The sequence below is a fragment of the Extibacter sp. GGCC_0201 genome (assembly GCF_017566055.1).
GTDB lineage: Bacteria > Bacillota > Clostridia > Lachnospirales > Lachnospiraceae > Extibacter.
Map to the genome: position 1 here is coordinate 1 of NZ_JABFCH010000032.1, position 43,355 is coordinate 43,355.

49 protein-coding genes are annotated in these 43,355 nt (G+C 49.8%); 12 read left to right on the forward strand and 37 right to left on the reverse strand.

The genetic code is table 11. The features are described from left to right. Positions 1-96: 96 nt before the first annotated feature. Both HJV72_RS16970 and HJV72_RS16975 read right to left on the reverse strand, forming a co-directional pair. Positions 97-573, reverse strand: a complete 477-nt coding sequence (locus HJV72_RS16970) for an acyl-CoA thioesterase (protein ID WP_049727802.1) — start codon at positions 571-573, stop codon at positions 97-99. Next, positions 570-1,067, reverse strand: a complete 498-nt coding sequence (locus tag HJV72_RS16975) for a hypothetical protein (protein WP_208072785.1) — start codon at positions 1,065-1,067, stop codon at positions 570-572. The genes HJV72_RS16970 and HJV72_RS16975 overlap by 4 nt, the downstream gene beginning before the upstream one ends. Positions 1,068-1,239: 172 nt before the next feature. On the opposite strand from HJV72_RS16975, the gene truA reads away from it, so the two are divergent. Further along, a complete protein-coding gene (truA, locus tag HJV72_RS16980; protein WP_208072787.1) occupies positions 1,240-1,977 on the forward strand; it encodes a tRNA pseudouridine(38-40) synthase TruA in 738 nt (245 codons plus the stop codon). Positions 1,978-2,096: 119 nt separating this feature from the next. On the opposite strand, the gene HJV72_RS16985 is transcribed toward truA, so the two are convergent. From HJV72_RS16985 to HJV72_RS17015, 7 genes are all read right to left on the reverse strand, one after another. Continuing rightward, positions 2,097-2,531, reverse strand: coding sequence for an RbsD/FucU family protein (locus HJV72_RS16985; protein ID WP_208072789.1), 435 nt, complete (start codon positions 2,529-2,531; stop codon positions 2,097-2,099). A 6-nt stretch (positions 2,532-2,537) separates the two neighbouring features. Beyond that, complete coding sequence (locus HJV72_RS16990; protein ID WP_208072791.1) at positions 2,538-2,909, reverse strand: VOC family protein; 372 nt, start codon at positions 2,907-2,909, stop codon at positions 2,538-2,540. Positions 2,910-2,921: 12 nt separating this feature from the next. Beyond that, complete coding sequence (lsrF, locus tag HJV72_RS16995) at positions 2,922-3,809, reverse strand: 3-hydroxy-5-phosphonooxypentane-2,4-dione thiolase (RefSeq protein ID WP_208072793.1); 888 nt, start codon at positions 3,807-3,809, stop codon at positions 2,922-2,924. Between the two features lie 105 nt (positions 3,810-3,914). Beyond that, positions 3,915-5,027: a substrate-binding domain-containing protein gene (locus HJV72_RS17000; protein WP_208072795.1), complete on the reverse strand. Its 1,113-nt coding sequence runs from the start codon at positions 5,025-5,027 to the stop codon at positions 3,915-3,917. 71 nt (positions 5,028-5,098) lie between these two features. Continuing rightward, a complete protein-coding gene (locus tag HJV72_RS17005; protein WP_208072797.1) occupies positions 5,099-6,106 on the reverse strand; it encodes an ABC transporter permease in 1,008 nt (335 codons plus the stop codon). Further along, positions 6,099-7,112, reverse strand: coding sequence for an ABC transporter permease (locus HJV72_RS17010; RefSeq protein WP_208072800.1), 1,014 nt, complete (start codon positions 7,110-7,112; stop codon positions 6,099-6,101). The genes HJV72_RS17005 and HJV72_RS17010 overlap by 8 nt, the downstream gene beginning before the upstream one ends. A gap of 2 nt (positions 7,113-7,114) precedes the next feature. Next, positions 7,115-8,626, reverse strand: coding sequence for a sugar ABC transporter ATP-binding protein (locus HJV72_RS17015; protein ID WP_208072801.1), 1,512 nt, complete (start codon positions 8,624-8,626; stop codon positions 7,115-7,117). Positions 8,627-8,981: 355 nt separating this feature from the next. Here HJV72_RS17015 and HJV72_RS17020 point away from each other — a divergent pair, with 355 nt between their 5' ends. From HJV72_RS17020 to HJV72_RS17030, 3 genes are read left to right on the forward strand one after another with little or no spacing between them, the layout of a single operon-like run. After that, positions 8,982-9,923: a sugar-binding transcriptional regulator gene (locus tag HJV72_RS17020; protein WP_208072804.1), complete on the forward strand. Its 942-nt coding sequence runs from the start codon at positions 8,982-8,984 to the stop codon at positions 9,921-9,923. A gap of 19 nt (positions 9,924-9,942) precedes the next feature. After that, complete coding sequence (gene lsrK / locus HJV72_RS17025) at positions 9,943-11,505, forward strand: autoinducer-2 kinase (RefSeq protein WP_243765688.1); 1,563 nt, start codon at positions 9,943-9,945, stop codon at positions 11,503-11,505. Positions 11,506-11,531: 26 nt separating this feature from the next. Next, positions 11,532-11,870 carry a cupin domain-containing protein gene (locus HJV72_RS17030; protein WP_208072806.1) on the forward strand — a complete coding sequence of 113 codons (339 nt, stop codon included), beginning with the start codon at positions 11,532-11,534 and terminating at the stop codon, positions 11,868-11,870. A 57-nt stretch (positions 11,871-11,927) separates the two neighbouring features. Here the strand turns inward: HJV72_RS17030 and dhaL are convergent, their stop codons facing one another. From dhaL to HJV72_RS17055, 5 genes are all read right to left on the reverse strand, one after another. Continuing rightward, positions 11,928-12,563: a dihydroxyacetone kinase subunit DhaL gene (gene dhaL / locus HJV72_RS17035; protein ID WP_208072808.1), complete on the reverse strand. Its 636-nt coding sequence runs from the start codon at positions 12,561-12,563 to the stop codon at positions 11,928-11,930. 5 nt (positions 12,564-12,568) lie between these two features. Next, complete coding sequence (locus HJV72_RS17040) at positions 12,569-13,570, reverse strand: dihydroxyacetone kinase subunit DhaK (protein WP_208072810.1); 1,002 nt, start codon at positions 13,568-13,570, stop codon at positions 12,569-12,571. 24 nt (positions 13,571-13,594) lie between these two features. Then, a complete protein-coding gene (locus HJV72_RS17045; protein WP_208072811.1) occupies positions 13,595-13,984 on the reverse strand; it encodes a VOC family protein in 390 nt (129 codons plus the stop codon). An 80-nt stretch (positions 13,985-14,064) separates the two neighbouring features. Then, a complete protein-coding gene (locus HJV72_RS17050) occupies positions 14,065-15,057 on the reverse strand; it encodes an aldo/keto reductase (RefSeq protein ID WP_208072813.1) in 993 nt (330 codons plus the stop codon). Positions 15,058-15,207: 150 nt separating this feature from the next. Next, complete coding sequence (locus HJV72_RS17055) at positions 15,208-15,861, reverse strand: GntR family transcriptional regulator (RefSeq protein ID WP_208072815.1); 654 nt, start codon at positions 15,859-15,861, stop codon at positions 15,208-15,210. Between the two features lie 212 nt (positions 15,862-16,073). On the opposite strand from HJV72_RS17055, the gene HJV72_RS17060 reads away from it, so the two are divergent. Together HJV72_RS17060 and HJV72_RS17065 are read left to right on the forward strand one after the other, a co-directional pair. Then, entirely contained in the window at positions 16,074-16,967 is an 894-nt protein-coding gene (locus HJV72_RS17060) for an NAD(P)-binding domain-containing protein (RefSeq protein WP_208072817.1), read from the forward strand. A gap of 31 nt (positions 16,968-16,998) precedes the next feature. After that, complete coding sequence (locus tag HJV72_RS17065; RefSeq protein ID WP_208072818.1) at positions 16,999-18,414, forward strand: four-carbon acid sugar kinase family protein; 1,416 nt, start codon at positions 16,999-17,001, stop codon at positions 18,412-18,414. A 74-nt stretch (positions 18,415-18,488) separates the two neighbouring features. On the opposite strand, the gene HJV72_RS17070 is transcribed toward HJV72_RS17065, so the two are convergent. From HJV72_RS17070 to mtnA, 6 genes are read right to left on the reverse strand one after another with little or no spacing between them, the layout of a single operon-like run. Beyond that, positions 18,489-19,478: a bifunctional HD family hydrolase/N-acetyltransferase gene (locus tag HJV72_RS17070; RefSeq protein WP_208072820.1), complete on the reverse strand. Its 990-nt coding sequence runs from the start codon at positions 19,476-19,478 to the stop codon at positions 18,489-18,491. A 4-nt stretch (positions 19,479-19,482) separates the two neighbouring features. Next, entirely contained in the window at positions 19,483-19,887 is a 405-nt protein-coding gene (locus HJV72_RS17075; RefSeq protein WP_208072822.1) for a secondary thiamine-phosphate synthase enzyme YjbQ, read from the reverse strand. Positions 19,888-19,902: 15 nt separating this feature from the next. Then, positions 19,903-20,760 (reverse strand): patatin-like phospholipase family protein, encoded by an 858-nt coding sequence (locus HJV72_RS17080; RefSeq protein WP_208072824.1) that lies wholly within the window; start codon positions 20,758-20,760, stop codon positions 19,903-19,905. A gap of 19 nt (positions 20,761-20,779) precedes the next feature. Beyond that, positions 20,780-22,048, reverse strand: coding sequence for an amidohydrolase (locus HJV72_RS17085; RefSeq protein WP_208072825.1), 1,269 nt, complete (start codon positions 22,046-22,048; stop codon positions 20,780-20,782). Continuing rightward, positions 22,045-22,890: a purine-nucleoside phosphorylase gene (locus HJV72_RS17090; protein WP_208072827.1), complete on the reverse strand. Its 846-nt coding sequence runs from the start codon at positions 22,888-22,890 to the stop codon at positions 22,045-22,047. The genes HJV72_RS17085 and HJV72_RS17090 overlap by 4 nt, the downstream gene beginning before the upstream one ends. Next, on the reverse strand, positions 22,887-23,978 hold the full coding sequence (gene mtnA / locus HJV72_RS17095; RefSeq protein WP_208072830.1) for an S-methyl-5-thioribose-1-phosphate isomerase: 1,092 nt from the start codon (positions 23,976-23,978) through the stop codon (positions 22,887-22,889). Before mtnA ends, HJV72_RS17090 begins: the two co-directional genes overlap by 4 nt. Positions 23,979-24,231: 253 nt before the next feature. Here mtnA and HJV72_RS17100 point away from each other — a divergent pair, with 253 nt between their 5' ends. The 3 genes from HJV72_RS17100 to HJV72_RS17110 all read left to right on the forward strand — a co-directional run bounded on the left by HJV72_RS17100 (position 24,232) and on the right by HJV72_RS17110 (position 27,161). After that, positions 24,232-25,866, forward strand: a complete 1,635-nt coding sequence (locus HJV72_RS17100; RefSeq protein WP_208072832.1) for an ABC-F family ATP-binding cassette domain-containing protein — start codon at positions 24,232-24,234, stop codon at positions 25,864-25,866. Between the two features lie 211 nt (positions 25,867-26,077). Continuing rightward, on the forward strand, positions 26,078-26,677 hold the full coding sequence (locus tag HJV72_RS17105) for a TetR/AcrR family transcriptional regulator (protein ID WP_208072834.1): 600 nt from the start codon (positions 26,078-26,080) through the stop codon (positions 26,675-26,677). Beyond that, positions 26,655-27,161 (forward strand): flavodoxin domain-containing protein, encoded by a 507-nt coding sequence (locus HJV72_RS17110; protein WP_208072836.1) that lies wholly within the window; start codon positions 26,655-26,657, stop codon positions 27,159-27,161. The genes HJV72_RS17105 and HJV72_RS17110 overlap by 23 nt, the downstream gene beginning before the upstream one ends. Before the next feature lie 53 nt (positions 27,162-27,214). Here HJV72_RS17110 and trpS read toward each other — a convergent pair whose 3' ends face one another. Both trpS and HJV72_RS17120 read right to left on the reverse strand, forming a co-directional pair. Beyond that, the gene (gene trpS, locus HJV72_RS17115) at positions 27,215-28,219 is read right to left on the reverse strand and encodes a tryptophan--tRNA ligase (RefSeq protein WP_117771821.1); all 1,005 of its coding nucleotides are present in this window, start codon (positions 28,217-28,219) and stop codon (positions 27,215-27,217) included. Between the two features lie 18 nt (positions 28,220-28,237). After that, positions 28,238-28,873: a histidine phosphatase family protein gene (locus HJV72_RS17120; protein ID WP_208072838.1), complete on the reverse strand. Its 636-nt coding sequence runs from the start codon at positions 28,871-28,873 to the stop codon at positions 28,238-28,240. Positions 28,874-29,070: 197 nt separating this feature from the next. Between HJV72_RS17120 and HJV72_RS17125 the strand changes: the two genes are divergently transcribed. Then, a complete protein-coding gene (locus tag HJV72_RS17125) occupies positions 29,071-29,550 on the forward strand; it encodes an S-ribosylhomocysteine lyase (protein ID WP_208072840.1) in 480 nt (159 codons plus the stop codon). A gap of 18 nt (positions 29,551-29,568) precedes the next feature. On the opposite strand, the gene HJV72_RS17130 is transcribed toward HJV72_RS17125, so the two are convergent. After that, the gene (locus HJV72_RS17130; protein ID WP_208072842.1) at positions 29,569-30,012 is read right to left on the reverse strand and encodes a GNAT family N-acetyltransferase; all 444 of its coding nucleotides are present in this window, start codon (positions 30,010-30,012) and stop codon (positions 29,569-29,571) included. Positions 30,013-30,094: 82 nt separating this feature from the next. On the opposite strand from HJV72_RS17130, the gene HJV72_RS17135 reads away from it, so the two are divergent. Continuing rightward, on the forward strand, positions 30,095-30,760 hold the full coding sequence (locus HJV72_RS17135; RefSeq protein WP_208072844.1) for a YczE/YyaS/YitT family protein: 666 nt from the start codon (positions 30,095-30,097) through the stop codon (positions 30,758-30,760). Here the strand turns inward: HJV72_RS17135 and HJV72_RS17140 are convergent. From HJV72_RS17140 to infC, 10 genes are all read right to left on the reverse strand, one after another. Continuing rightward, on the reverse strand, positions 30,757-31,242 hold the full coding sequence (locus tag HJV72_RS17140; protein ID WP_208072847.1) for a GNAT family N-acetyltransferase: 486 nt from the start codon (positions 31,240-31,242) through the stop codon (positions 30,757-30,759). The two genes, HJV72_RS17135 and HJV72_RS17140, sit on opposite strands and share 4 nt — an antisense overlap. Before the next feature lie 62 nt (positions 31,243-31,304). Then, positions 31,305-31,670: a fluoride efflux transporter CrcB gene (gene crcB / locus HJV72_RS17145; RefSeq protein WP_208072849.1), complete on the reverse strand. Its 366-nt coding sequence runs from the start codon at positions 31,668-31,670 to the stop codon at positions 31,305-31,307. After that, a complete protein-coding gene (locus HJV72_RS17150; protein WP_208072875.1) occupies positions 31,667-32,239 on the reverse strand; it encodes a GNAT family N-acetyltransferase in 573 nt (190 codons plus the stop codon). Before HJV72_RS17150 ends, crcB begins: the two co-directional genes overlap by 4 nt. Then, a complete protein-coding gene (locus tag HJV72_RS17155) occupies positions 32,239-33,090 on the reverse strand; it encodes a hypothetical protein (protein WP_208072851.1) in 852 nt (283 codons plus the stop codon). Before HJV72_RS17155 ends, HJV72_RS17150 begins: the two co-directional genes overlap by 1 nt. A gap of 27 nt (positions 33,091-33,117) precedes the next feature. Then, positions 33,118-33,633: a cysteine hydrolase family protein gene (locus tag HJV72_RS17160; RefSeq protein ID WP_208072853.1), complete on the reverse strand. Its 516-nt coding sequence runs from the start codon at positions 33,631-33,633 to the stop codon at positions 33,118-33,120. A 156-nt stretch (positions 33,634-33,789) separates the two neighbouring features. After that, the gene (locus HJV72_RS17165; RefSeq protein ID WP_208072855.1) at positions 33,790-34,266 is read right to left on the reverse strand and encodes an SAM-dependent methyltransferase; all 477 of its coding nucleotides are present in this window, start codon (positions 34,264-34,266) and stop codon (positions 33,790-33,792) included. Between the two features lie 130 nt (positions 34,267-34,396). Then, complete coding sequence (locus tag HJV72_RS17170; RefSeq protein WP_208072857.1) at positions 34,397-35,215, reverse strand: MerR family transcriptional regulator; 819 nt, start codon at positions 35,213-35,215, stop codon at positions 34,397-34,399. 159 nt (positions 35,216-35,374) lie between these two features. Next, complete coding sequence (gene rplT / locus HJV72_RS17175) at positions 35,375-35,731, reverse strand: 50S ribosomal protein L20 (RefSeq protein WP_208072859.1); 357 nt, start codon at positions 35,729-35,731, stop codon at positions 35,375-35,377. Between the two features lie 32 nt (positions 35,732-35,763). Then, positions 35,764-35,961, reverse strand: coding sequence for a 50S ribosomal protein L35 (gene rpmI / locus HJV72_RS17180; protein WP_066576952.1), 198 nt, complete (start codon positions 35,959-35,961; stop codon positions 35,764-35,766). Positions 35,962-35,996: 35 nt separating this feature from the next. Continuing rightward, positions 35,997-36,491, reverse strand: coding sequence for a translation initiation factor IF-3 (gene infC, locus HJV72_RS17185; protein WP_208072861.1), 495 nt, complete (start codon positions 36,489-36,491; stop codon positions 35,997-35,999). Between the two features lie 345 nt (positions 36,492-36,836). On the opposite strand from infC, the gene HJV72_RS17190 reads away from it, so the two are divergent. Beyond that, the gene (locus HJV72_RS17190) at positions 36,837-38,210 is read left to right on the forward strand and encodes a sodium-dependent transporter (RefSeq protein WP_208072863.1); all 1,374 of its coding nucleotides are present in this window, start codon (positions 36,837-36,839) and stop codon (positions 38,208-38,210) included. A 421-nt stretch (positions 38,211-38,631) separates the two neighbouring features. Here the strand turns inward: HJV72_RS17190 and HJV72_RS17195 are convergent, their stop codons facing one another. From HJV72_RS17195 to HJV72_RS17210, 4 genes are all read right to left on the reverse strand, one after another. Continuing rightward, positions 38,632-39,297, reverse strand: coding sequence for a B3/B4 domain-containing protein (locus HJV72_RS17195; protein ID WP_208072865.1), 666 nt, complete (start codon positions 39,295-39,297; stop codon positions 38,632-38,634). Between the two features lie 142 nt (positions 39,298-39,439). After that, the gene (locus HJV72_RS17200; protein WP_208072867.1) at positions 39,440-40,303 is read right to left on the reverse strand and encodes a DegV family protein; all 864 of its coding nucleotides are present in this window, start codon (positions 40,301-40,303) and stop codon (positions 39,440-39,442) included. A gap of 3 nt (positions 40,304-40,306) precedes the next feature. Continuing rightward, positions 40,307-41,728: an MATE family efflux transporter gene (locus HJV72_RS17205; RefSeq protein ID WP_208072869.1), complete on the reverse strand. Its 1,422-nt coding sequence runs from the start codon at positions 41,726-41,728 to the stop codon at positions 40,307-40,309. A gap of 137 nt (positions 41,729-41,865) precedes the next feature. After that, positions 41,866-43,227, reverse strand: coding sequence for a spore germination protein (locus tag HJV72_RS17210; RefSeq protein ID WP_208072871.1), 1,362 nt, complete (start codon positions 43,225-43,227; stop codon positions 41,866-41,868). Positions 43,228-43,355 lie beyond the last annotated feature (128 nt).

Consider the following 43,355-nt stretch of genomic DNA (forward strand, 5'->3'; position numbering starts at 1 on the left):
ACAAAGTGTGCAATTAGATTAGTTTCTTAATTACACACTTTATCTTACACGACCCCGTCTCCCTCCGGGCGTATATATAGCCGGGCGCCGCCTTCATCAGAAGCCTTCCTCTTTCCTCATCATCCTGATCTCTCTTCTTTTCTTGGCCTTCTCCCACTCTTCCCTTTCCTCGTCGCTTTCCAGGATGAGCCTTGGAACCGGCGTCGGATGGTCTTCGCCGTCCAGCGCGACCATGGTGAAGAACGCATGGTTGATTGGCGTGCGTTCTCCGCTCAGCGATTCCACGTAGCTGTCTACCTTTACTTCCATGGAAGTCTTGCCTACGTATGTCACCTTGCCGATAATGATGATCACGTCCCTCTGGTATGCCCCCCGGAGGAAGCGCAGGTTATCCACCGATGCGGTGATAACATTCATTCTTGTATGGCGTTTGCCTACCAGCCCCGCCACTTCATCTATCCACTGCATGAGCATGCCGCCGAACAGACGGCCCGCTGCATTTAAGTGGTTCGGCCTGACCATATGGACGGTCTCGACCACTGATTCTGATACTTTTCTGCTCTCAGCTTTCATTCATGACACTCCAATCCGCATTCTTTGGCAAGTTCTGTATAGCAGGCAAGTGTTGCCTTCTCTTCACAGAATACCGGAAATTCCATATTATAATTTCCCCAGATCATGGCTTTTTTATGAGCAAAGTAAAAAGTGGAGAACAGCCAGCCCGCGACCGTAATCTCCAGAAGAAACTCCATAATCTCCCAATCAACACGAAAGTATACCTGTCTGCTTACCGTCTCCATCTTCCGCAGGACAGCCATCTGGCGGCTGTCAAGCCCTGACAGGAACTTCTGTTTCTGCTCCTCTTTAAGGACCGGATAATAAAAGTCTGCATAGGCGATATCTTCATTTGCTTCCAGAATTCTGCCAAAATATGCCGTCATCTTCTCTCTGCTGTCGGCGGATATGATGACAGACTCATATGTTTCAAATGCCTCTTGTACATTGCCTGCCCAGAGGCAGCCATGACGTATGAGTTCTCCTTTTGACATGGAGCGTACCATATGCATTCCCCTTCCTTCTGCAACTTTCTACAATTTCTTGCCAAGCCCTTTCATTATATCATAAGATCTGGTATACTTAAACTGATTTTTCATGTACTGAATTACATACAACACATATGAATGAACAGCATAGGTTGCAAGACCAAATATATAGAGAAGATAAAGGAGCGGAAGGAATATGAGGAACATCAGACTGACGATAGAATATGACGGGAGCCGGTACCAGGGCTGGAGCCGCCTTGGCAAGGAGGAGTCCAACAACACGGTATCGAATAAAATCATTGAAGTGCTGCGCAAGATGACAGGCGAGTATCTCATCGAGCTGAACTGCGGCTGCCGGACAGAGGTAGGCGTACATGCATATGCGCAGGTAGCCAACTTTAAGACAGAATCGGATATGGATTTATTAGATATCAAGCACTATCTGAACCGGTATCTTCCGATGGACATTGCCATCACCAATGTAGAGGATGTGCCGGACCGTTTCCACGCGCAGCTTAACGCCACATCCAAGACTTATGTGTACCGTATGACGATTGACGATGTACCGAGCGTATTTGACCGCAAATATACATACCACTGTTTCAAGATTCCGGACAAGAAGCTCATGCAGCAGGCCGCCCTTTTGTTCATCGGCAAGCATGACTTCAAGAACTTTTCCACAGTAAAGAAAAACAAGACTACCGTAAAGGAAATATTCGAGATAGAAGTGTACGGTGATACGGAGGAAATGCAGATCCTCATACATGCAGATGATTTCCTCCACAACATGGCCCGCCTCGTCGTCGGCACGCTTCTGGAAATCGGCTTTGGGACACGTAAGAAAGAAGACATCGAGGAAATCTTTGCCGGTACCAAGCCGGTCAGCGTCCCCTGTGACCCAAAGGGGCTGTACCTTCAGGAGGTTTCCTATTAAATAAACCAAAAGGGACGTGAAACACCCGGTTGTCAGATACAGGGCTTATGCCTTATATCTGTCCCGTGTGATCCACGTCCTTTCGCCGATTCGCGACATTCGATTCATGCCCGGCTCATTCAGACGACGCCTTTCTGAAGCATAATGTTGGCAAACAGTGCCCCTTCGCCGGTGGCGATGATGGCATATGATTCTTTCGCCATCTTTATGAATTCCGGCTTTGCAATATTTTCCACCGTAACCTCTCCACGCTCATCATGTTTTCCGATGATGACCTTATAGATGTCCCAGATGGGCGTCTTTACATCTTCTCCCTCCGGCACTTCCATGAGCTTGACCGGCTTGTCCGTGGAATAATCAAGCGGGAACAGCTTCAGTATGGCATCCAGAATCTCGGGGACCGTATGGCCGTCGCACCTTATGACGATGCCGTCTTTTCCGACAGACTGTGCGGGAAAGTTGCCGTCAGCAATGACCAGCCTGTCCCCGTGCCCCATCTCGCTTAATACTTTCAGCAGTTCAGGGGATATTATTTTAGGTATTCCTTTTAACATAAGGCTCTACATCTCCTCTTCCGGAACAATCTCTATCCAGTATCCGTCCGGGTCTGCGATAAAGTACACGCCCATCTCCTTATTCTCATAACAGATGACGCCCATCGCTTTATGCTTTTTATACATCTCATCAAAGTCATCGACCGTGAACGCCAGATGAAATTCTCCTTCTCCCAGGTTATACGGCTCTTCACGCCCATTCAGCCACGTGAGCTCAAGCGTAAATCCTCCGGTTCCATCTCCAAGATATACGAGTATAAACGCGCCGTCCGGATCCCGCTTCTCCTTCACAGGAGCCAGGTCTAAGGCTTCTTCATAGAAAGCAAGGCTTTTCTCCAGATCTAGTACATTAAAGTTATAATGATTGAACTTGACCATAAGCAGCCTCCTCTACTTATCCTGGCTGCTCAAGTCAAGGTAGCATTCATATGCTTCTTTATCGGAAGCCCCTTTGTGGACAATCATGTTCACAGCCTGGGCCATCGCTGCAGGATGGTTGCTCTGGAAGATATTCCTTCCCATGTCCATTCCGGAAGCACCTTCCGATATTGCCTTGTAGCAAAGCGTCAACGCCTCATCCTCCGGCAGCTTCTTGCCTCCTGCAACGACAATCGGTACCGGGCACGCGGATACGATTTCTTCAAAGTCTTCACAGTAATATGTCTTCACAATATGTGCACCAAGCTCCGGCAGTATCCTCGTTGCAAGCTTGAAAAATCTGCTCGTACGTTCCATCTGCTTGCCCACTGCCACGACACCCATGGTAGGTATATTGTATTTCAGGCCCGCATCTACCGTCTTACATAGATTGTCAAGGCTTTCCTTTTCCCCGTCCGCACCGATGAATGTCTGCACCGCCATACAGCTCGCGTCCATCCTGACAGCGTCCTCGATGCTGACACCTATTACCTCGTGGCTCAGGTCTTCGTCCACCATGGAAGAGCCGCAGCTCACCCTGAGTGCGATTCCTTTGTTATTGTCTGCAGGGATACATGTGCGCATGGCGCCTCTTGTGCCCATCAGTACGTCTACGTATGGCATAAGCGGCGGTATCACGAGGTCAAGCCTCTCCAGCCCTGCCGTAGAACCCATGAAGTATCCATGGTCGAACGCAAGCATCACCGTATGGCCGCTCTCTGGCTGGAAGATCTTAGACAGACGCTTCTTCATCCCCCAGTCTACGTCCTGCATGCCTTTAACATGAAAACCGCCGTTCTTGGCGAACGGTTCATCTACATGATAATTCTTTGCTACCTTTAATCCATCTACATCTGCCATAATTTTTTCGTCTCCTTTTGATTTTACGTAATACACGCAAGCCCCCCTGCCCAAGGCAAAAGGACTTGCATGTATGTGAAATGTCACTCATATGTACGGAACAGCTTAGAAGTCATAGTCATCCATATTGTCTGCATTAAATTCAGCGCGTTCTGGAAGGAACACAACTCCGGAACCGTCCACATTGTCAGCTTCATCTCCTGTGATCTCGCTGTTGTCTACAATTTCAACTTCACCGATTTCAGGGATGTCTACTTTGTCGCCGATGGTCACTTTATTGCCGGAAGCAAGATAGTAAGCCATGTAGTTAGCGATAGATCCCTGTAAGCCTGTATCCCACAGTCCCCAGTTGTTCACTACGCCTGCCGTACAGAAGTCTTTCATAGCATTCGGTGTTGCAAAGCCTGTGATAGCGACATCTTTCGTCGTCTTTCCAAGGTTCTGGGCAGCCTGTGCCTGTCCCGGTAGTGCTGTAGAGTCGCAGCAGATGACGAGGTTGATATCCTCGTGTGCTGTCAGTACAGACTCGCCTACTGAGATGGCTTTTTCAGCATCCTGCTCACTGTAATAGTTGTCTGGAGCTACATTTTCCCAGTTTGGATACTTCTCAGCAATCATCTTCTCAGCCGCGTCATGCCATGAGTTCTGGTCTGTTACGGTAGCCTGAGAATAATGCCAGCAGTATTTGACCGCATCTTTTGCAGGATCAAGGCCAGAAGCTTTCAGCGCATTTTCAGAAAGCTGAAGCAGGAACGCTCCAAGAATCTCAGGAGAGCCCTGGGATACCATAATCTGTCTTGCATCTGCAGAAACGTCAGAGTCCCAAGTCACTACTGCCAGTCCGGCATCCATGGCCTTCTTCATAACTTCATCAAGACCGGTGGCATCTACTGATGATACCGCGATACCGTCAGCACCCTGGTTAATTGCATTGTTGATAATAGTTACCTGGTCTGCAACTGCAGCTGTAGCGCTGCCGTCATACTTGATTTCAAAGCCGCCGACTTTCTTGGCAAATTCCTGCGCTCCGTCGTTAGCTGACTCGAAGAAAGAGTTTCCTGTAACTTTTGGAACGAATACAATCTGGAGATTATCCCCTGATTCCTTCTTGTCGCCTGAATCCTTGCTGTCTGAGTCAGACCCGGATTTTCCACAACCAACTACCATAGTAGCAATCATGGCTGCACATAATAATGCGCTGATGAGTTTCTTTTTCATTCTTTCGTCCTCCTTTAATATTTTTTATTATTATAAACACTTATAATAACCATTTTGTGAGCCGGCCGCCCTTATCTGCTTCTGTTCTTCTTAAGCCTTGCCAGCAGCTTCTTGTTGCCGCTTCCTGTCATGCGGAACGCAAGCACGATAATCAGAAGAATTCCGACCGGTATATCCAGATACTGAGACGCCATGCCCGACATGTTCAATCCGAACTTCAAGATTCCGATGACACATGCTGCCAGAGCCGTCCCGACCACCCCGCCTTTTCCTCCGAGGTTGGACGTCCCTCCGAGGACGACTGCCGTGATGATAGGCAGCGTCAGTGAACTTCCAAGGTCAGACTTGGCCGAACCGAGATAGCTTGTAAGTACGACACCTGCCAGTGCGGCGCTCATGCCGGACAGTCCGTACGTACTCATGATAATCGGCCTTACCCGAATACCTGAATACCGGCATGCGCTTGAATTCACGCCGCAGAGGAATATGTACCGTCCATACTTCGTCTTGTGCAGAAGTATATATGCGATGACGACAAGTGCGATAAATATGACGAGCTGGTTTGGCATGCCTGCAATATTCCCGGAAGACAGCTTCATGAATGTGTCCGGAAAACCGCTGATTCCCTCATATGCCTCGGAAGATGACATATTGACAACCGCAAGCGCAAGACCTGAATAGAGGAACGACCCTCCGAGGGTGACCACCATCGGCTGTACTCCCGTGTATGCCACGAAGAAACCGCTCAAGAGTCCGCACAGTGTTCCCACAAGAATGCTGACGAGCACTGCCGCCCATACGTTGAAGCCTTTATCCTGCCAGAGCAGCCCTATCGTAATGGATGTCAGACCCACGATGGAACCTGCCTGTATATCTATACCTCCCGTCACCATTACAAATGTGACGAACAGTGAAATGATACATATGGAGATAAAGTCATTGATACTTCCCATCAGTACGTTCAGACGCAGAAACCTTGGATTCAGTTGTCCGAATACGAGGATTTCAACGAGCAGTATCACAATCAAAAACATTTCCCAGCTGAAGACTTTGCTCCTTAGCCCTTTTATCTTATTCATTCAAAGCACCTCCCTCAGCTGCAGTTACCCTAGCCGACAGCCTTTCTCTTCTGGCCTTTTCTACCGACCTTCTCTGTACGAGGGCATCCACGACTACGATTACAATCAAAAGGATACCGGTTATCGTATTGTCATAATCGGAAGAAATCTTCAAAAATACGAGCAGACGGCTGATGGACGCCATGATGATGCCGCCAATCGATGCACCTATGACCGTACCTACTCCGCCGGTCAGGCTGATACCACCGATGACACATGCTGCAATCGCCTTCATCTCATAACCGTTACCGGATATCGCCGTAACGAATCCGACCCGGCTTACATAGAGGATTGCCCCGAACGCTCCGAACAGTCCGCATATCATGAAGGCCTTCATCTTTGTCGCCTGCACGGGAATTCCTATCAGGTTGGCGCCTGCCTCGTTATCTCCCACTGCCGCGAACCGTTTTCCTCTCTTTGTCTTGACCAGAAACAGGAAGATAAGCACCATGATCACCAGATCCATAACGAAAAACCAGCTCAGGTTTCCCACCACGTTCTTCTGGGCGAGCTGTTTGAAGCCAGAGGGCAGGTTCTCCACCCATTTGCCTCCTGTATACAGATATATCAGTCCCCTGTATATGCCGTTCGTGCCAAGCGTCATGATGATGGACGGTATCTTCAGGACAGTGACTCCGATGCCGTTGATCGTGCCGCATACGAGGCCGACCAGGATGCAGAGGCCGATTGCCATCCCCCAGGACGCCCCTTCCCGCAGGTAGGTCGCGCACACCGCTGCGGACAGGCCGAGCTGTGCTCCGATGGAGCAGTCAATCTCCCCTGTCAATATTACAAATGCCATTCCTATGGCGATGAGTACATATACGATAGAACCGTTAAAGCATAGCAGTATATTCTGCGGCTTCAGGAAACTTGGATTCACGACTCCGACAAGCAGAAACATAGCTACGAGGCAGAGCAGTGAAGACAGCTCCCTGGCCTTCAGCGCTTTTTTTATCTTATCCATAATTACTCTCCTTCCTCGTACACTCCGAATGACGCTGCTGTCAGATTATCAAGGTCAATCTTTTCTCTTGTAAATGTATGATTGATATGTCCTTGGTACATAGACACCGCCCTGTCACTCAGTTCTACTATTTCTTCCAGGTCAGAGGATATGAGCAATATTGCCACTCCCTGTTTTTTCAGCTTTCCTATGATGGAGTACACATCTCCACGCGCGCCTGCATCGATACCACGGGTCGGCTCATCCAGAATTACAACTTTCGGGTTCGTCGACAGCGCTCTGGCAATGACGCCTTTCTGCTGGTTTCCGCCTGACAGCGATCCCATAATCTGGTCCTGACCTGTGACCTTGATACGAAAATCGCTGATATACTGGTCTGCCAGTTCTGCTTCCTTTTTCCTGTTGAGGAACAGCCTGCTCATGTTCCGTATCTGGGCAGACGAAATATTCCATCCCACTTCCCTTATCTTGAAGATTCCGTTCAGGAACCTGTCTTCAGGCACATAGTTGACGCCTTTGTCCAACACTCTTCTCGTGCTGAATCCTGTTATGTCTTCACCGTCCAGCAGCACCTTGCCGGACTTCACCTTGTCCATGCCGAATATCGTCGTGGCAAATTCCGTCCGGCCTGCACCGACGACTCCGGCCACGCCGAGAATCTCGCCTGCGTATACTTCCAGGTTCAGATTGCTGAACCCGTATCCGCTGAAGTCTTTCAGTTCCAGCACCGGTTCTGCTGACGTATAGTCTATCTCTACCCTCTCACCTGCCGTCTTAAGTTCGGAATCCGGCGGAAGCAGAGCTTTGACGAGATGGCTTTTTTCAAATTCGGATACCTCTCCGCTCAGGCTTACGACACCGTCCCTCATGATAGCCACATGGGTCGCAATCTGGAACACTTCTGTCAGCCTGTGCGTGATATAAAAGATACCGATGTTTTTCTGCTTCAGCTCTTCTACAAGCTTAAACAGCGATTCTGCCTCATTGAAGCTCAGTGATGACGTCGGCTCATCGAGTATAAGGATTCTCGCATTCCGAAGAAGTCCTTTCAGTATCTCTACAAGCTGCTGTTCTGCAATCGACAGCGTGTTCGCTTTCCGATCCAGTTTCAGATCCCAGCCAAGATGTTCGATCATCTCCACCATACGTCTGTGTATCTCATTTTTCTTTTCGTCAAATCCCATGGCAACATTTTCTTCCACAGTCATGTTCGGAAAAAGCATCGGCTCCTGAGGCACGAGATATATCCCATTGGCAAGGGCAGTTGAAGACTTGGATATGTCTATCTGTTCTCCATTGATATATATGTCACCTTCGTCCTGCTGGTATATGCCCATTATGATTTTCATGAGCGTACTCTTGCCGGCACCGTTGCCTCCGATAAGGGCTATCACTTCCCCTTCGTGCAGTTTCATGTTAATGCCCTTGAGCACCTCGTTAGAGCCGAAGGATTTGCGTATATCCTTAACCTCCAGCAGCGCAGCGCCGGCAGACCTGTTCTTAACATCCTCCATTTTATGCACCTCCATTCCAGTTAGTTGCGATTTTAAACTTTTGTTTTATCCAAAAACATTTGTTTATCATTGTAATGGTATTTCCACACCGGTATACCGATGTCCTGATTTAGTATCATCATACATTTTCGTTCATAATTTGTCAACATATTTGTTACATACATTTGTTGTTTTATATATTTTAGTCATAATATCACGTTATCTTTTATGCACTTTGCCTTATCCCAAAACAAATGAAGTGAAATTTTTATATAATTAGATTTGACAGTGCGCCTATATACTGTTATAATTTATATGCAAAACATTTGCACCTTAACGGTACTTTTGTACATCCAAGATTACAAAAGGAGGATTTATGTCTGATATAAGTACAGAAAACAGCACACAGTTTGAAAAAAATCTGCTTTACAAAGCTTCCTGGTATTATTATATGGAAGGCCTTACCCAGCAGGCCATCGCCGAAAAGCTCGGCATCTCGCGCATCAAGGTGCTCCGTCTGCTGGACCGCGCCCGCCAGGAAGGAATCATACAGATACACATCAAGCCTGATACCGACGAATTTCTCTCTATCGAACAGGAACTCATTCACAAGTATCAGTTGAAGGACTGCTATATCGTCCCTGCAGGTTCGGATAAGGATAACCAGACCGAAACGGTAGCCAAGGCCGCTGCCATGTATATCCAGAACCATGTGACGGATAACTGTTATATCAACTTTGGCTATGGTGAGACGGTCATGCGCACACTCAGCCATCTTTCCCGCTGCGTCTCTGCAACGATTTCACTCGTATCTCTGACCGGCGGCATCACCAATTATCTGCCCGACGCCCATTCCAGCATATATGGTGCCAAGCTGTATCTGTATCCCGCACCTCTTATCATGTCGTCGAAGGAACTGGCCGAGTCTATGATGGAAGAGGATTCTCTTGCTGAGATAACGAAGATGACAGAACTGGCCAATCTCACATTGATAGGCATCGGCGGTATGAACACGGATGCTACGATACTCAAGTCATCCCGCCTGACGAATAATGACTATCTGCTGCTGAAGATGCAGGGTTCGGTAGGCGATTTGATTACCCATTTTATAGACGCGCAGGGCCGGCTTGTCAACGCGGACTTTGATGCACGTATCATCAGCACTCCTCTTGATAAGCTCAAGCAGCTCAACAACGTGATAGGCGCGGCAACCGGTATCGAAAAGCTTCCTGCCATAGCAGCGGCACTGGACGGCAGCTACCTGGATATTCTTATCACCGATGATGTTACAGCAAGGCAACTTTTAAACAAGTATTAATTATAAGGAGGTCAATATTATGGCAAGCTACTTGATGGCACTTGATGCCGGTACCGGAAGCGTCCGCGCTGTCCTTTTTGACACGGCCGGCAATCAGATCGGTGTATCCCAGCATGAATGGGAGCATCTCGAAGACCCTCGTTATCCGGGTTCTATGGATTTCGACTGGGACAACAACTGGAACCTTACGGTCCGGTGCATCAAAAATGTAATCCGAGATACACAGATATCCCCTTCGGATATTGCGGCTATCTCCACTACCTGCATGCGGGAGGGTATCGTACTCTACGATGCCGGTTTCCGTGAAATATGGGCGTGTGCCAATGTGGACGCACGCTCTAACGACGAAGTATCCCAACTGCGCGCTTTGTCTGACTCGCTGGAAAAAGACATATATTCCGTATCCGGCCAGACCTTTGCCCTGGATGCTATTCCCCGCATCCTATGGGTGAAGAACAAGATGCCAGAAGTGTACGAAAAAACTGCTTACGTGAGCATGTTCAACGACTGGCTTATCTATAGGCTAACCGGTATACTGGCATGCGAGCCGAGCAATGGCTGCACTACCGGAATCTTCAACCTTTCCACGAGAACGTGGGATACAGATATCGCCAGGAAATGCCGTATCAGAGATGACATCTATCCGTCGGTGCAGGAAAGCGGAACGGTGGTCGGGCATATCTCCTCTTCTGCTGCAGCACAGACCGGGCTGTCCGAATCGTCTGCAGTCATCGCTGGAGGCGGTGATGCCCAGCTTGGCTGTATCGGAGTCGGAGTCGTGGCGCCGAAGCAGGCTGCCGTATTTGGTGGAAGCTTCTGGCAGTTTGAATACAATACCGACACGGTGAAGACGGATCCGGACTGCCGTGTGAGAGTTAACTGCCACGCCGTACCTGGTATCTGGCAGTATGAAGCGCTTGCGTTCTATCCGGGCCTGGTGATGCGCTGGTACCGGGACGCCTTCTGCCAGCTTGAGAAACAGCAGGCGGAAGAATCCGGTAAGGACCCTTATTACTACATGAATATCCAGGCTGAAAAAATACCGGCAGGCAGCAACGGGATGCTCTGCGCCTTCTCTGATATCATGAACTTCATCAACTGGAAGCACGCAGCCCCTACATTTACCAACTTTGCCCTTGATGCCGAGAAGTTCAACCGCTATACGTTCTACCGTGCTATCATGGAGAATTCCGCAATGGTCACTCGTGGCAACATGGAACTCGTCGCTTCTGTGACCGGTGAACTGCCGGAAGAGATTACGTTTGCGTCCGGCGCCTCAAAGAGCCCGCTCTGGTGCCAGATTCTGTCGGACGTGCTTGGTATACCGGTACACGTACCGAAGGTGCGTGAGGCCACCGCGCTCGGTGCCGCCATCCTCGCCGGAACAGGCGTCGGCATCTTCCAAGATATACGCCAGACTGCAAAGAATCTGTGTCACATAGAGAGCACCTATTACCCGGATGCGCCAAACCACGATACATATAACAAACTGTATAAAACCTGGAAAGAAGTATACCGTGCCCAGCTTGAGCTGGCCGACAGAAAGCTTACCAAAAACATGTGGATAGCGCCAGGTTTATAATATAACAATGAAAGGAGATACATATCATGTTCATCATCAATGAAAACGAAAAGGAGTACCGTTTTGGCGACAGCGGCCCGAAATATCTCATGAAAGGGCCCCGCAGCAACTTCGCTGTAGTACAGTTCCAGGCCGGACAGGATTTTAAAGCACATTACCACAATATCATGGAGGAGAATTTCTTCATCCTCGAAGGTGAGGTGGACATCATCGTGGACGGCACCACCCATACGCTTAAAGCCGGCGACCTGATTCATATCGAACCGGAAGAGGTGCACTATGTGGTCAACAATTCCGGCGGGCCGGTAAAGATGATTTCAACGCTTGCACCATATCAGGAATCTGATAAGATCGAGGTCGACTGATTCCTCCGCTGCAGAATGTCAGTTCAAATGACATTCTGCAGTTTTTATTCCTCTTTTTCAACTCACCTTTGCCGCATATTCATACATGGCCTTTACGATAATCCACACACTCGTAGCACCTGCATCCTGGAAACCGATTGTCGTTCCCTGCGTCTTGGCTCTCCCGAACTTTGCCTCAAAGGTTTTTGTGCTTTCCATCCCGCACCGTGCTGCCTCCTGAGCTTTATCAAGCATCGGCACGAATCCTTCGCCTGCGTACGCAAGCATAGCGTCCACGGCAGGCGAGAGCGCATCTACCATAGTCTTATCTCCTACCTCCGCCTTGCCCCGCTCTTTGATAACTGCCAGGCTGCTCTTCATCATATCAGCAAATTTCTCTGGTCCGACTTCTGTCACCGGTTCCTTCCCCTTAGCTCCACCCAGGAACATACTCCCGAATATGACACCGGAGGCTCCGCCCATGCTCATAAGCATCGCTTTTCCGGCAGTGGCAAATACCGCATACACGTCGTCTGGCTCTTCCATCTTAAGAAGCTTATCCTTGGCTTTTTTCAGACCTCCCGCCATTCCGATTCCGTGATCGCCGTCTCCGATGGCGCTGTCTACTTCTGTGAGCATCGGTTTTGCTTCTATAATAGTGTCTGCCACATAGAGAAGCATATCCTTCGCCTGCTGTGCATTCATCTTTTCCATGTCATCTATTTTCCTTTCTTAGCATAATACGGACTGTAACACGGCATATCATATAATTCCTTCAAAGTATCGTCCAGCTTCAGAAGAGATATGGAGAATCCCCCCATCTCCTGACACGTGCAGTAGCTGTTGATATCCGCGTCATGTACTTTGATACTGTCTGCATCCAACAGTTCCTTAAGCTTCCTGTATACGATGCTCATCTCAAGAACTGTCGTGCTTCCAAGTCCATTTATGAGGACACATACTTCCTCTCCGCCTGCAAGCTCCATATCCGCTTTTATGTTCTTATACAGATATTCCACTGTCTCATCTGCCTGCTTCATCTTCGTGCGTTCGATTCCGCGTTCGCCATGTATACCCATGCCGTATTCCATCTCGTCGTCACCAATCTCGAAGGTAGGCTTGTCGAGGCCCGGTATCTGTCCCGGCGACGTGGCGACCCCTATGCTGCGAAGGTTATCCCTTGCGGCTTCCGTCACCTTGACGACGTCGGCAAGCTCCATGCCTTTGTCACAGGCCGCACCGGCTATCTTGATGACAAACAGGTCTCCGGCAATACCGCGCCTGTCGGTCATACGTTCTTTTGACGCGGATGCGCAGTCATCCCATACTCTTACATGTGCGGCTTCAATCTCTTCGTCTGCCAGAAGCTCTTGTGCCATATCAAAGTTCAGATTGTCCCCTGCATAGTTTCCGTATACGAACAGGACTCCCCTGCCGCTTTCCACCGCAAGAGCAGTCTCATATATCGTTCCCGGATCAGGGGAGGCAAAGACGTTGCCGCACGCCGCCGCGTCGCCAAGCCCCTCGCCGACGAATCCGTTGAACATCGGCTCATGTCCGCTCCCGCCTCCTATGACAAGGGCCACCTTATCCTTCCTCGGCTTCTTCGAGATGACTGCGTTAACTTCCGGATGTTTCTCATAATAATTGCTGTAGCAAGACGTAAAACCTTCCATCGCCTCGTCAACTACATTATCCGCTTCGTTTATAAACTTCTTCATAGATTTTCCTCCACAGAATATATCCTACAACTTTTCAACAAACTCTATCTCCACTTTGTTCGGATCCTCCACAAGCATAAACCTCACTCCGAGCTTGCTGCTTGGCTTTGGCCCTTCCAGAATCGTTATTCCATTCTGCACAAATAATTCTTTCAGTCTGTCTATGTCATCTGTCTCGAGAGCAAAATGCCGGTATACGCCGCGGTCGGTATGCATACCCGACCTGAGACGGTTATCCGCCACATATTCTATGAGTTCCAGACGACAGTTTCCGGGCAGCTCATAATAGTACAGAAAATGGTCGCCCATGTCGATATCGTTCCGCTTTTTAAGTCCCAGAATGGTACCGTAGAACCAAAAGCTCTTTTCCTTATCTGCCATATTTACCGTAATATGGTCAATCGCCTTCAGCATCTGTCTCCTCCAGTCTTTATGATGTTTCTATGAAAAGGGTAATGTGCAGGAACTATTCTCATACACATTACCCTTCTCCATTAATCTTCTCTCAAAGGCGGTGCCAAGAAATCCTTTCCGACTTGTACCGGAACATGTTTTGCGACAATCGCTTCCATCTCATCACACTGTTCTTTTGTCAGGCTCCATCCTACGCAGCCCGGAATAAAATCTAACTGGTCAGGACGCCTCGCTCCGAGCAGGGCACAGCTGACTCCTTTTTCCAGTACCCATCTTACGCTGATCTGAGCTACCGTCTTGCCTAATCTGGCTGCATATTCTTTGAGCTCGTCTATCGCCGCCAGATGGTTCACAAAGTTCTGACCCTGGTATTTCGGATCATCCTCCGCTCTCATATCTCCATCGTTGAATTTCGTGTCAACGGTATATTTGCCGTGAAGCATTCCGCGGCAGAGCGCGCTGTATCCCAATACGGTGATATGGTTCTCTTTCGCGTATGGAAGCTGATTCTCGAAGAGCTTGTCTTCCAGGATGTTGAAGGAAGGCTGAATCGTATGTATGGGTGCTGTTTTCCTCCACTCGTCAATCATCGCGTTCGTATAGTTGGATACGCCGATGGCGCGGATCTTCCCTTCCTTCAGAAACTCGCCCATGACTTGTGCCGTCTCAGCTATCGGAGTCTTCTCATCCGGCCAGTGTACCTGATAGATATCGATATGGTCTGTCTTCAGTCTCCGAAGGCTTGCCTCCAGTTCTTTCCTCAGTGTCTCTGGCCGTGAATCTCTGTAGACGTTGCCATTCTCATCCCAGCTCAGGCCGCATTTTGTGGCAAGCACGCATTTCTCTCTGTAGCCTGGCTTTGAAAGTGCTTCTCCGACCAGCTCTTCGGAATGTCCGGCGCCATAGGCCGGTGCCGTATCTACAAGAGTTATTCCCATATCAATCGCTGCCCTTACGCATTCTATCGCCGGCTCATCGACGATGCCGCCCCATCCGGAGCCTCCCATTGCCCATGTTCCGAGCCCTACCCTTGTAATCTCCAGCCCGTCTACGGCTGTCTTGAAATATTCCATAATCTGTTCCTCCTAATATCTGTATTCCGGTATACCGGTTAGTTCATGAGACAATCATATTAAATCATCGTCATGATGTCAACTGTTTTTGTGTATTTTGTGTATTATTTATATCTTCTCCAATTGAATTTGTGCATTATGCACACACACTTAGCTGCGTTCACCGAGCATAATTTCTTTTGGTCTCTCCATATGTGCAGCGATTGCTGTGTTGACGGCTTCGATATCACCTGATTTCATCGATCTTATGATATCTTCGTGCTCTCTCAGCGTCTCTGCCACACGTCCGGGATGCATCAGAGATGAGATTGCCATGTTCCGGATGCGGTGGATATACATGCCGAACATCTCATCAAATGCAGAATTGCCGGCATAAGCCACGAGCATCAGATGAAACTGGTTATCACACTCGACAAAACGGGTCATATTATTTTCCTCCGCAGATTCGACCAGCTTCCCCATCAGCCTTTCCAGTTCTGCAAACAATTCTCCTGCCTTGTCTGAATCTGCCTCTCTTGCCGCAAGCATCGCACAGTATCCTTCGATTGCGGTACGGACTTGAAACGTCTCTACAATATCCCTTACTTCCATCTCATGCAGCATAAACCCTTTACTCGGTATGATATCGATATATCCCTCCTGTACAAGTCTCTGCACGGCATCCCTGAACGGTGTCCTGCTGATGCCTATCTCAGTAGCGATCTTTGTCTCGGAATAGATCTCCCCAGGTGTAAATTCATTGTTCAGAATCTTCTCTTTCATATACTCATATGCCTGCATCTGCAGTGGCTTCAGTAGCTTCATCGTGGTTTCCCCCTCAATATTCATTCTATAGTAAAGCATATAATAATTTCTGTCAGCGGGTCAAGTTTCTTCTCCCTAAAACATGCACAATAATCGCCGATGATATATAGTAAATATTATTAAATTAATATTTTTCCATTGACCGGTATACCGGTATTTGTTATCATTATGCTATGATGCAATTGCATATGCAGCGGAAAGGAATATAAACTATGGACAAAATCGGTTTTATCGGCCTGGGAATCATGGGGACTCCAATGGCCTTGAATCTACTTAAGCACCACGTGGAACTTCATGTATACGATGTAAGGGAATCCCTCTCTGACCATCTCGTCTCGGTGGGTGCTGTCAAGTCTACTCCCAAGCGGATTGGAAGTACATGCAATATCATATTTCTCATGCTTCCAAGCGGCGGAATCGTAAAAGAAGTCTTATTTGATGAAGATGGCGTCTGCACGGCCATTGCCTCCGGAACTGTCGTCTGCGACATGAGCTCTGTGGCGCCGGAGGACTCCCACTTCTGTTCCCGCCTCCTTCAGGAAAAGGGCTGCTTTTTTCTGGACTCGCCTGTAAGCGGAGGAGAGCCGAAAGCAATTGACGGTACGCTGTCATTTATGGCCGGCGGAGATGATATGACATTCCAGAAAGTCCTCCCCTATCTTCAGATGATGGGCTCCAGTGCTCTTCTTGTCGGCGGTACGGGAACCGGGAGCATCGCCAAGCTTGCCAATCAGATTATCGTAAATATGACGATAGCTTCCGTATCGGAAGCATTTGTCTTTGCTACAAAAGCGGGGGCCGACCCTGAGAAAGTATACAAGGCTATCCGGGGCGGACTGGCCGGGAGTGCGGTGCTTGACGCCAAGCTGCCGATGATTCTGGAGCGTAATTTTGAACCGGGCGGTCCCATCTATATCAATCACAAGGATATTAAGAATGTAGTAGAAGAAGCGCATCTGATTGGCACTCCGATACCGCTTACTTCCCAACTCTTTGAAATCATGCAGGTCATGAAGGTAAAAGGCCATATGGGAGAAGACCACGGCGGGATTGTACAATATTTTGAAAACCTGGCCGACTGCAAGGTCCGGAAGCAGGACATCTGAACTGTAAGGAAAAAAAGGAGGAATGATCGTTATGAATAAAGATGCACTGAACGAGTATCCACGGCCTGACGAGGCAACGGCCGACGAGCTTCTTGCAGAGGAGATCCATTCATATAAGGGGAAGATGGTCGTGCTGGACGACGACCCGACCGGTACGCAGACGGTTCACGACGTTTCCGTATACACATGCTGGGATTATGACAGCATAAAGGAAGGCTTCGAAGAACCCGGAGCGCTCTTCTATATCCTGACCAACTCCAGAGCGCTGTCCGCCGCAGAAAGTGCCGCACTTCATAAGGAGATTGCCCGGACGATCCACCGGATCTCCATGGAGACGGGCACCCCTTATCTTATCATAAGCCGGAGCGACTCTACGCTGCGAGGACACTATCCGCTTGAGACGGAAGTGCTGAAGAATACATACGAGGAATGTACCGGCCGCACTATCGACGGCGAGATTCTGTGCCCGTTCTTCAAAGAAGGGGGGCGCTTCACCGTGGACAATATCCACTATGTCCTGTCCGGGGACGAGCTTATCCCTGCTGCCAGGACGGAATTTGCCAGAGATTCTACCTTCGGGTATGCTTCTTCTGATTTGAGGCAGTATGTAGAGGAAAAGACAGAGGGACGGTACCTTGCCGGCGATGTCATATGCGTTCCGTTGGATTTACTTCGCAGCGCGGATACGCTCGGCGTCGAGTCACTTCTGCTCTCAGCATCAGATTTCCAGAAAATTATTGTAAACGCAGCCGACTACTGCGATCTGAAGGTGTTCTGCACCGCACTGTACCGCGCAATGAAGAAAGGAAAGCGGTATCTCTTCCGAAGTGCCGCCTCTCTTGTGAAAGTTATGGCCGGCATACCCGACAGGACGCTTCTTAGGCGGGGCGAGCTGGTCCGCTCCTCCTTCCGCCATGGAGGGCTCGTCCTTATCGGATCCTACACCAGCAAGACGACGGCCCAGCTTAACATGCTGGAAGGGCTGGACGGAATCGAGCTGCTGGAATTTAACTCGGACCTCATTACCGACCCGGAGGGCCTTGAAACGGAACGGCAGCGGATATTGTCCCTGGCCTCCTCCTGCATCCGGAAAGGCAGGCATGCGGTCATCTATACGAAGAGAAAGAAGCTGATTTATGACAGTGACACGAAGGAAACCGTCTTAAAGCGTTCCGTGTCCATATCAGACGCCCTGCAGTCCTTTGCCGCGCAGATAGATGCGGCCCCTTCCTTCCTCATCGCCAAGGGCGGCATCACTTCCAGCGACATTGCCACGAAAGCGCTGCATATCAGGCATGCCGTGGTGCTCGGCCAGGTGGCTCCCGGCATCCCCGCCTGGGAGACGGGGCCCGACAGCCGGTACCCGGGCATCCCCTATATCATCTTCCCGGGCAATGTAGGGGAGGCTGACACGCTGAAGCATGTCATCTCCTTCTTCTGTCAGTAACTGGAAACGTGCAGGACGGTGCGTAAGCACAATCCTGCACGTTTACTTGTCTTGTGATGCGTCCTGCTTCCTTTCTAGAAGTCCTGACGCTCCTTTTCCATCAATACTTCCTGCCTTCTTTCGTCACGCCTGAAGCCATATCTTTCATAGAATTTACTCGCGTCATCTGTGTGCAGCACTCCGTGCAGGCTGCCTACGTCCTCCATGACAGCATCCATCAGCAGCGTGCCAAGCCCTTTCCCCCTGTAGTCCTCGTCGATAATCACATCCATCAGATAGAAAGTAGTGGCAAAGTCGGTAATAATACGGGCATATCCGACCATGTATCCTTCTCTGTCATACACGCCATAGCAGACGGAACCTTCCATCGCCTTCCTGATCATCTCTTCCGAGCGCGTCCCGGCCCAGTAAGACTGGCGCATCAGCTGCACGATGCGTCCAAAGTCCAGCTTTTCCTTGTCCCTGCTCACATGGAACGCTTCTGTTCCGTCTTGCTTTTCCTCTCTCTCTTTCGCTATCTTATCGATGCTGTCCTGCTCCACCGCCTTCCTGAGCCGCCTCGTATAAGGAAATGCCTCTGCCTCCTGCTGCCCGTATGTAAGCTGGAGGTCATATTCCAGTGGCAGCCATGTGTCAATCGGAGCTTCATTATGCTGTATGAGAGCTTCCATCTTGTCAAGCGCATGGACAAGCTCAGCCTCTCCTGTCCTGCCCGCCTCCAGCTCATCATAGAGGGCGTCAAGCCTCTTTCTTCTGTCCGCCGGAAGCATCTTAGTTACACGCCGTACGGCGCTCTCCTCAGCCTGGCGGTCCTCTTCCCTCTTCTCGAAGCATGGTATATCACCGGTTACGGCCTCGCCCAGGTCGTGGAACAGGCACATCTCCATCACCTTCTCCTTATCCAGCTCAGGGAACTCATCCAGCACAAGCCACGCGAAGACGCAGAGACGGTACACATGTTCCGCCACGCTCTCCTGCCGCCCGCCGGATGTGAAGGAGTGCCTGACCGTACATTTAAGCTTCTCAGCCACAGACAGGAACTCCAATAACGTCTTGTTATCCATCCTATCAGCCCTCTATAATCTTTACATAGAATCTCCGGTTTCTCGGACCGTCAAATTCACAGAAGTACAAGTCCTGCCAGATGCCAAGCAGCAGATCTGCGTCGTGGAGAATCAGCGTCTGGGAAGGGCCTACGAAGCTCGTCTTGATATGTGCATGGGAATTGCCTTCCACATGCTTATAATAGTCTGCATCCGTCGGCACCGCGCGTTCCATGCCGCAGAGCATGTCATGGACGACGTCCGGGTCGGCATTTTCATTGATCGTGAACCCTGCCGTCGTATGAGGCGAGTACACGACCACGATGCCCTGCTTAAGCCCGCTTTTCCTGATATCTTCACGTACCATGTCCGTTACCTTTGACATCTGCTGTGCCCCTTTTGTCGAAATGCTGTGTTCATATAGATACATCTTTTTCCCTCCTTGTTATCTGTCGAGATATTCCATCAGGTTTCCAAATTCCTTTTTCATGAGATGATAGCCGTGCTGATAGAATTCCATCAGCGTGTCGTAGTTCTTTTCCAGTCTTGATACGGTCGGTATGAGCGGACGGAACACGAAGATTCTTCCTTCCTCTTCCATCTGTTCGACGAGACGCATCGTTTTATTGTATTCAAAGTTCCGCCGTATCGTCGTCCTGACCAGGTTCGGATACTTCCGGTAGGCCCGGCGGTATACATTGGCCAGCGCCTTTGAAGTCATCTTCTTGCGGTAGCCCGGATTCCTTGTCAGCATGAGGACAATCTTCTCATTGCCGAGTTCTGACGCCCTCCTGACCGGTATGGAATCGGCAAGTCCGCCGTCCAGATACGGAATGCCGTCTATATTCACGATGGGCGAGACGAGGGGCATGCTGCTGGATGCCCTGCACAGCTTCATGAGCCTCTCTCTGTCTTTATCTTCTTTCATATACTCTGCCTGTCCGGTCACGCAGTTCGTCGTCACGATCTCGCATTCCATATCGGAGGCAAAGTATGTGTCAAAATCAAATGGAAAGATTTCATTCGGATATTTGTCAAATACCATGTCCATATCGAGCAGGCTCTTTTCTTTTATGAACTTTGAAAATCCATAGTAATAGTCATATTCCTTCTCTTTGTGTATCATACAGTCTCTCGTCCTGCCGGGCTGCCTTGATACGTAGTCCACGCCGTTGCACGCTCCTGCGGAGACCCCTATGACATGTGACAGATACACATCCATCTCCATGAGATAATCCAGCGCGCCTGACGTGAATACGCCCCTTGTGGCACCGCCTTCCAGTACGATTGTCGCTTTCTTCATCTATACTCCTCGCTTTCTGTTACCGCATACGCCCGATGATTTCATTTGCCTTTGCATACACTTCCTCCGGTTCTGCTCCTATATGGAAGGTGCCGTTTTCATACAGTACGCTCCCGTTTACCATCGTAAGCACTATATTCTGTTTGCTGCCGCTGTATACGATATTTTTCGTTATGTTGTTCAATGGCTGCATGTTAGGCTGATGCAGATCGACTATGATCAGATCTGCGCATTTGCCTTCTGCCAGCACGTCACAGTCCTTAAGGCCCATGGCATGCGCTCCGTTTACCGTCGCCATCCTGAGCACATCCGCCGCATCGACTGCAGACGCATCGTGCTCCCTGAGCTTGGCAAGCCCTGTTACGAGGAACATCTCCCGGAACATGTCGAGGCAGTTATTGCTTGCCGGACCGTCTGTCCCGATGGCAATCGGAATCCCCTTATCCATCATCTTCCTTATCGGTGCGATGCCGCTGGCAAGCTTCGTGTTGGATCCGGGATTCGTCACTACGTACAGTCCCTTTTCCGTAAAGATATCCAGATCCTCCTCTGTCATATGCACGCAGTGGTAGCCGCCTCCGCCGTAATCATAGATGCCAAGGCTGTCAAGCAGTACGGTCGGTGTCTTGCCGTATCTGCCGATACACTGCTCCACTTCCTCCCTGGTCTCTGAATTGTGCAGATACACCGGCGTCTTATACTTGCGCGCCAGCCCCGCAAGCCCTTGAAGCAATTCCATAGACGTCGTATACTCCGCATGGGCCCCGAAGCAGAATCGGATAAGCTCATGATAGGAATTCAGCTCCTTATACCACTGTTCTTCCTCCTTCAGCGACTGGCTGAAATTGTTCATGGCGCCGCAGAGCACGGTCCTGAATCCGCAGTCGGCAGACGCTTTCGCGACGCTGACAGGATCCATATACATGTCAAAATTGGCGGTGATACCGCTCGTCACGTATTCCATGACCGCCAGCCTGGACAGATGGTACATATCGTCCGGGGTAAGCTTCGCCTCCATCGGGAATACCTGTTTGTCCAGCCAGTCCATAAGGGGCATGTCATCTGCGTACGACCTGAGGAACGTCATGGCGGAATGTGTATGGGCATTCTTAAAGCCCGGCATCACCACATTGCCTTTTACATCGATCTCCCTGTCCCACACAGTCTCTGTATCTTTCCGGGGGCCCATATAAGCGATATGGCTGCCTTCCACCCATACTTCTCCCTCTTCTATGCCGCTTCCCTCCCGCATGGAAAGGATTCTGGCATTGTAAAGTCTTATATTCATGATATGTCACCCTCGTCCAGCCTGTTGACTATGGCAGTCAGCAGGGAACGGAACCGTCCGCTCACGACATCTTCCACCTGGTTGACGTCTTCCGTCACATCGTGGTCCAGTACCCTGTCCGCACTCAGATTCGTCGCAAGGGACAGGCAGAGGACGTCCATCCTGCAGTGGGCGGCCGTTATCGCCTCCGGGACAGTGGACATGCCTACCATATCCGCCCCGAGGAGGCGCATGGCCCGGATTTCTGCCGGCGTCTCGAACTGCGGTCCGGGCGCGAAAAAGTAGGTGCCCTCCTGAAGGGAGAATCCAAGCTCTACAGCCGTTTCTCTCGCCAGCTTGCGCAGCGAAGGCGTATATACGTCGTTCATGCTGAAGAACCGCTCGCCGAATTCCGGGATGTTTTCCCCACGCTGCGGGGATACCCCGCACAGGTTGATGTGATCCTTGATGACACAGATATCACCAGTCTCAAAGTTGAGATTGACGGCGCCTGCCGCATTCGTAAGAATCAAGGTGCGGATGCCGAGAAGCTTGAATACGTAGACTGGCATCCTGAGTTGTTCAAAGCTGTACCCTTCATAATGGTGGAATCTCCCCGCCATGCACAGCACCCGTCGGTTCCCGAGCTTGCCGCACACGAGCTTGCCGGCATGGCCCGGTGCTGTAGAGACAGGGAAATCCGGGATATCTTTATAGAATATCTCTGTCTTATCCGTAATCTCATGTTCAATCTCACCGAGGCAGGTGCCGAGAACGACACCGGTACTTGGCGGCGTCCCAATCCGTTCTCTTATATAATCTGCACTCTTCCTGTAGCATTCATAGTCAGCTCTTTCCTTCATCTTCTTATCTCCTCCTGCTTGAACAATTTTCTTATCGTTTCCTCATACGGCGGCCTCAGTATGCCTTTTTCTGTCACGATTCCGGTTATGAGGCTGTGGTCTGTCACGTCAAATGCCGGGTTATAGCACTTCACGCCTTCCGGAGCCATCGGTTGCTTATAATATTTCTTCTTTATCTCTTCATCATCCCTCAGTTCAATCTCTATCTCATCGCCTGTATGGCAGTCTGTATCTATCGTGGATGTCGGCCCTAGCACATAGAACGGGATGCCGTAATAGTTCGCCAGAACCGCGACGCCGTTCGTTCCAATCTTGTTCGCCGTATCTCCGTTGCCAGCTACACGGTCGCAGCCAACGAAGCATGCCTGAACCCATCCCTTTTTCATGACGGTGGCAGCCATATTGTCGCAGATAAGCGTCACATCGATTCCAGCCTGCAGCAGCTCATAGGACGTAAGCCTGGCACCCTGGAGCAGAGGCCTCGTCTCATCTGCGTATACTTTGAACTTCATGCCGCGTTCTGCCCCGAGCATGAGCGGGCCGAGCGCCGTACCATAACGGGAAGTTGCAAGCGGCCCTGCGTTGCAGTGGGTGAGGATGCCGTCGCCTTCCCGGATAAGGGTCAGGCCATATTCTGAAATGGCCCTGCACATAGCGATGTCTTCTTCCTGTATGTTCCGGCATTCCCGGCCAAGCACGGCAATCACTCCGCCGCGGCCCTTCTGCATATGTGCCCTGGCCGTCTTAAGCATCCTTCGGATGGCCCAGCTTAAGTTAACTGCTGTCGGCCTGGAGGAATCGAGGTAGTCCCCGTAAGCCGTAAGCTCTCTCATAAAGGTATCCATATCCTCTGTCTCTATCTGCCGGGCCAGGCAGTACATGCAGCAGGCCGCGCAGATCCCTATGGCCGGCGCGCCGCGTACCTTCAGATTCCGTATGGCCTCATACATCTCCCCCGGTGTTTCGAGCTCCAGCTGAATCTTCCTTGCCGGAAGTTCGGTCTGGTCTATGATGACGACTTTTTTCCCGTCGCTGCTCAGCCCTACATTTTCAGCCTCGCCATGCCTTTTTGCTTTTGTCCCGTCCATGATGGCTTCCACCTCCTAACTGTATTTTCAAGGTTTTTGCCTGAAATGTCAACCCATAGCTTTAGCCTTGCTATTTCCTTCCATATTTGATAATATAAGCAATGGAACGTCCGTGTATACTGGCGTTGTGCAGCTTAATCAACAGCACCTGGCCTTCCCATGCAGAAATGATATGCATTGTCTACGTATTGCATTTCCTGCGGGCGCGGAAGGTGCACATTGAAATCAGATAAAAGATAAGGAGATAGATAGTATGATAAGCACAAGCAACATAACACTCCGGGTCGGAAAGAAGGCTTTGTTCGAAGATGTCAACATCAAGTTTACAGAGGGTAACTGCTACGGCCTGATTGGTGCCAACGGAGCAGGAAAATCCACTTTCCTGAGAATACTTTCCGGGCAGTTGGAGCCTTCTAAGGGAGAGGTCATCATCACTCCCGGGGAGCGTCTTTCTTTTCTGCAGCAGGACCACTTCCAATACGATGAATATAAGGTCCTGGATACCGTCATGATGGGAAACGCCAGGCTGTATGAGATTATGAAGGAGAAGGAGGTCATCTACGCCAAGGAAGACTTTACAGACGAAGACGGAATCAAGGCCAGCGAACTCGAGGGGGAATTTGCAGCCATGAACGGCTGGGAGGCGGAATCTGACGCCGCAACCTTGCTGAACGGCCTTGGCATCGACGCAGAGCTGCATGATAAGGCAATGAAGGACCTGAACGGGCCGGAGAAGGTAAAAGTCCTCCTCGCCCAGGCATTATTCGGCAACCCGGACATCCTTCTGCTCGACGAGCCGACCAACCATCTGGATCTGGATGCTATCGCATGGCTGGAGGAGTTTCTCATCAATTTTGACAATACGGTTATCGTCGTGTCCCATGACCGCTATTTCCTGAATAAGGTATGTACACAGATTGCAGACATAGATTATGGCAAGATCAAGCTATACGCCGGCAACTACGACTTCTGGTACGAGTCCAGCCAGCTGCTCATCCGTCAGATGAAAGAAGCGAACAAGAAGAAGGAGGAGAAGATCAAGGAGCTGCAGGAATTTATCTCCCGGTTCAGCGCCAATGCCTCCAAATCCAAGCAGGCCACTTCTAGAAAACGTGCGCTGGAGAAGATCGAGCTGGACGATATCCAGCCGTCCAGCCGCAAGTACCCGTACATCGACTTCCGCCCGAACCGTGAGATCGGCAATGAAGTGCTGACTGTCGAAGGCCTGAGCAAGACGATAGACGGGGAAAAGATACTGGATGACATAACATTTACCCTGAACCACGATGACAAGGTAGCTTTTGTCGGCGGCAACGAGCTTGCTAAGACGACACTCTTCCAGATTCTCACCGGCGAGATGGAGCCGGACGAGGGAACTTACAAATGGGGCGTCACGACATCCCAGGCCTATTTCCCTCTGGACAGTGGAAGCGAGTTTGACAACGAGTATACTATCGTGGAATGGCTGACCCAGTATTCCGATGAAAAAGACGTCACATACGTGCGCGGATTCCTCGGGCGTATGCTTTTCTCCGGCGAGGACGGCGTCAAGAAGGTGAAGGTCCTGTCCGGAGGTGAGAAGGTCCGCTGCCTGCTGTCCAAGATGATGATATCAGGCGCTAACGTCCTCCTTCTGGACGAGCCCACCAACCATCTGGACATGGAGTCCATCACGGCGCTCAACAACGGGCTTGTCAAATTTCCCGGCGTCCTGCTGTTCAGTTCACGCGACCATCAGATCGTCCAGACGACCGCAAACCGTATCATGGAAATCGTACCAGGCGGAAAACTCATCGATAAGATAACGACATACGATGAGTACCTGGAGAGCGACGAGATGGCAAGAAAGAGACAGACCTACTCCATACAGAGCGAAGAAGATGACTAAATTTCGAAAGGGGTCAGACCCCTGCCGCGGCAGGGGTCTGACCCCTTTGCAAATTCCTTGAATTATCTGACTCTTTTCTTTATTTTTCTATTTATTCTTTTATATCCCTTTACATAAAAATATGCTTGCAAACTTTTTACGCATGCTATATAATCAGTTTATATAAATAATTTATATAACTCATTTATTAGTGAAAGGGAGTATTATACATATGCCAAGACAAAGACTTACGAAAGACATGGTTGTCAAAGCAGCTTTTGGCCTGGCCCGGGAAGGCGGTCTTGAGAACGTGACGGTAAAAGGGATTTCCCAGAAGCTTGATTGTTCTGTGCAGCCTGTCTATTGCTATTGCCGCAATATGAGCGGCCTGAAGCAGGATGTCATCGATTATACAGGCAGCTATCTCCAGAGCTTCATCAGCGAACGTCTGGACAAGGATGACCTGTTCCAGAGCATAGGGATGGCCCACGCACAATTTGCGAAGGCGGAGCCCCACCTGTACCGGCTGTATTTTTTGCGTAAAAGGGGAGACATCCACTCTTTTGAAGATATATATAAGAAAGAAACCAATCCACAGATTGCAGAATTTATCGCCCGGCAGCATGGCATCTCTATAGAAAGGGCCCGGGAGCTTCATCTAAATATGCTCATTTACAATACCGGCATATCGTTTATCCTTACTGTCCTTGGCAGCGATACCGATATCGGACGCGTTCACGATCTGCTCACCCAGGCAAAGGATATATTTACCCATTCCATAATAGCTGACAGCAAACAGGAGGAACCTAATGAAGACACTCGTACTCTATAATTCAAAGACAGGATTTACAAAAAGATATGCCGAATGGCTCGGGGAAATGACCGGCTGTACCGTAATGCCATTTCAAAAGGCCGTATCCTTGGACCTCGCGCCGTATGGCACCGTCATCTTCGCCTCCTGGTTCCATGCAGGGATGATACAAAAGCTTGGTTCATTCAAAAAAATGAATCTGAACGGCAAGAACAGGATTGTCATGGTAACAGGAAGCACTCCGCCCGGTCTCGCAGAGACTGATACGGCCATCCAGAATAATTTTAAAAACGACGGCGAAAAATACAAGGTATTTTATCTGCCCGGGGGCCTAAGTTATGAAAAAATGGGAATCGGTGACAAGATAATGATGGCTGGATTCCGTAAGATTATCAAAAAAGCAAACGGAGAAGATAGCGAGATGTACAAAAGGATATCACATTCTTATGACAATACCTCGAAAGAATACTTACAGCCACTAGTAAGTTATCTGAATAATCTTTGAATTTGCAAAGGGGTCAGACCCCTGCCGCGGCAGGGGTCTGACCCCTTTCAAAATTATCGTATTTTTTCTGGAAATCCGACTTTTTTCTGTACTTTTCTCAATGTCTTATTGGCAAAATACTGTGCTTTTTCTGCATTTGCTTTTATCACGCCGTCAATATAGGATTTGTCTTTTTCCAGTCTGGCCACTTCATCCTGCAACGGCTTCAGGACAGATACCGCTGCTTCACCGACTGCCATCTTGAAGTCTCCGTATCCTTTGCCGTCAAATTCGGCAACGACTTCTTCCGGTGATTTCCCGGTACAGGCACTATATATGTCGATAAGGTTCTTGACTCCAGGCTGTTCATCCCGGTACAAGATTTGGGCTTCCGAATCTGTCACCGCCCGTTTGCACTTTCTCATTACCGTATCCGGGTCGTCCATCAGGTAGATGCTGGCGTTTGGGTTCTCATCGGACTTGGACATCTTTTTCGCCGGGTCCTGCAGGCTCATGATCTTGGCCCCTACCTTTCCGATATATGGCTCCGGCACGGTGAATACATCGCCGTATATATTATTGAACCGCTCCGCGATGTCTCTTGTGAGTTCCAGATGCTGCATCTGGTCAATGCCTACAGGTACGACATCCGCTTGATAGAGCAGGATATCCGCTGCCATCAGGACCGGGTAGGTAAACAGCCCCGCATTGATATTGTCTGCGTGCTTTGCTGACTTGTCCTTAAACTGCGTCATCCGGTTCAGCTCTCCCATATACGTAAAGCAGTTCAATATCCACGTAAGCTCCGCATGTCCGGATACATGCGACTGGTAATAGATACAGTTCTTCTCCGGGTCAAGTCCCGCAGCGATATAAAGCGTAAGCAGTGCCCTCGCACGCTTCCTGAGCACCGCCGGCTCCTGCCGCACGGTGATGGAGTGCATGTCTACCACGCTGTAGAAGCACTCATATTCATCACTCAGAGTCACCCAGTTCTTCAGCGCTCCCAGGTAGTTGCCGAGCGTCAGGTTCCCCGTCGCCTGCATGCCGCTGAATAACACCTTCTTGTCATTGATCATCTCTCTAATCCTCCCTGTCTATTCTTCCCATGGTGCCACTTCATCCTCATAATACACCACATTCTCCGATATGATATGTGCCCTGCCGCGGGACACTTCCACTTCCGTGACCGCACAGTTCTTATGGACCCCTGCGCCCCAGTATTCGCCCACGGGCCTGCCTTTTATATTATTCAGGATCCCCGCAAGCGCGGCGCCGTGTGTCGTTACCAGAACGACGCTCTCCTCAAGCTCATCCTTCTGGAACAGTTCTGCCAGGAATTCGCCGGTCCGTCTCTTCACATCCGCAAATCCCTCGCCCCCTGCCGGTACCACGTAATGTTCCGGGTCATCGAAAAAAAGCCGGAACTCCTCCGGAAGCTCCCATCCCTTTTTTGAGCAGCACTTGCCCTCGTACTCCCCGAAAGCCATTTCTTCGATACGTTTCTCTTCCATGACCGGAACTCTTCTGTCCCCGAGTATGATCCGTGCCGTCTCTGCCGCCCTCCAAAGGGGGCTTGTATAACATATGTCAAAGGGGACATCCGCGAGCCCTTTTGCGGTCTCTTCCGCCAGATGCCTGCCGAAATCATTCAAGGGAATGTCTACCTGTCCCTGGATGCGCCTTGCCTTGTTCCAGTCTGTCTCCCCATGTCTTACAAAATATATCTTCATCTCTACTGCCTCCTGCCTTCCCCGGGCTGCCGGAACCCGCATATACGGCCTGCCGGGGCTACTTTGATAGTATAGCACATCTCCTGCCATTTTTCATAGAAAAATACAAAGAAAAGTGCTATAATACGCGTAGCGCCGTATGCTGACCCAAACACGTCCGCAAGCCGGCGTAAGTACAAGCAAAAAGGAGCATTGACATGGAAAAGATTACAAGCTTTACAATAGACCATACGAGACTGGTTCCCGGAGTATATGTGTCGAGAAAGGACAGCCCGGGCGGACAGACGATTACGACCTTTGACCTGCGTATGACAAGGCCGAACTATGAACCCGTCATGAACACGGCAGAAATGCATACGATCGAGCACCTCGCCGCCACCTTCCTGCGCAACCATCCAGAATACGGAAACCGTACGCTTTACTTTGGACCGATGGGCTGCCGCACCGGTTTCTATCTCCTTCTTTCGGGAGACTATGAATCCCGTGACATTGTCCCACTCATGAAAGAATTGTTCTCTTTCATCGCCGGATTTGAAAACACTGTCCCGGGCGCATCTGCAAAAGACTGCGGAAATTATCTGGATATGAATCTACCGATGGCAAAACATCTCGCCGCCAGATATGTGGAAGAAGTGCTTGCTGACATAACGGACCGGCAGCTCATCTATCCAGAATAGTACGTCTGCCAGATTTCCCTATTTTAAGATGTACCATCCCTCTTCCTTTATAAAACCGTACTTTTCATATACCGGCCTGCCGGGCTCCGAGGCCAGAAGCCGCACTTCTCCTGCCCCCGCTTTCCTGGCCTCCTCTATAAGCATATCCATAATCTCAAATGCCAGTCCCCGCCTGCGGTAGTCCGGGCTCGTATACATATTCGCAATATAAGCCACTTTACCGGAGGGATTGGAAAAGCCGGGCGGATAGTCATAGAAGAGGACTGCCCCGGTCGCGGCCGCTTTGCCGTCCTCTTCTGCCAATATCTGTATGATTCTGTTATCCGCAAATACCTTTTCAAAAAATGCTTTCAAGTTCTTCCTGATCTCCACCTCTTCGTGTGCCTGCTCATGGATGAGCTGCACACGCCTGAGTTCAATTATCAGATCAATGTCCTCTGCCGTCGCCTTTCTGTACTCCATCCTTCTCCTCTTTCTATATCTTTAGTTGCGCCACGGCACATTTCTTTCTATAATGAATATATATCATACAAAGGAGAATGCTATGGCCCTTTCATATGTCAAACGTTTCATCCGCCTGCTGGCGGGATTATTTCTCTTCGCACTTGGAACTTGCTTCATCGTCCAGGCAGACATCGGCTTGGCGCCATGGGATGCTTTCAGCATGGGGCTTTCCCTTGCCACAGGCCTGTCATTCGGCGATATTGTAATCGTCACCGGCATCCTCATCCTCATCGTCGATTATGCGATGCACGAGCAGCTTGGCTTCGGAACCATACTGAATGCCCTTCTCATAGGAAAATTTATAGACCTGATACAGTGGGGCCGTATTGTTCCCAAGATGGAACACTACGCCAGCGGCATCGTAATGCTGCTGGCCGGTGAAATTATCCTGTGCCTCGCCACTTTCCTGTACGTCGGAGCGGGCCTCGGCTGCGGCCCGAGAGATGCCCTTATGGTCGCTCTCGGCAAACGCTTTCCGAAAAGGCCAATCGGCCTGATCCGCGGCATCATAGAGGGCTCCGTGCTTCTGGCCGGATGGCTGCTCGGTGCTAAGATTGGTATCGGTACCGTCATTGCCGTGTTTGGAATCGGCTTTATCCTCCAGTATACGTTCAAGCTCCTGCGCTTTGATGTGACCGCAGTGCACCACGAAAGCCTGCTGGATACGCTGAAAATCTGGCAGGGCAAAAAAGGCAGAGCTGATTAAAGCTCCGCCGCCCGCCGGAGCGTATCTCCAAAGAGCCGATAGCCGCTCCAGTCGTTAAGCCGTTCGGCTCCAATCGACAGGTAGAACTCTATGCTTGGCTCATTCCAGTCCAGGCATGACCATTCAAGCCTTCCGCAGCCTTGCGTCACGGCAATTCTTGCAAGCTGCGCAAGCAGCGCCTTGCCGTACCCTCTGCCCCGCTTGTCTTCCAGGACGAACAAGTCCTCCAGATATATGCCCGCTCTGCCGAGAAACGTGGAGAAGTTGTGGAAATATAAGGCAAATCCGACTTCCTGCCCCTCTGCCACTGCAAAGAGGACTTCCGCCTTCCCCTTGTCAAATATCCATTCCTTGAGCAGCTCTTCTGTAGCCACTACCTCCTCCGTCATATGTTCATAATCTGCCAGCTTCTTTATGAACTTAAGTATAAGTCCTGCATCTTCTCTTCCGGCAGCCCGGAAGGTTACGTCCACCTCTTCCATCTCGTTTCCTCCTGTACTTATTCTATACTATCCTGCCGGCTCATATCGGTCATAAGGGAAAGTCATATCCTGCTGCCGGCCCTGCGCCCAAGCCACACGCCGAGCACGCAGCCGGCGACGCTGAGCATCACGTACAGCACTGCATACATACGGTGGCCCCGTTCCATAAGCGTAAGGGCTTCCAGGGAAAATGTGGAAAATGTAGTAAATCCTCCACACACACCTGTCTTCAGGAACAGCAGGGTATTCGGCTTTACCCCACCCCTGCCCTCTGCAATTCCTGTCACCACTCCGATAAGCAGAGCTCCTGCAAGGTTCGTGGCAAGGGTAAGGAGAGGGAACGCTCCCTTCCACGGTATAAGGCTGAGCGCATACCGGCACATGGCTCCAAGAGCCCCTCCAAGCCCGACGGCTATCAGTCTGATCATCTCTGCCTCCTCAAAATCTCTTCCAGAATTCCTCTGTCTAAATCTTCAGTACGGATTACCGGTTCCGGCTCATCACGATGCCTGCCAAGCATTTTCTCCATCCAGATCATATCGTACCATTTTCCCTGCTTGAAGCCACATTTCGTAAAATGTCCCACCGTCCTATAGCCGAGCCGCTCATGGAACCTGATGCTGTCCGGGTTCGGATAGGCGATGCATGCATTCAGGTTAAGGACATTCTGGCGCTGCAAGATCTCTTCCAGCGTCTCATAAAGCTTTCTGCCAATCCCCTCCGACCTCCGTTCTGCCTTCACATACACGGTCGTCTCCACCGCCCAGTCATAGGCGGCCCTGTCCTTAAAAGGAGACACATATGCATATCCCGTTATCTCGCAACCATCTTCCGCCAGAAGATAGGGATATCTTTCCTTCACTCTGCCCATGCGTTTCGTAAACTCATTTAAACACGGTACTTCATATTCAAATGTCACTGCCGTATGCTCTACATAATACGCATATATCTGAAGCAGCAAAAGTGCATCTTTTTCTTCTGCCATCCTAATGGTCATCATCTGTACCTCTTCTTCTTTTCTCCCACGCCTGACAGCTTAAGGATGCCATAAAAGACAGATAGCACCGCACCAGCAGCCAGGATCCATTTCCCGTAACCTGCCATCGTGTCTGCCGACACTGTCATCCCGCTCCACTCCATCTCTCTGCCCAGTTCTTCGGCCGCTGCCGCCAGCACCGCCGGAAAGGCATAACCCGCCGCGCCTCCGGCCACGATGCCGCAAAGGCCCAGATGGAAAAGAAAACGCCCCTTCGCAAAGCGCAGCAGTACGATACCAAATGCACAGATACAGGCGATTGCAGCTGCCGCCGCCCTTGCCGCCCCAGATGTCATAACCGCGTACAGCTTAGCCGCCTGCTTCTGCTGTCCTGTCATATGAGACAACGCCTCGTCCGCCGCCAAGCCAAGTTCGCTCTCCAGCCGGCTGCCGGCCGATTCGGCCGCACTTTTCAGGACAGCCCTGTGCAGACTGTCAAGTTCCGTGCCGAAAGCGTCTTCCACGGCATCTATATTATCGTCTACTGCTTTTTCCATATACGATGACACGTCAGGAGACGAAAACGGCGTCCCGTCCGCCGCCGCATACGCCAAGGCATCCATATAGTCCCCGACCAGCGCCCGCAGGTTTTCATCCTGGCTTATCCTGTCGGCGGCATCTTCTATCTGTCCTTGCGTTATGCCCGGAAAGACGGAACGGACGCCATCCCCTATCGTAGAGTCGACGGCTTTCTTGACAAGCGCATCTGTCGCTATCTCTGCACAGATATCCTTCACGGACATGCCGGCCAGGATAAATACAGCCGCCAGCACCAGTGCGATATCCAATATAACGCTGATTCCCCTTTTCATATCCTGCTCCCCTTATCCCCCTTATTCTTATATCACCTTAATCTGGCATACCTTCATCGCCTCCAGAGCCTGGCGATGGCTCTCTGGCGTCACACCCGCGCAGCACGCCGCATCAACGATAATCTCCGTCTCTGGAAGAAATGCTTTGACTATCATTGCATTTGAGATGACGCATATGTCTGTACATAAACCGACAAAAGTAACGGATTCCACCTTTTCCCCGTTGTCATAATCTTTGAGCATCCGTCCAAGCTCCACGCTTCCAAAGGCAGGCTTGTCAATCGGAACCTCGTTGCACAGCGCCTTTATCTGCGGACAAAGCTCCCATCCTTCTGTCCCCCTGATGCAATGGGGCACAGGCAGCTTCTTCCCCTCCTGCGTCTCCATGTAATCGCTTTCATGCGTATCCTGCGTATAGAGTACCCGGCCGTCAAAGCTCCGTATCCTCTCCGCCACCGCCGGGACGATACCCACGGCCTCCTTTGTTCCAAGCGCACCATCTACAAAATCGTTCTGCATATCCACTACAACAAGTATCTTCATAACCGCATCTCCTTTTCACGCCTGTATCCATCATCTTTTTCATAATATCATATCCTGCCTTCAACTTCCAGATGGCAGCATGAAAAAGAAAGCAGGAGAAGATGTCATGTGATATCTCCACCCGCTTTCGGCCTGACGCCCCGCTTCAGCAATCCTTTAAAAGTTAAACTCCTCTTCCCATGCAAAATCTGCCGACGCTTCTATGCTTTTGGGCCAATGGCCGCACCAGCCCGGAACTCCCGGCTCTTCCACCCTGTCAAGGCTCGGTGTGTACGGCTTTATGTCAAGCACCGGGCTTGCGTCATTCGCATCCGTGTACGCAATCTGCACAATACCGTTTTCATAGTCTATGCCTATGACCTCAGACGTGGTCAGAGCTATAGGATTGGGACGTATCGGCGACCTGGTCGCAAAGACCCCCATCTCATCAGGCGCTTGCTTATACGGCTGTTCTGCCGTAATGACCGCTCTTGCCTCATCATTGTCAAAGTCGCTGAACCACCAGATGACATTCACATGACTGAATCCCTCCAGAGCAGTGAGCGCCTGGACATACTCCTTCTGAAGCTCAATAAATGCCCCTTCTCCATTGCTTCTGATTTTCCCGACAGGGTGCACTTCAAATACTTCCATAATTGTCCCTCCATATATATTTATTTGCTGTACGCTTATTCTGCACCCTGACACCGTGTGAGAGTCAAGCATTTTATCATATGGAGACCCACATCGCCCACACGCCAGGAGCAGATGGAGGGAAGACCTGTCATCTGCCGCGTCGTTCTGTCGGAATCTGTATCTCAGTAAGATAATTTTCTTCCGACTCTTCATCCCACGGTCCACGGTGCACAATCTGGCGGCTTTGTCCTGTCATCTTGAATGCGCTGTTCTCCTGCAGCCATCGCGCCAAATCAAGATAGGCTCCCGCAATGTTGGAAAATGGACCGTACACCATCGTACATGCCATGAAAGGCACTGCCTCCACTGTCCTGTACACATATGCACCACTGCTTTCCACGGGCTTATCCACATATGTGCAGATTTCCACATCCACATCATTTTCCTTATATTCCAGATCGTGGTAGATGGAAAATGTCTGTCCCGACACGGCAATCTTGTTCCGTGCGGCAAAGGAAGCAAGCTCTTCCCACAGCTCACCCTCTGCATAGTAGGTCGGTATAACCTTTCGAAGGGAGAGCACCTGGCACGAAGGAATGGATTTGATCGACACGTTGTAGTGCATCTTACCGCCATGTAAAAGTTCCCTTCTTGCCAGTGTTATCTTCTCGAGCTTCTTGTGTTCCTCTGCGATTCTGTCCGTAATCTCATCGTACTTTTTATCAAGCTGCTCTATGATAGACGCGTCCCTACCGCTTTCTATGGCCGTCAGAATTTCCGCAATCCCGAATCCGCTGTCCCGCAGGTATATGATCTTGTTGAGAACAGGTATCTGAGCAGCGGAATACATGCGGTATCCGGTAAATGGATCCGTCCTCTCCGGCTTTAACAGCCCTGTTTCATCGTAATACCGCAGCATCCTGACCGACACCTGTGTAAGTTTGGAAAATTCGCCGATTCTGAACATCTGATTCCTTCCTAATAGAGATAGCAGAACGAAGTTTCCTGTATTATAGGAAAAGACGGCATGTCCTACGTGGGCTATGCCGTCTTGTATATCGTCTCTGCCAGATTGTAAGCTAAAAAAGAGCACTCCTGCACCGGCAATCTCCCGTGCGGACTTTCATTATGCTACCTTGCTCTTAGCAAGCTCTGCAAGCGTTGCAAAGCCGGCCGCATCATTCACTGCCATTTCTGCCAGCATCTTTCTGTTCACGTCAATGTCAGCCAGCTTCAGGCCATGCATAAATTTGCTGTAGGATAAACCGTTCAGTCTTGCTGCCGCATTGATACGTGCAATCCAGAGCTGACGCATCTGACGCTTGCGCTGTTTTCTTCCTGCGTATGCAGATGTAAGGGCTCTCATAACAGACTGCTTTGCAACTCTGTACTGCTTAGAACGGGCTCCTCTATATCCCTTTGCCAGTTTTAATGTTCTATTGTGTTTCTTCTTAGCGTTCATTCCGCCTTTAATTCTTGCCATCTCTTATATCCTCCTTCAATACATTCCTTATCTTACAGATATGGTAATACTTTCTTCATATTCTTAACGTTGGTTGCATCTGTAACAGTCGGCTTTCTAAGATTTCTCTTTCTCTTTGCAGATTTCTTAGTCAAGATATGGCTCTTATAAGCTTTGTTTCTTACTAACTTTCCTGTACCTGTTTTTTTGAAGCGCTTTGCAGCTGCTCTATTTGTTTTAATTTTTGGCATGATAATATTCCTCCTTAAAGTTTAAATTTGTATTTTTAACGTTTTTCAGTTAAAACCATGCTCATACTCCTGCCTTCCATCTTGGCCGGCTTTTCTATCGTAGCCACATCTTCAAGCAGCTTCGCAAAATCATCCAGTATATGTCTGCTCTGCTGAACATGTGCCATTTCCCTTCCTCTGAAACGCAGGGTTATCTTAACCTTGTTGCCCTTGCTGATAAACTTCTTGGCATTGTTGACCTTCGTATTGAGGTCGTTCGTATCAATGTTTGGAGAAAGTCGCACTTCCTTCAATTCAACGGTCTTCTGCTTCTTCTTCGCTTCTTTTTCTTTCCTTGCCAGTTCATATTTGTATTTGCCGTAGTCGATAATCTTACAAACCGGCGGCTGAGCCTTTGGCGCAATCTTTACGAGGTCAAGTTCCGCCTCCGCTGCAAGCTTCATCGCATCCCTGGATGACATGACGCCCAGCTGCTCTCCGTCTTCGCCAATCACGCGTACTTCCTTGTCTCTGATTTGCCCGTTAATCATTAAATCGCTAATAGTAGTGCACCTCCATCATAAAATAAACATTAAAATAAGTGAACAGTCCACAGACTATCCACTACTATCACTGCATACGACGACCATATAAGTCCATATGGCTCATTCATATTCGATATCAGACCGATAGTCACTCTATTGTGCTATGGTGAGAGTGGATACTCTGCTTTATTTTTTGCTTCATGCAAGGTATAATCTAACACAATTGCGCAAGGATGTCAACTCTTTTCATATTTCTTCTTGAAAACAGTGTCTATTCATGTAATAATAGAGCATAATCTATTTTAGAAAAGAAACTTATTATGGAATGTTGAGAGACATGAGGAGGTTTTTATGCAACAAAAGAGAAGTAATTTTTCCAGCAAACTGGGGTTTGTGCTGGCTGCTTCTGGTTCTGCCGTAGGACTTGGGAACATATGGCGGTTTCCATATCTTGCAGCAAAGTACGGCGGAGGCACTTTTTTACTTATTTATCTGATACTTGCGGTCACATTCGGCTTTTCTCTCATGATTGCCGAAATAGCCATCGGAAGAAAGACCGGCTTAAGTGCCATCGGCGCGTTTAAAAAGCTGGACAAGCGGTTTGGATTCCTTGGAGTCCTGGCATCTTTCGTACCGATTATCATCTTCCCTTATTATTCCGTCATCGGAGGATGGGTCGTCAAATACTTTACTGTATTTATAAGCGGCGGCGCTTCTGCCTCTGCTGCAGACGACTACTTTTCCACATTCATCGGAGGCACCTTCGAACCGCTTGGCTGGTTCTTCCTCTTCCTCGCCGTCACAGCGGTTATCGTCTTATGCGGCGTAGAGAAAGGTATCGAAAAAGTCAGCAAGATCATGATGCCTATACTTGTCGTGCTGACGCTGGTTATCTCTGTATATGGGCTGACACGGGAAGGCGCCATGGAAGGTCTTGTATATTATATCAAGCCGCATATGTCAGACGTATCGGCCAAAACTATTCTTGCCGCCATGGGTCAGCTCTTCTACTCCATGTCGCTTGCTATGGGTATCATGGTAACATATGGCTCTTATATGAAGAAAGACAATCATCTGGAAAGCTCTGTCCGCCAGATAGAATTATTTGACACCGGAATCGCTTTTCTGGCAGGACTCATGATTATCCCTGCCGTTTTCGCCTTCTCCGGAGGAGACCAGAGTGCCCTCAGCGCAGGACCCGGACTTATGTTCATCACGCTTCCGAAAGTATTTGCGAGCATGAAGCTCGGCGGGGCAATCGGGACGATATTCTTCCTGCTCGTATTCTTTGCCGCGCTCACTTCTGCTATCTCGCTTATGGAGACTATCGTGTCCATCTTCCGGGATAAGTTCAACTGGAGCAGAAAAGGAGCCTGTATCTTCGTCGCAGTGCTGGCACTCATCATGGGCACGCCGTCTTCACTCGGTTTCGGGCCGCTCAGCTTCATCAGCTGGATGGGCATGTCCGTACTTGACATTATGGACTTTTTCAGCAACAGCGTACTCATGCCGATTGTAGCATTCTTCACCTGTATCTTTGTCGGTTTCTTTATCAAGACAAAGTCCATCTCCGATGAAGTACGGATAACAGACGGCAAGTTCAAAGCAGAAAAGCTGTTCACTGTCATGATAAAATGGGTTGCTCCAATCTTCCTGCTTCTCATACTGCTCAGTTCCGTGGGCGGCGCACTTGGAATCGATTTCCTGCAGGCGCTGAGCGTTTAAATAGGGGTTTAGTAAGCCAGACCGCCGATGGAGAGGCAGGGGGCATCTACTTTACTGGCACGAACGAAGGCGGCTGTGTAGCGCTGTCGGCTGATAGCAGTGCTTTGGTTCTGTCAGCATAGCGATAAAACTGATAAATTTGGAAACTTTGGTGAAAATAATCGTAACAAAGAAGAGCCGGAATCAGGTACGGGGATGTTATGTTATGTAATATAACATCCTCCGCCTGATTCCGGCTCTTCTTGCAGTAACGGCGTGCTCGCCTCCGCCCTCGCCCTTGTTAAGTGAAGTAGATAGCGGGCGGGGTGCCGGGTGGGAGATGCGCAGGGTTAGGGCTACGTGAAATAGTCGGAGCCTCGTACGCATCGGAGCAGATGCCACCCGGCTCCCTGTCCGCAGCCACTTTACTTTATCCCCCACTTCACTTCACAATCCAGCATTGCATGTCCTGCGCCCCTGCGTATTTTTCCATATACCCTCTTCCATACTCCAGAGCTTTCTCCAGGTCCTTGTTATCTGAAAAAGAATATATGAGGGTGAGGACTTCTTTTGCATCCTCTGTTATCATCGCCCGTTCGGAGTCGCTCGTGGAGCTGCCGATGGCACCTTCCCCGTCAGCAAGTACGGGCAGATGCTCTATATTGATATCTTCCTTTCCTATCCCTTTGTACGTCTCGCCGTCCCTGCCGATACGCAGTACAAGTTCTTCCCCGATATTGGCCGTGTCGTAGGATCCGACAGAAAAGCCGGACTCGATAGATATGAGGTTGTTGACGTCCACTACCGTATTTACTTCATATAGCCCCTTTCCCTGTCCTATCCTCCGGATCAGCGCCTCTGAAGATACCCGGTATCTGCTCGGATCCTTGCCAAATGCCTTGTAGGCCAGACGGGATTCCCTGATATTCGGAATATCGTTTACTCCAAAGTCGAATATCTTGTCTTTTGTCTTTTTGAATATATCCTTTTTCAGATACGACCACATTTCGTCATTTTTCTTAGCTACTTTCACCTTATACTGCATACAGCCGATTCTGACGGCCGGCCACAGTTCTTTCATCCCGGTATCAATCTCCAGCTTCTTCATCCTCAACCACCTTTTCCTTCTTTAGCCCCGCCTGATATGGCGGAACACTTTCTGCATCGTAATGAATGGGGCAGACGCTTCCGGCGCTGAAGCACTGGAAGCGTCTGCCCCTCATTCTTACGTTATATTTACACGATTCTGCCTATCTCTTGTTCCCCATATTGAACACCGCCAGGACCCCGGGGCCTGTGTGGCTACCGATTACCGTACCGATATTGTTGATCAGGATATTGTCCACACCCATCTTCTCGCGCACAAGAGATGCTACATATTCCGCCTCTTCGATACAGTCGCCATGTGTAATCATGATAATATCATTGTCCCATCCTTTTGACTGTTCTACAGCCATGTCCACAATCTTGTTCAGAGATTTCTTACGGCCTCTTTCCTTCCCGACTACCTGCAGCGTTCCGCTGTTGTCCACATGGATAATCGGCTTTATCTTTACCATCGTGCCGACAACCGCAGTCGCTTTGGAGACACGTCCGCCCCTGTGCAGATGGTTCAAATCGTCCACCGTCACATTGTGGCATACATGGAGCTTGTTATCTTCTACCCACTGTGCCGCCTCATCGATGGTTTTTCCTGCCTCTTTGAGCTGAAGCACCTTATATAACAGCAGGCCTTCTCCTAGACACGCGCACAGTGTATCTATGGCAATCACCTTCGCTTCCGGATACTCTTCCGCCAGTTCGGCAGCCGCTATCTGCATACTGTTGCATGTGCCGCTCAAGCCGGACGAAAATCCGAGATGAAGCACATCTTTTCCTTCTTTTATAATAGGCTCCAGCGCTTCTTTCGCCTCCTCAGGATTCACCTGTGAAGTCACTGACATTTTACCTTCCCGCAGCTTGTCAAAAAATTCTTTGGAAGTCAGTCCTTCCATATCGGGGTAGGTCTCGCCGTCAATCGTATAATGAAGCGGTATCACCGGTACATTTCGCTCCTGCAGCCATTCCTTCGGCAAATCAACCGTGCTGTTTACAGTTATCACATAATCTCTCATACCCTAGTCCTCCTTCTCCTTGCCTGCACTCATCATACCACTTTTTCCCATGTTACGCAAAACGTTTTTAAATGTAAAGGTAAACAATACCGACGTCGTAAGCACGGATATGATATCTGCGATTGGCTCTGCCCGGTATATTCCTATGACTCCCATGAATTTCGGAAGTATGATTGCGAGCGGTATAAGCAGAATCACCTTACGCAGCAGAGCGATAAACAGCGATACCTTCGCCTGCCCCAATGCCAGAAATGTAGACTGGCATGCGGACTGTATCCCAAATATCATGATGCCAAAGAAGTATATTGGCATAAACTTGCATGTCAGGGCTACCAGCTTGCCGTTATTCGTGAACAGAGCGGCATACACTTTCGGTGCCAGCACCGCGATACCCGCCAGGACAAAGGTAGCTGCAAAGCAGACAAGCAGCATTCTGACAAATGCTCCTTTTACCCTTTTTTTGTTCCCTGCTCCGTAATTGTAGCTGATGATCGGCTGTATTCCCTGGGTAATTCCCTGCACTGGAATGACGATGAGCTGCATGACGCTCGTCATGATGGACATTGTTCCTACATACAGGTCACCCCCGTATCTCTGAAGCCCTGAATTCAAAGTGATGCTCACGAGGCTTTCTGTACTCTGCATGATGAACGGGGATATCCCGAGCCCGGCGATATGTACTACGATATCTTTCTGTAGCTTCATGTATGATATCCTGAGCCTCATGACGCTCTTTTCCGAGAGAAGGAAACGTAGCACCCATGCCGCGCTGACGGCCTGTGAGATAATTGTCGCAAGGGCGGCTCCCTTAACCCCCATGTGCAGAGCGAAGATAAATATCGGATCCAGGACAATATTGATTACCGCTCCTATCAGTACGGAAAACATGGCGGTCCTTGCCTCACCCTGACCGCTGATAAATGTATTCAGCCCTATTGCTATCTGCACGAACACCGTGCCTATAAGATAGATGGATATGTACGACTCCGCATAGGATATTGTCTGTCCGCTGGCTCCAAACGCATACAGTATCGGCGTCTTGCATATGTAGAAGAAAATGGTCAGCACTATGGAAAATATGATTAGCAGCCCTGCTGAGTTGCCAAGTATCCGTTCCGCCCTGTCATGGTCTCTTTTCCCGAGCTGTATGGATGCAAGCGGTGCTCCCCCCATACCTGCAAACGCGCTGAACGCTGCGATAAGCATGATGATGGGGAAGGTGACTCCCACGCCTGTCAGCGCCACATCCCCATATCCCGCGATATGTCCGATATAGATTCTGTCTACAATGTTATAGAGGACGTTGATGAGCTGAGCCGCAACCGCCGGTACCGCCATACCTGCCATGAGCCGTCCCAGCGGCGCGGTGCCAAGCCGTTCATCCCTTCCGCCGTCGCTGTTCTTCTGTCGAGTATCTGCCGCCATATGTAACCTCCTGATCTAATCTTACACTAAGTATCCCTGTCCACAGGCATACACTAAGACCAAGAGCCCGGCAAGCCGGCCTCTTGGTTTATAATCATAGCTCTGTTATTATGCTTTCTATATTATTATAACACATTTTAGTTCAGTTTTATATTCAAATAATTCCGTCCGGATAAAGTCTTGTTGAAGCAGAGGCTGCACACGATGATAATGCAGCCGGCCGCGAAGCCGATCCAGTTGAACAGGGCGGTCAGCACCAGCAGAAGCAGACGCATGAACTTCAGGGCATAGCCCAGCTCAAAGTTCGGCTGCGTGTAGTTTGCCACAGCTACGAATGCCATATACAGCATAACCTCTGCATTGAACCACCCTGATTTGACCGAAAATTCCCCCATGACAAGGCCCGCGATTACACTCAGCGGGGTACTCAGCATACTCGGTGTATTTAGTGCCGCAAGCCGCAGCCCGTCGATGGCGATCTCCAGTATAAGCAGCTGGAAGATCAGGGGAATATTCACCATGTCTTTCACTGCCACGAAAGCGAACACGTCCGGAAGCCAGTTCAGGTTCTGCATGAACAGCAGGAACAGCGGTGTCAGAAAGACGGTCATGATTGTAATCAGCGCCCTGGACACTTTCAGGTAGATACCTGTCAACGTCGGGAAATAGTAGTCATTCGCCTCTTCGATCATATCCAGGATAGAGGTCGGCAGAATCATCGCTGACGGCGAGTTGTCGACGAGGATTACCACTTTCCCTTCAAGGAGGCAGGCTGCAGCCGTATCCGGCCGTTCCGTAAATTTGAACTTTGGAAAAGGATTGAACCATTTTCTCTTATACAGGCACTCTGCAAGGCTCTGCTGGTTCATCCGCAGATCATCCGTCTTGATAGACTTTATCCTTGTCGTGACCGTATCCAGAAGCTCCGTATCCACCCGGTCCTTCATATAGCAGACTGCCACATCAGTCCGTGAACTTTCACCTACCTCCAGCATCTGCATCGTAAGCTGGGGATCACGGATTCTTCTTCGCATCAGAGCCGTATTAAACACGATAGTCTCGACGAATCCGTCCCTGGAGCCTCGCAACGACTTATCCTTATCCGGCTCTTCTACGCTCCGCGCTGGATACGTCCTGCAGTCTATGGCGATGCATGCTTCGTATCCTTCTATGAACAGACATGTTACCCCGGAGAGAACATTGCGGAGCACCTGGTCAAAATCGCCGATGACATCTACTTCCACATAAGGAATGCACTCCCTCGCAAACGCTGTTGCGTCTACGGGCATATTCTCCTCCGTCACTTTAAACATGGAATCCATGATTTTCAACATGGATTCGTCTTTTGTAAATCCATCGATAAAGAAGAAGGACGCGACCCTTCCTCCTATCATCATATCCCGCTGTATAATATCAAAACTGTCCTGCACCGGAAGAACCTTGTTCAGATATTCCGTACTTTCTTCTCTCGATGCAGTTACTTTCTTCTTTTCCGGCATAGCAGTCCCTCCATGAATCTGATAAGATAATATTCCACGGTTAGACTGCCCCGGAAACAGAGAAAATATACCATCGGGGACAGGTCAAATGCCGGTTGGGGACGGAGGTTTTTTAAAAAACCTCCGTC

Excerpts from the sequence above, each read along its gene's own strand:
- HJV72_RS16970 (WP_049727802.1), bottom strand. The coding sequence starts at position 573 with ATGAAAGCTGAGAGCAGAAAAGTATCAGAATCAGTGGTCGAGACCGTC.
- HJV72_RS16975 (WP_208072785.1), bottom strand. The coding sequence starts at position 1,067 with ATGCATATGGTACGCTCCATGTCAAAAGGAGAACTCATACGTCATGGC.
- truA (WP_208072787.1), top strand. The coding sequence starts at position 1,240 with ATGAGGAACATCAGACTGACGATAGAATATGACGGGAGCCGGTACCAG.
- HJV72_RS16985 (WP_208072789.1), bottom strand. The coding sequence starts at position 2,531 with ATGTTAAAAGGAATACCTAAAATAATATCCCCTGAACTGCTGAAAGTA.
- HJV72_RS16990 (WP_208072791.1), bottom strand. The coding sequence starts at position 2,909 with ATGGTCAAGTTCAATCATTATAACTTTAATGTACTAGATCTGGAGAAA.
- lsrF (WP_208072793.1), bottom strand. The coding sequence starts at position 3,809 with ATGGCAGATGTAGATGGATTAAAGGTAGCAAAGAATTATCATGTAGAT.
- HJV72_RS17000 (WP_208072795.1), bottom strand. The coding sequence starts at position 5,027 with ATGAAAAAGAAACTCATCAGCGCATTATTATGTGCAGCCATGATTGCT.
- HJV72_RS17005 (WP_208072797.1), bottom strand. The coding sequence starts at position 6,106 with ATGAATAAGATAAAAGGGCTAAGGAGCAAAGTCTTCAGCTGGGAAATG.
- HJV72_RS17010 (WP_208072800.1), bottom strand. The coding sequence starts at position 7,112 with ATGGATAAGATAAAAAAAGCGCTGAAGGCCAGGGAGCTGTCTTCACTG.
- HJV72_RS17015 (WP_208072801.1), bottom strand. The coding sequence starts at position 8,626 with ATGGAGGATGTTAAGAACAGGTCTGCCGGCGCTGCGCTGCTGGAGGTT.
- HJV72_RS17020 (WP_208072804.1), top strand. The coding sequence starts at position 8,982 with ATGTCTGATATAAGTACAGAAAACAGCACACAGTTTGAAAAAAATCTG.
- lsrK (WP_243765688.1), top strand. The coding sequence starts at position 9,943 with ATGGCAAGCTACTTGATGGCACTTGATGCCGGTACCGGAAGCGTCCGC.
- HJV72_RS17030 (WP_208072806.1), top strand. The coding sequence starts at position 11,532 with ATGTTCATCATCAATGAAAACGAAAAGGAGTACCGTTTTGGCGACAGC.
- dhaL (WP_208072808.1), bottom strand. The coding sequence starts at position 12,563 with ATGGAAAAGATGAATGCACAGCAGGCGAAGGATATGCTTCTCTATGTG.
- HJV72_RS17040 (WP_208072810.1), bottom strand. The coding sequence starts at position 13,570 with ATGAAGAAGTTTATAAACGAAGCGGATAATGTAGTTGACGAGGCGATG.
- HJV72_RS17045 (WP_208072811.1), bottom strand. The coding sequence starts at position 13,984 with ATGCTGAAGGCGATTGACCATATTACGGTAAATATGGCAGATAAGGAA.
- HJV72_RS17050 (WP_208072813.1), bottom strand. The coding sequence starts at position 15,057 with ATGGAATATTTCAAGACAGCCGTAGACGGGCTGGAGATTACAAGGGTA.
- HJV72_RS17055 (WP_208072815.1), bottom strand. The coding sequence starts at position 15,861 with ATGAAGCTACTGAAGCCACTGCAGATGCAGGCATATGAGTATATGAAA.
- HJV72_RS17060 (WP_208072817.1), top strand. The coding sequence starts at position 16,074 with ATGGACAAAATCGGTTTTATCGGCCTGGGAATCATGGGGACTCCAATG.
- HJV72_RS17065 (WP_208072818.1), top strand. The coding sequence starts at position 16,999 with ATGAATAAAGATGCACTGAACGAGTATCCACGGCCTGACGAGGCAACG.
- HJV72_RS17070 (WP_208072820.1), bottom strand. The coding sequence starts at position 19,478 with ATGGATAACAAGACGTTATTGGAGTTCCTGTCTGTGGCTGAGAAGCTT.
- HJV72_RS17075 (WP_208072822.1), bottom strand. The coding sequence starts at position 19,887 with ATGTATCTATATGAACACAGCATTTCGACAAAAGGGGCACAGCAGATG.
- HJV72_RS17080 (WP_208072824.1), bottom strand. The coding sequence starts at position 20,760 with ATGAAGAAAGCGACAATCGTACTGGAAGGCGGTGCCACAAGGGGCGTA.
- HJV72_RS17085 (WP_208072825.1), bottom strand. The coding sequence starts at position 22,048 with ATGAATATAAGACTTTACAATGCCAGAATCCTTTCCATGCGGGAGGGA.
- HJV72_RS17090 (WP_208072827.1), bottom strand. The coding sequence starts at position 22,890 with ATGAAGGAAAGAGCTGACTATGAATGCTACAGGAAGAGTGCAGATTAT.
- mtnA (WP_208072830.1), bottom strand. The coding sequence starts at position 23,978 with ATGGACGGGACAAAAGCAAAAAGGCATGGCGAGGCTGAAAATGTAGGG.
- HJV72_RS17100 (WP_208072832.1), top strand. The coding sequence starts at position 24,232 with ATGATAAGCACAAGCAACATAACACTCCGGGTCGGAAAGAAGGCTTTG.
- HJV72_RS17105 (WP_208072834.1), top strand. The coding sequence starts at position 26,078 with ATGCCAAGACAAAGACTTACGAAAGACATGGTTGTCAAAGCAGCTTTT.
- HJV72_RS17110 (WP_208072836.1), top strand. The coding sequence starts at position 26,655 with ATGAAGACACTCGTACTCTATAATTCAAAGACAGGATTTACAAAAAGA.
- trpS (WP_117771821.1), bottom strand. The coding sequence starts at position 28,219 with ATGATCAATGACAAGAAGGTGTTATTCAGCGGCATGCAGGCGACGGGG.
- HJV72_RS17120 (WP_208072838.1), bottom strand. The coding sequence starts at position 28,873 with ATGAAGATATATTTTGTAAGACATGGGGAGACAGACTGGAACAAGGCA.
- HJV72_RS17125 (WP_208072840.1), top strand. The coding sequence starts at position 29,071 with ATGGAAAAGATTACAAGCTTTACAATAGACCATACGAGACTGGTTCCC.
- HJV72_RS17130 (WP_208072842.1), bottom strand. The coding sequence starts at position 30,012 with ATGGAGTACAGAAAGGCGACGGCAGAGGACATTGATCTGATAATTGAA.
- HJV72_RS17135 (WP_208072844.1), top strand. The coding sequence starts at position 30,095 with ATGGCCCTTTCATATGTCAAACGTTTCATCCGCCTGCTGGCGGGATTA.
- HJV72_RS17140 (WP_208072847.1), bottom strand. The coding sequence starts at position 31,242 with ATGGAAGAGGTGGACGTAACCTTCCGGGCTGCCGGAAGAGAAGATGCA.
- crcB (WP_208072849.1), bottom strand. The coding sequence starts at position 31,670 with ATGATCAGACTGATAGCCGTCGGGCTTGGAGGGGCTCTTGGAGCCATG.
- HJV72_RS17150 (WP_208072875.1), bottom strand. The coding sequence starts at position 32,239 with ATGACCATTAGGATGGCAGAAGAAAAAGATGCACTTTTGCTGCTTCAG.
- HJV72_RS17155 (WP_208072851.1), bottom strand. The coding sequence starts at position 33,090 with ATGAAAAGGGGAATCAGCGTTATATTGGATATCGCACTGGTGCTGGCG.
- HJV72_RS17160 (WP_208072853.1), bottom strand. The coding sequence starts at position 33,633 with ATGAAGATACTTGTTGTAGTGGATATGCAGAACGATTTTGTAGATGGT.
- HJV72_RS17165 (WP_208072855.1), bottom strand. The coding sequence starts at position 34,266 with ATGGAAGTATTTGAAGTGCACCCTGTCGGGAAAATCAGAAGCAATGGA.
- HJV72_RS17170 (WP_208072857.1), bottom strand. The coding sequence starts at position 35,215 with ATGTTCAGAATCGGCGAATTTTCCAAACTTACACAGGTGTCGGTCAGG.
- rplT (WP_208072859.1), bottom strand. The coding sequence starts at position 35,731 with ATGGCAAGAATTAAAGGCGGAATGAACGCTAAGAAGAAACACAATAGA.
- rpmI (WP_066576952.1), bottom strand. The coding sequence starts at position 35,961 with ATGCCAAAAATTAAAACAAATAGAGCAGCTGCAAAGCGCTTCAAAAAA.
- infC (WP_208072861.1), bottom strand. The coding sequence starts at position 36,491 with ATGATTAACGGGCAAATCAGAGACAAGGAAGTACGCGTGATTGGCGAA.
- HJV72_RS17190 (WP_208072863.1), top strand. The coding sequence starts at position 36,837 with ATGCAACAAAAGAGAAGTAATTTTTCCAGCAAACTGGGGTTTGTGCTG.
- HJV72_RS17195 (WP_208072865.1), bottom strand. The coding sequence starts at position 39,297 with ATGAAGAAGCTGGAGATTGATACCGGGATGAAAGAACTGTGGCCGGCC.
- HJV72_RS17200 (WP_208072867.1), bottom strand. The coding sequence starts at position 40,303 with ATGAGAGATTATGTGATAACTGTAAACAGCACGGTTGATTTGCCGAAG.
- HJV72_RS17205 (WP_208072869.1), bottom strand. The coding sequence starts at position 41,728 with ATGGCGGCAGATACTCGACAGAAGAACAGCGACGGCGGAAGGGATGAA.
- HJV72_RS17210 (WP_208072871.1), bottom strand. The coding sequence starts at position 43,227 with ATGCCGGAAAAGAAGAAAGTAACTGCATCGAGAGAAGAAAGTACGGAA.